This window comes from Nostoc sp., assembly GCF_036918245.1.
Classification (GTDB): Bacteria; Cyanobacteriota; Cyanobacteriia; order Cyanobacteriales; family Nostocaceae; genus Nostoc.
In genome coordinates, this window is sequence record NZ_JBALEF010000098.1 from 1 (window position 1) to 54,867 (window position 54,867).

The window sequence follows — 54,867 nt, forward strand, 5'->3', positions numbered from 1 at the left end:
GGTCTATATCTTGAGGCAGGTTTTGGTTCATATTTGTGATACTCCCCCTCAAGTGTCCCCCTTGTCAATACTCTGCCACCTGAATCCTTACAAAAAAACTTTAATGCTGAATTGGAATTGTAATTACAAACTCTGTTTCTGCTGCTGGTATTGAATGACATTCCAGTTTGCCACCATGTGTTTCTGTAATGATTTGATAACTGATAAACATTCCCATACCTGTTCCCTTACCCACAGGCTTGTTGGTAAAAAACGGGTTAAAAACTTGTTTTTAAATCTGTTCTGACATACCTATTCCATTATCAGCGATGCCTTCTCTACGAGAGGCTTGTCTGCGACAGGCTACGCGAACGCCAACGGCGGGCTTCGCCAACGCAATTTTTACCCAACCTGAATCTATCACTGAGGTACGAATGGCGATCGTAGGAGTTAACAAACCAGATGTTAAATTGTCTATTCTTAATTGCGCATTCTCAATTCTCCATTCTTCTAACCCACATTCCGCACTTTAATTTGAAGCACAAATAAATTACAATTAATGACAACGCAAAAAATTAGGATAAATAAGAAAAGAATACTCAATAAATCCGATTTTAAAGAGAAATAATCAAAAATATAACTATTCAACTGCATCTAGCTTAAAATCTAGTTCAGCTAACTCAAAAGCTCTTTAGATTTTCTTTACGAATCACCTCTAAACCCTTCTACTAAATTTTTATTTTACCCCTGACTGCACGTTCCATAAACCAGCATAAATCCCATTTTTCTCCAACAATTTTTCATGTGTTCCCGACTCAATAAATTCTCCATACTCCATTACATAAATACAATCAGCATTGCGGATAGTCGAAAGACGATGGGCTATGGCTATTGTCGTTCGATTAACAGTAATCCGTTCCAAAGAACGTTGAATAGCAGCTTCAGTTTCATTATCTACTGCTGAAGTGGCTTCATCTAAAATCAAAATTGGTGGATTCTTTAAAACAGCTCTAGCGATCGCGATTCTTTGGCGTTGTCCACCAGATAATTTTTGACCCCGTTCTCCGACTATTGTCTCATAACCTTGGGGTAGCCGCATAATAAAATCATCAGCTTCGGCAATTTTCGCAGCTGCAATTATTTGTTCATCGGTAGCATTAAAAGTACCATAGGAGATATTTTCAGCAACCGTACCATGAAATAAGAATACGTCTTGGCTGACCAAGCCGATACTGCGACGTAAATCACGTAAATTTAATTTTTGGATATTAATATCATCAATAGTAATTGTGCCAGAATAAATATCATACAATCGTAATAATAATTTAACTAAAGTACTTTTACCAGAACCTGTAGAACCAACAATAGCGATAGTTTTACCTGCTGGGATATGTAAGGACAGTTTTTTAATTACTAGTTCTCTATCGTGATAAGCAAAAGTAACTTGTTTGAAGTTAATTTCACCATGTACTTGATCAATCGGTAAAAATCTGTCTCCCGCAGTAATGTTGATGGGAGCATCTAATAAATTCATCACACGACTGGTAGAAGCCATTGACCTTTGATATTTGTCAAATATTTCTCCTAATGTTACTAAAGGCCACAATAATCTCTGTACTAAAACAAGTAAAACACTATAATTACCAATAGATATTTGACCAGCATATGCCGCCATACCTCCCCAAAATAATAAAGCTGTAAACCCTACTAAAACTAGTATTCTGATTAAGGGTATAAATGCAGCAGAAAGTTTAATTGCTCTGATGTTACTTTTTCTATATGCTTCGCTGTCTCCTGCCAATCTAGCGCTTTCATAATCTTCAGCAGTGAAACTTTTAATTGTGGTAATACCACTAATATTATTTGCTAGTCGTGAGTTCAGAAAGCTTACCCTTTCACGCACATCAGCGTAACGAGCTTCCAGGCGCTTTTGATAACTAAAGGAACCCCAAACAATAAAGGGCATTGGTAACATTGCTGCAAAGGTGATAAAGGGAGGTAAAATGAAGAATGTACCACTAGTTAATATGATCAGTGAGGTAATAATATTGATAATTTCATGGACTCCAAAATTTAAAAAATCTTCTAACTGGTTGATATCATCATTCAAAATTGACATCAAACCGCCAGTACTGCTTTCTTCAAAGTAAGCTGAATCTAATGCTTGTACATGATTGTAGGCATCCAAACGTAAATTATGCTGGATATTTTGGGCTAAATTACGCCAAATTCTATTATATGCATACTCAGAAGCAGATTCTAGTATCCAGACAATGATAGTGATTAATGAAAGAAGTAAAAATTGCCAAAATACATCTTTTACACCCAACTTAGCAAATACAGAATTTTGCCGTTCTACGAGAATATCTACGGCAGTACCAATTAACCACGGTGGTGCTAAGTCTAAAATTGTATTAATGATGGTAAATAATGCTGCCCACCACATTTGTTGGCGATATTGGCTGCCATAGTTGAGCAAGCGTTGTAAAGGATGGGCTGAATTATTACGATTTTTAGATACTCTAGAAGATTTTGATGTGATTGTCACGACTGTTTATTGTTTATAGTTAGATGATTGATGTTAGCGATATATCTCGTAGAAATAAAATTAAGGATTTAAGTAAATTTGTTTGTTATTTACTTTTCCTTTGCGTCCTATCGGTACACACATCGGCGTCTCTACCACTGGGTCAGGAATAATCCGACACTCCAACCCAAAAACCTCCTGAACCATTTCTTGCGCCACGGGGTTTAAGCAATCTTGCCAAACCTCGTAATAACATTGATTTACCACAACCATTAGCACCAACTAAACCACTAATTTGTCCGGCAGGGATTACCAAATTTAGGTCACGAATAATCAGCGCACCATCGTAAGCTAAAGACAGACTTTTGGTTGAGAGTCCTTTCATAGATTATATTTCCCAGCTTTATTTTTTGCGGTTACGAATTAATAAATAAAGAAAATAAGGAGCGCCAATAACAGCAGTTACGACTCCACAAGGAAGTTCGATAGGTGCAAACAGCGTTCTTCCTAGCAAATCTGCGATCACAACAATCACTCCCCCCAAGAGTGCAGAAGTAGGAATCAAACCTTCATGGGTTACACCTACCAACTGTCGTCCTAAATGGGGTGCGATTAACCCAATAAAACCAATATTTCCGGCGGTGGCGACTCCTGCACCTGCTAAGGCTACACCCACCAGCACGAGTAAACCACGTTGCCACTCCACTTGACTACCTAAACTTTTGGCGACATCATCTCCTAAATTTAAAGCGTTCAAATGTCTTGCTAGTGTTAAAGCCATTGGGACAAAAACAATTAACCAAGGTAACAAGGAAAAGACTTGCTTCCAAGTCCGACCGTAAACGCTCCCAGCCAACCAAACCAAAGCATTACTAACGTCAGAAATTTCGCCAAAGGTAATCATCAAGCTGGTTATGGCACTGGCGATCGCAGATAAACCAACACCCATTAAAATTAATAAAATCGGAGAACTACCGTTATTCCACGCCAGCGAGTAAATTAAAATCGCCATTAGTAAAGCACCAGCAAAAGCCGACAAAGGCAAGGTGTAAATTGGTGCTGATGGAAATAGCACAATTACTATAACTGCCGCCAGACTCGCCCCAGCATTGATGCCGATAATACCTGGGTCAGCCAATGGATTACGTGTCAATCCTTGGAAGATAGTGCCAGAAATTGCCAGCGCCACTCCCACCATAAAAGCTACAAGGGTGCGGGGTAAACGCAGATTTTGAATCACAAATTGATGGTCCGGGTTTCCTGTATCTAAACCCAATATAGTTTTTACGATATCTAAAGGCGAGATTGGATATTCCCCCCGCCCGACATTCATCACCATCGCCACTACAATCGCGACTGCCAAACATAGCAGTATGACTGGTACACGTCGGTCAATTCGGAAAGATATCGCCTGCGAACGAATGACTAGCCAATCAAAACTCATTTTTTCACCTTTGACTTAACCAGGTAGACAAAAAAAGGAGCGCCAACTATTGCTGTCATTACACCTACAGGTAACTCCTGTGGTTTGAGCAATACACGGGCGGCAATATCTGCAACCAAGAGTAAAATAGCACCCAAAACTGCACAATAAGGTAATATCCAACGATAATCGGTTTTAATATAAAATCTCACTATATGGGGAACGACTAAACCAATGAAGCCGATTGGCCCTGCAAGAGCTACAGAACTTCCTGCTAGTAAGACTACGCTGATAGCGGTAAATATTTTGATCCAAGCTGTCTGTTGACCCAAGCCTTTAGCGACATCTTCACCTAAACTCATAGTGGTAATTTGTCTGCCGAGGGCAAAAGCTACTACTAATCCGATGCCGACGAAAGGCAGTAGTTGTAAGAATAAATTAAAATCTCGACCAGATAATGAACCAGCTAACCAAAATCTCACTTCTCCAAGTGTTTGTTGACTGACAATGAGGATACCAGTAGTGATGGAAGAAATCAGAGCAGTTAACGCCGCTCCTGCGACTGTCAGATTCAGTGGGGTGGCTCCTCCCCGTCCCAGAGAACCAAGAGTGTAAACTAACACTGCTGTTACTGCCGCACCCAGAAATGCTACAAGAGCGTAAACACTTAGGGATGAGCTGCCAAAAACAAAAATTACAACAACGACAAAGAGGGCAGCTCCCGACTCAATACCCAAAATACCTGGATCTGCTAAGGGGTTTCGCGTCAAACCCTGCATCAATGCTCCCGAAACAGCCAGGGCTGAACCTACAAGGATAGCAATTAGCGATCGCGGTAATCTCACGGTCTGAATAACTAAGTGATCGTAGGAACCATCAAAGGCTATAAAAGATGTCAAAATCTTACCTAGAGGTATTTCTGCTGCACCTAGCGTCACACTGTACACCAAGCAAATTAGCAGCATACATAGTCCCAAAATCAGACCAAATAAGGCTGACATTTGTGGCTTTTTCAATGCTCTCAGTGACACTGTAGTCGCTTTTATCATGATCCTGCTGTCACTTGAAAATATTACGCTCTACTGGTTGGTTGTTTTTTCAATGGGCACTCTCAATACTTCACAGCTTTTTAATCATGAGAATTGATAATCTTTCTTGATAAATATATAGATTACACGATCGTGTTGCCTTTTCTCCATTTTTAAACGCAATAAAGGATACTGTTACAGTTTTGATATAATTTCTCAACAAAGTGGTATTGTTAGATCAACTTAAATCTGCTTTGTCAAAGTCACTTACGTGCATCTTTGTCTTGTTACCAAGAGGCTGCTCTTAGGGATTACCAAGAAATAATTTACTACTTCTTGTGGGCTGGACATCTTGTCCGCCTTTAATTACGGGCGGGCTTTTTGGCTTACCCCACAAAAAGAGTTGGATGTTTTTTAATTTGGAAGTTCCTTAGCAGATGTGCAGAAGGGCAAAGGGAAAACTCTTCTCCCCTGCTTGTTCTTTGAGCAATAGCAGTTTCAGTTACCAGGCGTTACATCTGTAAATGGTGGTGTTCATGAGGATTGATCATTTAATTAGGGTTTACAAAAGAAAATCAATACGCGTTTTACCCTTAATACTCAGCTTCATACTGGTTTTGTTTGTCGGAAGCCGCACTATAGCTGTACCAACAAAATCCACAGAGATATTATGGGATACCTATGGTGTGCCGCACATCTACGGAAAAGATGACCGGAGTGCATTTTATACCTTTGGTTGGGCACAAATGCAAAGTCATGGAGATTTACTTTTACGTCTCTATGGTCAAGCACGGGGACGCGCGGCCGAATATTGGGGAGAGAAATACCTGGAGTCAGATCGTTGGGTACAGACTGCGGGAGTACCAGAACGCGCTCGTTCTTGGTACAAAGCACAGAGTCCAACTTTTCGTAGTTATCTCGATGCTTTTGCTACTGGGATCAATGCTTATGCAAAACAAAATCCTAACTTGATTGACGATCAAGTTGAAGCGGTGCTACCAGTCAAGGCAGAAGATGTCATGGCTCACTTACATCGGGTACTCAATTTCACCTTTGTGGTCAATCCAGAGCAAGTATTAGGTCTGAGCAAAGAAAAGTTGCAAGCAGGATCTAATGGTTGGGCGATCGCACCAACTCATTCTGCTGATGGGAACGCCATGTTGTTAGCAAACCCACACCTACCTTGGTCAGATTTATTTTTGTGGTATGAAGCCCAAATCTCCGCACCAGGAATTGATGCTTATGGGGCAACACTTGTAGGTATTCCCGTATTAGCGATCGCATTTAACAACAACTTAGGTTGGACTCACACGGTTAACACCTATGATGGTTGGGATGTTTATGAACTCACACTGGCAGGTAATGGGTATCGCTTTGATGACAAAGTTCGTAACTTTCAGACAAAAACCCTCTCCTTGAAGGTGAAGCAGAAAGATGGCTCCTTGCAAGAGCAACCATTAGTAGTGAAAAGTTCTGTCCACGGGCCTGTGATAGTCGAGAAAAATGGTAAAGCCGTGGCGCTGAGAGTTGCAGGTCTTGACCGACCAAGTGTACTCCAAGAGTGGTGGGATATGGCACGAGCAAAAAACCTTGCCCAGTTTGAAAAGACACTCCAGCGCTTACAATTGCCAATGTTTACGGTGATGTATGCAGATAGAGAAGGGCATATTATGCACCTCTTCAACGGCCAAGTTCCGGTGCGCTCCTTTGGTGATTTTAAATACTGGGAAGGCTTAATTCCAGGGAATACATCTAAAACCTTGTGGACAAAAATTCATCCTTACAAAGATTTACCGCGCATAGTTGACCCGAAGAGTGGCTGGTTACAAAATACAAATGACCCACCTTGGACAACTACATTTCCAGCCGCCATTAAAGCAGATAATTACCCACCTTACATGGCTCCTCGTTTCATGGATTTCCGCTCTCAACGTTCTGTAAGGATGTTGGCTGAGGATGACAAAATCTCTTTTGATGAAATGGTTGCAGACAAGCACTCTACCCGTATGGAACTGGCCGATCGGATTTTGGATGATTTAATTACAGCTGCACGCAAATATGGTCAGGACTTAGGACAAAAAGCAGCTAATGTCCTAGAAGCGTGGGATCGGCAAGCCAATGCAGATAGTCGCGGGGCTGTATTATTTGCCTTTTGGGTAAAACAGATAGACTTAGATAAGACGTTTAATAAACCCTGGAATGAAAATTCTCCACGCACCACACCCAATGGTTTAGCTAATCCTGAAAGTGCAGTTGCAACTCTGCAAGCAGTAGCAGCACAGGTAGAAAAGACTTATGGGGCGCTTGATGTACCGTGGGGCAAGGTTTTTCGGCTAAGGTTGGGTGATGTGGATTTATCTGCCAATGGTGGGGATGTCAACCTGGGAATTTTTCGTGCACTCGATTTTGCTCCGGCAGAAAATGGGCAGTTCCAAGCTGTTGGAGGTGATTCTTATGTAGCTGCAATTGAATTTTCTAACCCTGTACGAGCAATGGCACTCACCAGCTACGGTAACGCAACTCAACCCGGATCGCCCCACATTAGCGATCAGTTACAGATGTTCGCTAACAAAAAGTTGCGGACTGTGTGGCGAGATCGCTCAGATATTCTTGCTCATCTAGAAGAACGTAAAATATTCTGAGGTCAATAGTTTACTTTTAGCGTTTGCGATGTCTGCGACGGGCTATTCGGCGTCGCCCACAAACTTCTCAGGGACAATAATTAGTCTACAAGCCTGATGCTGTCTAGACTTAAGCTTAATTTCTGGAAATGTCTGGAGCGATCGCATGAAGACATTTTGTTTTGAACAGCGATCGCAGTTTGCGGTGAGTAATCTATCTACAGTAAACCAAAAAGTTTTTAAGAGAAGAGCGATCGCTAGAAAGTTTGTAGCTTATGATACTTACAAATACAGGATATTCTAATCCCTCTTTTGTTACTTTAGGAAGAGAAAAATCAGAGGTGATTCGTAAAGAAAATCTAAAGAGCTTTTGAGTTAGCTAAACTAGATTTTAAGCTAGATGCAGTTGAATAGTTATATTAAAGATGAGTAGTCTTCCTGAGATTGCCAATCCCAAAAGGAAACCTTATGCTAGCGATCTTAGTGATGCTGAGTGGGAGGTATTGAAACCACTTGTGCCTGCGCCCAAAGGGTTTGGTCATCCTGTCGAAGTCGATTTTCGTGAGATTCTCAATGCCATATTTTATCTGCAACGTACAGGATGCCAATGGGAAATCCTACCTCATGACCTCCCACCCCATACCACTGTGTATGGCTATTTTCAGAAATGGCAACGCAAGAGTATTTTTACTTAGTTCTGTCAACACTCAATATGTAACATTTTATGCTTCATTTTGAAGTGCGGAAAGTGGGTTAGTACACATATTCACCTCCCATTTAGTTTACTTAGTGCTGTTAGCAGATAGCTAGGGTTGAACCAGTCCTAAGTCAGACAGGACTGACGCAAAAATTGCTAAAAAGCACTCTTTATTGCCGTACTGGAATTGTAATCACAAACTCTGTACCTTTTCCTGGGGAAGAGTTGCAGTGTATCGAACCCCCGTGTTTTTCCACAACAATTTGACGGGCGATCGCTAATCCTAAACCCGTTCCTTTTCCCACAGATTTCGTCGTAAACAAATGGTCAAATATCTTTCGCTTGACTGCTTCATTCATACCATTAGCATTATCAGCAATCGTTATTTTAACCTGATTATCTTTCAATGAGGTTTGAATTACGATCTTGTGAGGATTTTCTTGGATTTCTTCAAAATTCCGCCCAGTATTCGACTCATCCAAGGCATCAATGGCATTAGCTAGGATATTCATAAATACCTGGTTTAATTGTCCCGGAAAACATTCAACAGGAGGTAAACTGCCATAATCAGTTATTACTTCAATTACTGGACGTTGCTCATTAGCTTTGAGGCGATGTTTGAGAATTAAAATTGTACTTTCAATCCCTTCATGAATTTTAAATGGCACTTTGTAATCTTTATCAGCACGGGAGAAAGTTCTTAAACTAGTGCTGATATTTTTGAGGCGATCGCACGCCATTACCATTGAATCTATTGCTTTGGGTAAATCTTCTAAGCTATAATCTAAGTCAATTTCTTCTGCATGGTCAATAATTTCAGTACCCGGATTAGGTAAACTTTCTTGATAAAGTTTCAAGTGTTGCACAACATCAGCAATAGTGGGTTTAGCTTGTTTGAGACTTGCAGCAATAAAGCCCAAAGGATTATTCATTTCATGAGCTACCCCAGCAACTAAATTACCCAGTGCAGACATTTTCTCACTTTGAACAATTTGTAATTGGGCTTGTTGTAAATCTTCTAAGGCTGTTCCAAGTGCTTGAGATTTTTCTGTAACTGCTGATTCAGCATGTTTGCGATCGCTAATATTAATAGTTGTCCCAACTAGGCGATAAACTTTGCCCGTCTCATCTTTTAATGGACTGAGTGTGGTTAACCACCAAGTTTTCTGATCGTTAAATGTTAGACATTCTTCATAGGTGATGGGTATTCCGCTTTGGAAACAACGCAGATAATTTTGATATATTAATGCACCTTCATCACCATGTAATTCTTGCGGAGTTTTACCCAGCACTTGGGAAGCAGGTATACCAACCGCTAGTTCGCACGATTTACTCCATCCTGTATACTCAAACTTATCATTATCCCGGACATCAATCACAAAGATCAGACAGCCAACACCTTCGTAAATACTACTGAGGAACTTTTCTCGCTCCTGGAGATGATTATATAACTGGGCATTTTCCAAAGAAATTGCGGCTTGAGTGCAGAGGAAATTTACAACACAAAGGCGATCGCTAGTAAATACCCCTTGCGTCAGTTTATTTTCTAGGTAAAGAATCCCCACTAAATGCCCATGATTAATAATCGGGGTACATAATACACTCTGGGGTTGTGTTCGGTACATATATTCCCCAATCAACCCAATAATATCTGTTTTGCAATTGTCTATAACAACTGTTTGTTGAGTATTTTTAACGTAATTGATAATTTTTAGGGGAATATCTTGACAATTGTCGATTGATTGTGGTTTAAGAATAGTTTGGATATCAATCTGGGAATTTGCTCCATGATTGATAAAGGTAATTGCCCTAACTTGCCAAGTATCATTTTGGGGAAGAATTAGTACAGCTTTTTTCGCACCAGAGTTTTCTAGAATAATGTGGGTCAAGCTGACAATGAGTTGATCTAATTCTAGAGAACTGGAGATAGCTTGAGCGGCTTTGAGGACAGAGGTAAAATCTAGTGTATCGGAAATACTAGTGCTGCCAGTGGTAGAAGTGCAAGTAGATGAAGTGCTACGAAAGCTAATAGTTTCTAGGGGGTTAAAGTTGATTCGTTGCTGTTGCAGAATGGATTGGAGTAATTGGGGATAGAGTTTTTCTAGGTTTTCTATTTTGGCTTTTGCGCCCCAACGAGCGTAGCAGTAGTATGCTTCTTGCATATATGCTTGGGCAACTTTTTCTTTACCCCAATCGAGATAAAATTTGGCTACTAGTTCATTGCCAAGTGCTTCTTCTTGAATGTAGCCGTTGGCTTTGGCTAGAGTTATGGCGCGATCGTAATTTTCAAGCGCTTCTGCTTTATTGCCCAACACTCGTTGTTTTTCAGCCTCAACTAAATGCCATTTATGCAGATGATTTGTGGGAGCATTTTGCGCCCATTGGTGCAGAGTGGTTTGATAGTTTTCTACCTGGGCAAGAATTACGGAAAGTTCAATTTCTGACTGGGTGGAAAATACGGCCAGGTACGTCAAGGCTGCATAGAAATGGGAAATCGGAATAAAAATTAATCCTGATACCGCAAGTAAATACTTCTCCCCTTCGTCAATATAGGCGATCGCAGCTTTGTAATCACCAAAAGAATAGGCAAGCAACATTTTGTAGATATACAACTCGGCCATCACCGTGAGTTCATTAGCCTGACGATGTTTGGGAATCATCACCGTTTCATCGTAGATACTACTGCTCAAACAATCCGGCTGAATGCAGGTTTCCCTGAAGTTCTGTGCCGCCTGCCGCATAATACTCACATAAGTCTGGGCAGAATGTTGCTTCGCCTGAGTTAAAGCGGCGTTGTAACTTGCTATATCTAATTCCAAATTGCTGAGTTCAGAGCCACTCCAAAAGACTGCATAGCTGTAACAACATACGTTATAGCCAGCGTGTAAAAAATCGCCAGTTTCCATACCAGAGTTAAAACCAGCTTTCAGCAAGGGTATCGTTGCCAAGAGTGCTTCTCGGTGATGCTGAATAAAGCCACCAAACAACATGGAAATTGTGGATTTGAATTCCCGCGCATTAAACCGATCTAGCAAATTCAATGCCAATTGCCCAAAACCGTAGCCCCCTTCGACTTCTCCCAAAAATGCACACAGCACCATTCCGTGCAGCCCATATCCCACCGTGGAGGCAGGCGTATTCCCAAACTGAAGCGATAGGCTGACCATTGTGGAGCTAATTAGGGGCAATAAACCCGGCATTCCCTGAAAAACGGGTGCAAACAACATTCCTAACAGTTGCATGGCTGCCTGTGCTTGGGGATCGGTCATCACTGGTAAGTCAGCTAATTCCTCAATCCGCTTGCCTTCAAGTTGACTGGCAAGGACTTGTAAAGCTTTACCAATCTCAGCATTGTTTGGCTCGATCGGTAGCTCAACCCCCAATTGTTTTAAAGCATCTCTGCCGACTGCGATCGCTTCTAATAGTCTGCTCTGGGCTGTCTGGGCAGCAATTTTAATTTCGTAAATTTTAACTTTGTCTAAAATCGTCTGGGCTGATTGCAACACCTGTACCGCTATCTGTTCCATGCCATCAAAGTCAGCATTTAAGTAGGCGGCTTCGGTAGCGGCAACATAGAGACTTAGGGTCAATTCATATTGATCTTGCCAGCAATTCACTGTGAGTAGCTCAATCCCAGTCTGTAAATAGACTCTGGCCGCAGTGTATGCGGTAGAATTTTTGGCTTTACCTCCTGCTGCTAAGTTAAGTCGAGCCAAGGCTTCTCGCTCGTTTGATTGGACGATCAACTCTTGCCCTAAATTCAAATGCAGGGCAATATCAAACAGTTTTTCTTCTTGTTCTATTTGAGAGGAATTTTGTAGAAGTAATTGACCAATTTTGAGATGAGTAGCTTGTTTCTGGTTATCAGGAATTAGAGAATAGGCAGCTTGTTGTACTCTGTCATGTAAAAATCTATATTTAGCTAATTGTTTATTGGTATTCCCAGTTGACAGCGCCAATTGCTCGTGATTTTCTCCCTGATAAAATTTATAAACATCACTAATTGGTAAAATCAACCCTTCTTGTAAAGCTTTCCATAAACTAGCAGCTGTTTCAATTTCTGATGACTCCCAAACAATCGCCAAAGTTGCTAAATCAAATTGATTGCCAATGCAAGCGGCTAACTGCAATACATTTTGAGTTGATTCAGGTAGTCTTCGTAATTGAAATACCATGAATTTAACAACATCATCTGTAACCGCTCGCTGATTTATTTGGGTGATATCACATTGCCAATACCCTGATTTAAAGTTAAATTCAATTAATCCATCTTGGTGTAATGCCTTGAGAAACTGTATGGCAAAAAACGGATTACCTTGAGTTTTCTGAAATACCAATTTAGAAACAGGTAATGCTGAATCTTTTGTACATTTAAGTGTATCAGTAACTAATTGATTCACTTGCGATTGACTCAGAGGTGCTAAAGTAATCGTATTAATTGTGGCTGCTGTTTTTTGGATATCATTCAAAGTCAGCATTAATGGATGTGCTAAATTGACTTCGTTATCACGATAAGCACCAATTAAGAAAAGATGTTTTGTATCAGCCATTAATAACTGTATTAACATCAACGATGCTGAATCTGCCCATTGCAAATCATCTAAAAACATCACTAATGGATGTTTTTCACTGGTAAAGACTTGGGTAAATTTCTGAAATAATAAATTAAACCGATTTTGGGCGGCAGTTCCTGATAATTCTATAGCAGGTGGTTGTTGACCAATAATTCTTTCTAATTCGGGGATGACTTCAATAATTACCTGTCCATTATCACCTACAGCCGCTAAAATCTTGGTTTTAAATTGCTGGATTTGAGCATCGCTTTCTGTTAATAATTGCCCCATTAAATCGCGGAAGGCTTGCACAAAAGCACTCAAGGGAATATTTCGTTGAAATTGATCATATTTCCCTTTGATAAAATAACCGCGTTTTTTGACGATTGGTTTATGAACTTCGTTAATTACAACGGTTTTACCAATACCCGAAAAACCAGCTACCAACATCATTTCTGTCGCACCTGTACTAACGCGCTCAAATGCTTGCAGTAGAGTTTCTACTTCTGTTTCTCGTCCATAAAGTTTATCAGGAATAATAAAGCGATCGCACACATCCCGTTGAGCAATTGGGAAATGCTTAATTTCACCAGTTTCTTGGAGTTGAGATAAACAAGTTTCTAAATCAAATTTCAGTCCCAATGCACTCTGATAGCGGTCTTCAGCATTTTTTGCCATCAATTTCATTACGATATCACAGAGAACTTGGGGAATCTCTTCTCTATCACCTAACATTGGTGGAAGTTTTGCTAGATGACAATGTACCAATTCCATCGGATCGTTTGAATGGAACGGTAACTCACCCGTAAGTAGTTCATAAAAAGTGACACCTAAAGAATAGAAATCAGTACGGTAGTCAATCCCCCGATTCATTCTTCCTGTTTGTTCAGGAGAAATATAACCAAGTGTCCCTTCCAAGACATTGGGATTCATCAGTGTTTGAGTTTCCCGTGGTAGTAGGGATGCAATACTAAAGTCAATTAATTTAACTTGTTTGGTTTCTGGATTAATTAAAATATTGGCGGGTTTGATATCTTTATGAATAATCCGTAGGCGTAGCCCGCCGCAGGCATCGTGATACAATATATCTAAGGTGTTGCACAGTGCGATCGCTATTTCTAAAAACTCCATCAAAGATTCTAGGTTTCGCCCAACTTTCCACTGCCCACTCCTTAATCTCCAATCCTTGAGAGAAATCCCCCCAAAATCTTCCATTACCAACGCATAACCATTTTGATACGGTTCTAGGCTATAGGTTTGGATGATCAGAGGTGAGTTGAGATTTTTAGCGATGGTGTACTGATTACGAAACGACAAGAGTTCACTGAAACTCGGATAAGGATTTTTCAGCAACTTAATCACTACAGGTAATGAGTCAGTCTCTCGATACCCTCGATAAACGATGGTTCTAGAACCATTGTAGAGTTCTTCGCTAACCTTGTATCCGGGAATATTGACTCTCGTACTAACCATACTGCTAAATCTTTAAGACTTCCAGATATAGTGTTCCCAGATATAAAGCGAACCCGTCGCTCCACGACTTAAAATTTTGAAGATTTAGGTGAATTCTAGTAATAAATTTACCATAGCCGTTGGTTTCGACACTTCGATTACGCTCAGTGCATCGCTTCGCTTAACCAACTGAGTGGTCGAGAGTTGAGCGACTCGTGCCGAGCATCTCGACTTCGCTCGATGGAGCCGAGGTAAGTCGGGAATTCATCCCGGAATTTCAATCGTAAATTCTGTACCCTGACCCAGAACCGAGTTAAAACTCAATTTTCCACCGTGGGTTTCTTCAACGATTTGACGAGCGATCGCCAACCCTAAACCTGTGCCTTTACCAACAGCTTTTGTCGTAAATAAATGGTCAAATATTTTTGAATGGACTTGTTCGTTCATCCCTTTGCCATTATCAGCAATGGCAATTTTAACTAGATTATTTTCGACTGAGGTTGTAATTTTAATGCAGTTAAAATTGGCTTTAATTTCTTCAAAACTGCGTCCCTAATTAGATTCATCCAAGGCATCAATAGCATTCGCCAAAAAATTCATGAATACCTGATTTAATTGACCGGAAAAGCATTCAACTGGAGGGATATTGCTGTATTTGTGACAACTTCAATTAATGGACGTTGTTCATTTGCCTTGAGACGATGTTTCAAAATTTAAATCGTGCTATCGATCCCTTGGTGAATATTAAATGGTACTTTGTAATCTTGATCGGCACGAGAGAAAGTACGTAAACTGGTGCTGATATTTTTGAGGTGATCGCACGCCATAGACATAGAATCAATCATCTTGGGCAAGTCTTCTAATATCAAGTTCGGATAATTAGTTATGATTCCTACAGTCATTGCACCCCACCCCACCAAAGCTACGCTTTGTCTCCCCTCCCCTTAGCAAGGGGAGGGGATTAAGGGGTGGGGTTCTGCGGGTTTAATAAGTAATCAAGCGAACATGATATAACGCTGTTCCATCACTCTAAGCAGAGGAAAATAAGAAATCCTCAGAATATAAGGTGTCTGGAATAGGGCCTCGCATTCGATTTATCAATGCAATTAGTGTGAGAAACCCAATCGATAAATACAAAATTGGAAAGACCCTGAGCCAAGGTTTTAATAGATTAAAGAATATGAAAGGTTGAATGACTAAGCGTAAATTGTTGAGTAAATTCTTCCACCCCAAACCCTCCTCCCATCAATCATGTTCACTGAACTTTGCCACAACTGGATCTGTGGATTTATTTACTCCAAGTTGGGGTTTATTATTCAAAAGTTGAGAGTGAAGACTTACCAGAAGATAAGCACTCATGATTTTTTCCCATTGGTGATGTAGTCAATAGCTCCTAATTCAAAGCCTGTAACTTTATTCACCGCTTCAGACAGGGCAGTAATAAAGATAATCGGAATATTTTGGGTTTTCAGATTGGCTTTGATGTGCTGACAGGTTTCAAAGCCATTCATCCCCGGCATCATTACATCCAGTAAAATCAAAGACACTGGAGTATGTTCTAATTGTTGTAGCGCACTTTCACCACTCGTGGCGATCGCAACTTCAAAACCAGTATTGGCTAAGGTCTCTGAAAGCACCTTCAAGTTATTTGGCACATCATCGACAATGAGGATAATGCCATTGTCAAAGACGTTAGTAACGGGATTGTTAAATGTAATGGAATTACTAGAGAATGCTGTCATAGCAAAAATGGGGATTGGGATTACAAGAATTCTTTTCTAGCGTCTAGTCGCCAGTACCTTTGATTAGGGAAGATACTGTTCAATGAATGCTCGGATTTTTTCAGTCTGGAAATTATCTGCATACTCACGTATCGCTTTAACAAATGGTTGGTATCGCTCATCTGTTTTTTCCAAAGTTTTTAGCTGTTGCTCGATCGCCATCAAGCGTCCCTGCAACGTCAATGTGTGCAACTGCGACAAAACCTCCTCGGTTGGGGGAACAATCTCATCTGGGGTGGATGAAGATATTGCCTCTAAATTGGCTGTTATTGGCTCTACAGCAATAGAGTTTTGCTGATAAATCCATTTCAGATTCAGAAATTTTTCCAACAACTTCAGCAGCGCTGGGGCTTCTACAGGCTTGGGTAAAAACGCATCGGCTCCGGCTGTGATACTCTAATTTTGGTTACTTTCAAATACACTAGCTGAAGAGGCGATCGCTGGAACATTCTGCAACTCAGGAATCTGTCGCAACTGTCGCAGCATCTCGTAGCCATCCATCTCTGGCATCATCAGGTCTGTAATAATCAGGTCAGGATGAATCTCTTTCGCCTTGTCCAATCCTTCTTTAGCGTTGCTGACGGTAATCACTGCAAAACCCAAAGGTTCCAGTAAACTCACTAAAACTGACCGATTTTCCCAACGATCGTCGACTACCAGCACTTGGCGCTTACTACGTTCAAATCCGACAATCTTCCCTTGATTAGTTGTTCCCAGACTTGCTGCCCATTCTTGAGCTTCGGGAAGTTCAACCTCAAACCAGAAGGTGCTACCTTGTCCAAGTTGGCTGTCCACATTTAGGGTGCTACCCATCAGAGAAACGATTTGCAGACTGATTGCTAGTCCTACTCCAGTACCTTCTCCTTGTTTCTTTACATCACCCACTTATTCAAAGGGTTGGAAGATTTTTGTGAGTCAAATTGGCGATATCCCAACACCTGTATCTTGCACCTCAAAGCGAATTTGATAAGTTGCAGTTTCCAGTTTGTGAGTTTTAACGCGAAATGTAACTTCGCCTTCGTCAGTAAACTTATAGACTTTTTATAATTCCGCAAAATCTTAAGAATTTACAGATTTATTGTTCCCAAATATCTTAATTTTTTTATTACGCTTGGATTAAGCTTTTTTCTCTACCGTGCTTGTCTTAACAGATAAATTTCCACAAAATCAAGCGATTGCCTTATGGGGTTAGCCCAAGGCTGGCGCGGTAAGCAGCGCGTTGAGACTCACGGCTTACTTGGTTGGTAATTTGCTCCCATTTCTGTTCAATCTGTTGGATTGCTTGCTCTTTGGTAATTTTTATAACTCAAGCTTGATTAAAAACTGTGCCTAAAACTAGCTGACAGCAGTAACTTATTAATAGTTGCAGAGGTAGATACACTTAAGTTAATCTTTAAACTACCTATGGGCACTCTAATTAAAGGCATATTTAGAATCAATCGGCAACAATACAAAAAATGATTAACTATTAACTTAATGACTAACAGACGCCAATTTTTAAAAGGGGTGGCAGCACTTTCTAGCTTATCTTTAGGTGGTTGTGGCTGGAAGCTAGCTGAAGTACGTGCTAATTCTAATACCAATAGTCAGCGTGACCAACTTTATATCTTTACCTGGACGCAATATACTGACAACCAATTATTGAAAACTTTTAGCGGCCAAACTGGCATGAAAGTGCTGGCAGATGTGTATGATTCCAATGATGTCATGCTGGCTAAATTGCAAGCTGGAGGCGGTGGCACTTACAGCATCATCAACCCATCTGATTATATGGTGCACAAGATGGTAGACAAAGGCTTGTTAACAGAAATAAATCACGATCGCTTAATCGGTCTAGAGAATTTATTTCCCCGGTTTCAGAATCCTAGTTATGACCCCAATAACCGCTACAGTATCCCTTTTAACTGGGGGACAACAGGTTTACTTTACAATTCCGAAAAAATCAAAGATGTACCACAAGACTGGGATTATCTTTGGCAAAATCAAGAGCAACTTAATCAGCGGATGACCTTGCTCAATGATGTTCGAGAAGTTATGGGTGCAACCTTACGAATGCTCGGTTATTCTTACAACTCAAAAAATGAACCAGAAATCAAACAAGCTTATGAAAAATTAAAGGTGCTAAAACCTGCGATCGCCCGTTTTGACACTGACGCTTGGCAAAATCAAATTCTCGCAGGAGATTTACTACTGGCAATGTGTTATTCAGCAGATGCAGTAAAAATTTCTCAAGAAAACCCTAAACTCAAATATGTGATTCCTCGCAGTGGTTCTTCATTATGGACAGACACTATTGTAATTCCCAAAACAGCCCCCAACCAAGCTGGAGCCTATGCTTGGATTAACATGGTTTTGCAACCAGAAATCGCAGCCCAAATCACTCAACGCCTGAATATTTCTACGCCTAATAGCGCCGGATTTGAGCAATTGCCAAAAACAATCCAAAACAACGCTAATTTGTTTCCGCCAGAGTCCCTGTTACAAAATTGTGAACGTGTTACACCTGTAGGAGAATTTGAAGAGGTTTACGATCGTTATTGGACTCAATTAACTAGCAGCTAAATAAATTTTGGATTTGAGATTTTTAATTCAATCCAAAATCCAAAATTAAAAATCTAAAATTTGTAGAGTTATAAGTGATGAATTTTGAAAAAAATCAGATTTCCAAAATAGAACAATTGCAGCATCCCGTCAGAAATTGGCTCCAACCCTTGGTATTGCTTGCACCATCTGGGATTTGGTTATTACTTTTGTTGGTGCTGCCAACTTTGATAATTTTTGAGTTAAGTTTAGTTGCAGACATCCGACCAGGAGATTTGGTCAATCCCAACGGATTCAAAAACTACATCCGAATATTTGACTCCCTTTACGTGCAAGTAATTGGGCGATCGCTATTTTTTGCATTTGGCACAACGATAATTTGTTTAATTTTGGGCTTCCCCGTCGCCTATTGGATTGCTCAAATAGCGCCGCTGCGTTGGCGAAATTTGCTGTTATTAGGTTTTGTTCTACCTTTGTGGACTTCTTCGTTACTCCGTTCTTATGCTTGGATTACAATTCTTCGTCCTACTGGTTTATTGAACAGTTTATTCAGCAATTTAGGCTTGCCTACTTGGGAATTACTCAATAATAGTCAAGCTGTATTGATTGGCATGAGTTACAGCTTATTACCCTATATGGTTTTGATTTTATATGCTTCTCTCGAAAAGCTAGACAAGCGGTTGCTAGAAGCCGCGGCTGATTTAGGTGCAAATCCGGTGGAAACTTTTTTCCAAGTAACCGTACCGCAAATTTTTCCAGGAATTGCAGCTGCTTCCATGCTTGTATTCATCACAGGCTTAGGGGATTTTGTCGATCCAGAATTACTTGGTGGTGCCTCTAGTATGACGGCGGCGCGGTTAGTTTATAATCAGTTTCTTGGAGCAACGCAAAATTGGGGATTTGGTTCAGCCTTGAGTATGACGTTAATTTTGCTTGTTAGTATTGCGATCGCACTTTTAATTAAGTTTGGTGAAGCTACACCCAAACGTTAAACTTTTAGTCACTCATTTATAATAAAAGCATCAAACGCCAGCGAGACAACGGTTATGCTCTCACCCGATCTCAAAAATGCGTTACCAACTACCGATGAACTTCCCTGTTCAGACGATACGCCGGTGGATAACGAAGACCAAAACTTTTTGCCTAACATTTTACTTTTCTTACTCAACTCCATTTGGGCAAATCGTATGGATTGGTACTTTGGAGTAGATATGGGATTATATCATACCACAGGAGTAAATCCTAGAGTACCTGTAGTGCCAGATGCTTTTTTAAGTGTGGGAGTAGAACGGAAAAAGGGTGGCAAATCACGCAAAAGTTATGCGGTTTGGGAAGAAAATGGGATAGTTCCAATATTCACAATGGTATCCCACACCCCAGGAGGTGAATACGACGAGAAGCTAGATATATACAAAAAACTCGGTGTATTGTACTACGTAATTTATAACCCTGAGTTTTGGCGACGCGACCAACATCAACCCTTTGAAGTGTATAAGTTGATCGATGGAAACTACCAGCTACAAATAGGTGAACCCTATTTGATGCCAGAGGTGGGTTTAGGTATAGGGCGACACCAAGCTGTAATTGGCGGGATACAACAGGAGTTTTTATGTTGGTATGACGAGCAAGGAAAGCGCTATTTGACAGATGCAGAACAGGCACAACAAGAACGGCAAAGGGCTGAACAATTAGCCGAATATTTACGTTCTCTAGGTGTAGATCCAAATAATCTACCTGATAATTCATAATTACGAATTACGAATTGTTAATTATTCTTCACTATGAGTAAATGATCTAAATCATCTGCATTACTGTTCATTAACTCTTTAATTTTAGAGATAAACTCATGTTCTAAAAAAGGCTTAGTTAAGTAAGCTTTTGCACCCAATTCTTTAGCAAGCTGACGATGTTTTTCAGCGCTGCGAGAAGTAAGAATCACTACAGGTATTTTTGCTAAATTGGTGTATTGGCGGAAATTGCTCAACAACTCAAAACCATTCATTCGTGGCATCTCTAAATCGGATACAACAACTTTAATTTCAGGATGTAACTGCAATTTTTCTAGAGCTTCTACACCATTTTGAGCTTGTATTACTTGATAGCCAGATTTTTGTAAAGTCAGAGAGAGAGTTTGCCGGAGACTAATTGCATCATCTACTATTAAAACAACTTTTGGTGATTTATGATCTGGCTCTTGAGAATAACTGGGTTGGGTTTCTATAGTTGTTGTGGAAGTCGATGCCGCAAGTAATGGTGTAGATGAAAAAGTATGCCCTGATATCGGCAAGGCTTTTTTATTTGATGAAGAAGCTACTGGTAGCGCCCTGATATCAAGTGTTGTTTGTTGGATTTCGCTAGATTTTACTAGCAACAAAGCATCAATTACTAAGATGAGATTACCATTGGCTAAACTACTACAACCATAAATGTATTTTGGCGGTGCGATCGCATTTCCTAAAGGTCTGATTACCAGTTCTTGTTCACCAATTATTTGGTCAACTTCTAAAGCAACCTTTCCCTGATTTCGCTGTAGCAAAAGCACCGGATTTTTCGCTATGCTTTGGTCGTGAGTATTTGATATGTTGTATGGAGTAGCATTATTAAAGAATGAATCATTATAATTAATTAACTTTGAAAGTTGACGAAGATTGACTATAGTCTCATCATTGTCTATATTCCAATGTAAGACTTTTTTCCCTTCAATTTCTTTTATCTGTTGTTCAGAGGGAATCAATATTTTTTCGATACTGTCCAACATAAGACCATAAACAACACCTTTGGCTTGAACTAGCATTAACTTTTCTGTAGTCATAGAAAAAGGAATTTTAAGTATGAATATTGTTCCTTGGTTGGGTAAGGATTGAACTGAAATCGAGCCGTTGAGTGCGTGCATCTGAGTACGCACAATATCTAAACCCATACCGCGCCCAGAAATTTCGCTTACTTTATTCGCAGTAGAAAATCCAGGCGAAAATATCAAATCTAAAAGTTCAGGTTCAGCCAGATTGAAACCAGAGCTTCTAGTTAGTTCTTCAATTTGCATGGGATAAAGTTCAGCAGCTTTTGTGCGAATTCTATCTAAATTCAATCCCTGACCATCATCTCGAACTTCGATAACAGTTTGGCTACCCTGATGATAAGCGCAGATTTCGATTAAACCTTGTTCTGGTTTACCAAGCTCTCGGCGAACTTGCGGAGCTTCAATACCGTGGTCAAAAGCATTACGCACTAAGTGTAACAAGGGATCGTAGAGCTTTTCTGCGATCCCTTTATCTACCAGTACTTCACTACCAGTAAGTTTCAATTCTACAAGTTTGGCATGAACATTCCCCAACTTATTTACCATGTGGGGGAAACGATTTAGGATATTACCCAAAGGCGACATTCGTGCTTCGACTAAGCTATCTATAATATTAAGAGTTAAATTCTCTTGTTTATCACTAATTTGAGTAGCTTGTGTCAGAAGCAAATCAAGAGACTCTGTGGTTTCTTGTAGTTGCAGTGTCTCTTCTATTGCTTCATGCAATGTCATGTGAAATTCTGTATATACATCCATTTCTAGAGAGTCAAAATCCACTGCAAAACTTTGCGTTTGTTGTGAGGTAATATTTTGTATTTGTAAAGGTAGATCGCGTAACTCATTTAATGTTGTTTGGTGTCTAGTAATTTGCTGTACTAGTTGCTCAATTATTTCTTTGACTTGTTCATCTTGTAAACTACGCTGTTTTTGGTAAATCAGCAATTCTCCAGCTAGATAATTGAGGTGTTGCAGTCTCTCTGTATCTACCCGAATAAATGAAGGTTGGCGAAAGTTTTTAGTTTGAACATACTGTGATTTATCTTCTATTTCTTTATTGATTTGTGTAGCTATATCAGGCATGACTTCAATAGCTGTTTCTGGAACGTTTACAACTTCCTGCTCACTGACAGTTAATGAATCAAGATTTACTGAATAATCATCAGTCTGGGTTGTCACAACTTCAACAGCAAAGTTTTGCCTAGCTTCTTCTCCCCATATTGCTTCTAGCAAGTTATCAGTTGATTGAGAAGATACAATTTCTTTAATCACTAATAGTTTTTGTAACTTGGGACTATCAAGCCAATTTTTCTCTTCGCTAGTTACAGGAGGATAACTTTTATATTCTTTTGCTAATTTATAAATTTCGTTTTGTAATATTTTAATTCCTGAGAGGTAGCTATCAGATGCTTTCAAATAATATTGAAACTTTGCAACTGCAAATAGGATGATTAAAATGATGCCACGTCGATAAATACAAAGACTTTGACTATCTTCTTCATCTTGGACAAAATTAAGAAAGTCTTTCAGCCAGTTGTCGATATAATTAAGCAGACTTTTTCTTTCTAATCTGGGAACTAGTAAAGTCAAACTCAGTTCTGCCTCTGGTATTTGCATCTGGTGATTAAACCAGCCAAAAATGTAGCGAATTACTTTTAAATAAAACTTGGCAGTTGTTGGCTTTACTGATTCGTTTTTATTGTTGTCAGATGTAGTGAGGAACTGATAAAATTCTTCTTCATTGATAATAAATATACTAGCAGATGAATCATTTTTTAATTCTTCAGATAACTCATCATTTGCCACTACTGCAAGTTTTCGCAAACCTGAAGAAGGTTCTCCACCAGATGTGCGATCGCCTGCTAATACTAATTTTTGTGCTTGTTGTAAATCTGCAAGGGCAATTTCTGCAATTTGCTTCACCTGGCTGGGATTTACTTGCAGCGCTGAGAGAATCGTTTGGGAAATTTCTCCCAATCCAGGTAAATTTAGAGATTCTGCCAAACCAAGAAATACTTCAGCTTGAGAGTGTAAAAACTCGATAAATTCGTCACTATTTGGTGGATTGTTAACAATGCTAGCAATACTATTTAGACGTTGTTCTACTCCTACTTCAAAAACGGACTGTACAATATCAAATCCTAATTCTTCAGAAGTTGGAATATGAGATTCAGCACCAAATGCATCACCCAGTTTTTCTTGCAACTGTGCGAACACTGAAGTCGCTCGATGAAGCAGCTCTTCATCATTAACAGTACTGCCTATTAGCTCAGTATTTAATGCTATGTTCAGACATTCATAAGCTTGTAATAAAAGTGTTTGTAGCTCCGTATCAACTACTACTTTGGGATTATATAAAGCCTTAAATATATCTTCTAAAAAATGAGCTATCATCTTAATTAATTCTAGTCCAACGTTAGCAGCACCACCTTTAAGTGTATGGGTAGCCCGCATTAAGTTGTGAATTTTGGCAATGCTATTATTTTCTGATAAGCTAAATAATTCTTGTTCAATAATTTGCACTAATTCTGGGGCTTCAGCTAGAAAGTAGATGTATCCTTGTTCGCGAATTTCGTTATCTGTGATCATAATTGGGGAGTGGGGAGTGGGGAGTTAGGAGTTTATCAACCAATTGATTTTTCAGTTGTCTTGACTATTGAACTCAAAATGCGAATGATTTTGTCTGCATAGATTAGTTCATTAGTTAAATCAATATTTACTAGTTTTGACTGTTGTAGTAGACGTAGCCAGTATTTGGTTTCACTAGCTTCTTTGTATGCAATATAAATTTTTGCCAAGAAATCCTTTCTACTCTGATCACCGCTAGCCTCTTCAACATTCGCGTCAATACTTGTCCCACTTCGTAGTAATTGCTTAGAAAGCGCATATTCGCGTTGTTCTTGCAGTTTAATATATAGGTGAATAATTTCTAGAGCAAATTTAAAACTCTTCTGTTGAATAATACTGTCTGCCAATTACTCTTCTCCTATCTTTAACTTAAAAATTATAAGTAATTAAGGTCAAAGCATTTTTATATTTTTGAATAAGATGGTGATTTATATAATTAATGCTTTGACAAAATAACTCCTAACTCCTAACTCCTAACTATTTTTCATTTGACTTTAAACTTACTAGCAGTTATTAATAGCTCTTGCGCCATTCCTGATAAATCTTGGAACACAGTCGCAATTTCTTGAGATTCAGCAAAAGTTTTATCAGCAATTTCTGCGACATCTTGCATTGATTTAGTTACTGTTACAGATTGCGCCATTTGTTTTTGAGTTGCTGCGGTAATTCGCTCGATTAACTGACTAATTTCGGCAGTTGCAGAAACGATCGCATTTAAGTTTTGGCGAGTGTCGCTAACAAGATTTGTACCTTCTACTACCTGCTGAATACCAGTTTCCATTGCTACTGCAACTTCTCCAGTTTCTGCTTGAATTTCCTGAACTAATTTTTCAATTTCGATGGTTGCTGCTGCTGACTGGCGAGATAAAGAACGGACTTCATCAGCTACAACTGCAAAGCCTTTGCCATATTCACCGGCACGAGTAGCTTCAATGGCTGCATTTAGAGCGAGTACGTTTGTCTGTGTGGCAAAATTACCAATCAAATTCACCACTTTGGAGATCTTTTGCGAGGATTCGCTGAGGCGTTTAATCTTTTTGCTGGTTTGAGCGACGGTTTCACGAATTCCTTGGATTGCTTTTACAGTCAGGTTCATGGCAGTATCGCCAGACTCTACAGTTTGATTGGCTTTTTGCACTGCTAGTTGTACTAACTCAGCATTGGCTACTACAGCTTGAGTAGAGTCCACCATCTGTTGAATGTCATCTAAAGCTGCGGTAATGTCCTCAGACTGTTGTTGTGCCAGATTAGTCAGTCCCGCTAGGGAAGCCTCACTATTGCTAGAAGTTTGGGCAACTTGTTGAGCAGCCCCTTGTACCTGAACAACAATTTGCCGTAATGCTTGCAGGGTATTATTGTAGGCATCTGCGATCGTGCCTAGCTCGTCTTCTGTAATCGGTGCGCGTACTGTTAAGTCGCCGTTAAGAGCCGGTCTAAGAGCTTTTAAGAGTTGAATGGATCGTTGTTGCAGTAACTCCTTAGCTGCCTTTTCCCGTGTTGCTGCTTCTGCTAACTTTGCTGACTGCGCTTGTACTTGTTGCAAATATTCGGTGTGTTGTAATGCCAGTCCTAACTGGCTGCCAATGCGTGCTAACAAAGTTACTTCCGATTCTTCCCAATCACGAGTTCCCGAATTTTGATAAGCTGCCAGCAATCCCCACAATTGTTCCCCAGCAAATACAGGAACAATTACATAAGCTTTGGCTTCAAATTGCTCTAAAACTTCAATGTGACAAGGAGAATGACCTACCTGATAGATATCATTTACAACAAAATTTTCACCCTGGGCATATCGACCTCCTTGAGTTTCTTGTAAGTGGGTATCTTCCCAGACAGTTTTGATATCGGGGCCTACCAGTTTTACCCAAAGATGACCTGCTGACTCTGCGATAAATTCCCCACTCCAGTTAGGATTGAAACGATACACAGCGACGCGATCGCATCGCAGTAATTGTCTTACTTCTTGAGTAGTTGTTTTGAAGATTTCTTCTACATCTAAAGATTGCCGGATGCGGTTACTGATCTTGGTGACAGCTTTCTCTTGTTCTGCTATTTGAGCTAGTTTCTCAGATTTTACCCGCACTAATTCCAAATAGTCTATCTGTGATTTAGCTAGGCTAAATTGCAAGCTAGTCTGAACTAAAAAGTTCACTTCCCAGCTTTGCCATTCACGAGAGCTAGAATTTTGATAAGCTGCCAGCAATCCCCACAATTTATCCCCGAAAAATATCGGCACAATTATGTAAGCTTTGGCTTCAAACTGCTCTAAAATCTCAATATGACAGGGAGCTAACCCTATTTCATAGATGTCATTTACAACAAAGTTTTCACCTTTGACATATCTACCTCCCTTAGTTTCTTGCAAGTAGGTATCGTCCAAAACGGTTTTAATATCAGGGCCTACGAGTTTTGTCCAACCAGTACCTACAGACTCAGCTACAAATTCGCCACCCCAGTCAGGGTTAAAGCGATAGACAGCGACGCGATCGCATTGTAGTGATTGACGCACTTCTTGAGTGGTTGTTTTGAAGACACTTTCTACATCTGAAGATTGTCGGATGCGGTTGACTATTTTAGTGAAAACTTTCTCTTGTTCTACTATTTGAGCTAGTTGGTCAGATTTCGTCTGCACTTGTTCGAGATATTCTCCTTGTGAGATAGCCACACCAAATTGCAATCCAATTTGAGTTACAAAGGTTTCTTCCCAAGGTTGCCAATCACGAGGCCCAGAATTTTGATAAGCTGCCAGCAAACCCCATAATTTTTCTCCAGAAAAGATGGGTGCAATGATGTAAGCCTTCATTTCATACTGCTCTAAAATGTCAATGTGACATTGAGCATGGCCCATTTGATAAATGTCATTGACTATAAAGCTTTCACCCTTGGCATAACGTCCTCCTTGAGTGTCTTGTAAGTGACTATCTTCCCAGACCATGTAAAAATCAGGGCCGACCATTTTTATCCAGCCATTACCCACTGACTCAGCGACAAACTCGCCACTCCAGTCAGGTTTGAAGCGATAGACACCGACGCGATCGCATTTTAGTAATTGACGTACTTCTTGAGTGGTTGTTTGAAAAAGTTTATCGACATTTGATACTCGCAGAATTTTGTCGATGACTTTAGCTACCGATTTTTTTGCTAGTATCCGCTGTTGCTGTTCTTTTTGGAATTCAAAGCTCTGTAACTTGTAAATCAGTTCTGTTGTAATTTGAGATAGTAAGCTAATTTCTCCTTCTTGCCACTGCCGCGTTGAGTAGCAATTATTGACTGCTAGTAAGCCCCACACTTTACCTTCTACTACAATCGGTAAACTCAAACTAGCTTTAATTTGAAATTTATCTAGCAGTTGCTTTTGATAAGGGGTAAGTTGAATCTGATTGATATCGTCAATAACTACAGCTTCTACATAGTCTTGATTGGTATATAAACCAAAAATAATTCCGGGAATATTTTCGCCTAAAGTTGGAGTCCAACCTAATGTTCTCGACTCTGCTAAAACATTACCTGATTCTCGCGAACTAAACTTATAAATTAAGGCGCGCTCGCAGCCAATCTTTTCTCTAATTTGTGCTACAGTAATTTTGAGTAATGTATCAAGGTCTGGGGCTTGGCGCATGTGAGTTGCGATGTCTTTCAACTGTCGCCGCCAAGTTTTAAATTCTAGAGCGATCGCACTTAATAAAGAAATTTCACTACTAGCAATATTTGCTATATGAGCGTTACCATTCTGATTTTCTAATTCAGAGATTAGATGCTCGTTATCATGGCTATTGTTATACAAAAATGTCATTTAATTAACCTCAAAAACTGTGATGGGTAATAACTTGATATGTGGCAAGCAAAAGTTATCTGGTATTTACTCATTAAGGATTAGGAATTTTCAAAACAATAACCTAATCACACTTTACTAAATATTCAATTATGAATTCCCCATGTCGGAGCTTGAATAATAGTTGTGGCATCCAAATTAAAAATTATTTCCTCCGAATCATTAATAAAATATCCTTGTAAAAAAGGTGATAATTTCGGATAAAATAATTCAGCAGTTGCGGGTTTCATTTCTTTAGTATCTAGCCATTCAATATCTATAAGTTGTCGCACCAATAGTCCCAAATACTTACCTTTATTTTCCAGAACAATTGCCATCATTCTTGAAAGTAAATTTGGCCCTTGCGAAATAGGAGGATAACCTAACATTGCCTCTAAATCAACTAACCAAAGCATCTCACCGCGCCAATTATAAATACCCAAGACGCTACTTGGCATCTGAGGAACGCCACATATTTCTGGTAATGATACTTGCAAAACTTCTGTGATGTGTTGTAAAGAAATGACGGCTGTATCACTTACTCCCAAATTAAAACTTAAAAACTTTTCCTGGGTTTCCAAAGCTATTGATCCTTTGTCCTTGATTATTTATCTTTAGCCACTATTTGCAGTTATTGTTTATTCTTGGAGAGATTATATCTAAAAAATAGTGATTTCTAGGTTTTATTGATTTATGACATTTTTACTAATTAAGTAATCGCTTTAAAATTACCACTAGTTCGTCTCGAATGATCGGTTTTGATAGATAACCATCAGCGCCTAACATATTACCCCAAATTTTATCTACATCACTATTTTTTGTAGAGCAAAAAACCACAGGTATATTGCTAGTGTCAGGATTATTTTTCAGTTCTCGGCAAATTTCAAAGCCACTTTTACCCGGTAAAATTACGTCGAGAAATATTAAGTCGGGCTTATTTTTATCTATTTTGTCTTGGGCTTCTTCACTACTAGTGGCGCTAATCACAGAATAACCTGCCTGTTGCAAGTAACGGCTGATTATTTCCATATCTGTTAAGCCATCTTCAACAACTAAAACAGTATTCATGGCAATTACTCGTTAACTTTTTATCAAAATGTAAACAAAATATACAAATCCTAAATGATTCCTCAAAAAGACATGGAAGGGACTAGAGACTAGCCCTAACCCTCTTTGCCCTAACCAATATTTCACAAATCAAATAGGACTGCTATAAATACAAAAATTTGTATTTGTCTAATTTTGATTCAATCTTTATTTATCAACCTCAGAAAAAGTACGTAATAAATATAACTTAATATAAGATGTTTTAATAAAAAATAGTTTGATAATCGAATTTTAGATTTTAATTTTCGGATTGAAGATTCAAAATTTTAAAATTACTGATAGCAAAATAATTTAAAGGTGAGAATATATCTAAAATTCCAAATCAATTGACAAATCACTGATTTGAGGAATAGAGTTAATTTAAAATTGTTTAACCTCAATAATTTACTTTTTACTGAGGTAGAAAAGTCTATTAGTTTTGAGGAATAATTCATAACCAAAAATTGCCTCTAATTCTCCCTAATTACAAACCTCTAAATTAGATTTACTTTTATCGTTGGATACGCTCTGTGTAGGTAAATATTTACGTATTATACTCATTACCTTATCAGGCACTACAGGTTTAGTGAGAAAATCTGTAGAACCAACTATTTTGGCACGAACTCTATCTAAAAGACCATCACTGCCTGTTAATATAATTATTGGTGTGTTGGAAAAGGTAGATATTCGTCGTAACTGAGTACAAATTTCGTAACCACTAGCAACTGGCATAATCAAATCCAAGAAAATTAAGTCTGGTTTATCCTGAATGAGGGTTGGTAGAGCTTGTACAGCATCTTGAATTTTGACAAACCTAAAGCCATTGGAAGTGACAATATCCTCTACCATTTTACATACTTGAGGGCTATCATCGACGCAAGCCACTAGTGGAGCAATCCGCTTTTTTGCTTGTGTGGTGGTAGAGTTATTGTTGACTTCAGTAATTCCTAAAGGCAAGTCAGGTACTTCTACCAATTCAATGATTCCTTTAAGGATATAGGGAAGCAACGAACGGGTGAGTGGTAGTACACTCTGCTTCATTTTCATAGCTAAATCTCGCAGAGTGAATTTGCCATTGATTAAATTTACAAAGTTTTTGTAGACAGATGGACTTACCATCTGCTCAAGTTGTTCTGGTCGCCGTAGAATTGGTGCCAAGTCAGGAGAAAAATTTGCTAAACCAGCTTCTGACCAAATTTTCCATGAGTCTTGCATGTGCTTTACAGACATTTCTGCACTCGTGAAGTTCATTGGGGCTTCTAAGATAACTTCTTGACTGCGATTGCAACTTAGAGAAGTAAAGTTTCCTTCCAAAGCTAGATCAAACAATAGTTCTGCTATCGTATTTTCCGCAATAAATTGAATCTGTTCTCTCTGAATTTTCTGTTTTTTATAAAATACTTCTATCAGTTGATAGTCCCAGTAATCAATTGATAGGTCTTGCCTACGTAACTGCAACTTATCAACATCAATCTGGGGACAATTTTGAGCTATATGTCTACGCCAACGCCGGAAGGGATGAGTTCCTCCTGTTGCCCAAACTATCCGTCCTAGCCGATAGTAAAAAGTCCATTGGCTGCCTTTTGAACTCTTAATATTTAATTTGCCATTGTATTGCAACTGAGTACAAGTTTTAAATTCCTTTACTAAATTATTTGAAATAAGTTCTTGAGGGGGCATAGTTTATTCCTTTTATTAAAAAGTTAGCCATTAAAAACCGATACTAGCAGAGCACGGCGTAAATTCAGCTACCATCTCAATTAACTAGACAAATTTCTTAAGTCACTTGTTAAAGGTAGGCAACACTTCCGTTACAGTGTTCTAGCTATATAGCGATCGGTAGATATGTGAATAAGTGCAAATACATTTGGTATATAGCAGTCTAAATCAAGATTATTAAAAGCAAGGCAGATGTTAAGATGGCAAAACTATTGCTAGGAAATAATTTATCTAGCATAGAGTCTTTATTAACAGACTTTACTTTTCTGTTAATATTTTTGACTAAAGTAGGTTGCCATAGTCGACATCATGATGTACTAAGATATCATTTTAGGAATTTTCATACTGAATCATATCCGTATAAGTTCTGAATTTTTGTTTAAAAAACATTAGCTGTCTTTAGAGAATCCTGTTTTAGTTATTCACATTGACAATATATATTATTAAAAATATTTATTTAAGTTTACTATTCTTAATTATGTTAATTAATGTCAGCTTTTCTAGGGAATATTATTCTTAAAAAAAGGCGTGCTACTAAAATAAGTAGCAGCCATATTATAAAGTATTTATTTAGAAAATTTCTTCAAGATTGCTTGGGGTTTTGATAGCTGACAACAGCTGCCCTGAGATTACTTTGATGTTCTGAAAGCAGCCGATCGCCTTCGTCTTTTTCCAAACCAGTCCAGTGCATCAATAGCGCCAGCTTAACCCATTTACCACTACGTTCTAGTAAAAAACCAGCAGTTTCTCGACTTAAACCTGTGAGGTCTTGCAAAATTCGCAAAGCGCGATCGCGTAATTTTTGATTTGTTACTGCTACATCCACCATGCGATTGCCATAAACTTTGCCTAGCTTAACCATCACGCCGCTAGAAAGGATATTTAAAGCTAATTTAGTGGCTGTAGCAGCTTTCAGGCGAGTTGAACCGGCGATTATTTCTGGCCCTGTCAATAGACGAATGTCAATATCGGCATCAAAGCTAACTTGTTCAGCAGGAACACAGGCGATAAAAATAGTTGTGGCTCCTCGCTGACGAGCAGCATGAAGCGCACCGTGGACATAAGGCGTTGTCCCACCAGCGGTAATTCCAACTACTATATCTAATTGGGTAATCTGTCGTTGAGCGATCGCAGCCTCACCATCTTCAACGCTGTCTTCTAAATCCTCAGAACTGCGTACTAATGCGCCAGCACCACCAGCAATAATCCCCTGTACCAACTCTGGGGGTGTACAAAAAGTAGGTGGACACTCAGCAGCATCTAACACCCCTAACCTGCCACTTGTACCCGCACCGATATAAAATAGGCGTCCTCCGTGGCGCAAACGCTCTGCGGTGCGCTCAATTGCCTCTGCTAACTGAATTTTTGCCGCTGCAACTGCTGCGACGGCCTTTTGGTCTTCGTCATTAAACAATTCCACCAATTCCAGAGAACTGAGCTGGTCTAAGTTCAGACTGTTAGGATTTACCAGCTCAGTTAAAAGATGCCCGCGTTCCTGCAAATTTGTCATTTGTCATTTGTCCTTTGTTCATTTGTCTGTTGTCATTTGTCCGTTGTCCGTTGTCATTTGTCAGTTAGGGACCAGTGACTAATGACCAATGACTAATGACCAATGACTAATGACTAATGACTACTTACAACAATCCTTCCAATTTGCGACGAATTTTCTCTAGTTCAGAATCAGACAATTCTGGTTCTTCTAGTGGCTGTTCATTGAGAGGGAAGGTGTCTTCAACAGTATCCTCCTTCTGGGCATCTTCTTGCCAGTCAGTTTTTTCGACGTTAAGTTCTGGGGGAGTGACAACTAAATTGCTGTTTTCTGGGATGATTTCCCATTCATACCCAGCACTTTCGCAAAATTCCTTGATTTCTTCAGCATCGATTGGCTCCGGTGTGGGTGCGGGGAAATCCTGAGCTTCTAACATCAGGGCAAAGCGCGTGGCATCGTCTTCTGACTCGAACATCAGAATTTTATTGCGATCGCCTTCCCGAATCGTGTGAATCCCCTCATTTTCCGTTCGAGCATTAAAAATTAACACAAAGACACGCATTGGTGTAATCATCTGTCCTTTTTAAGGTTTATTCATATTAAAGTTCGAGATTGTGTCTCAAGGAAAGTCACAGGAATAATTTTCACTCTATTCAGATTTTCCTGAAAACGCCAATATTATTAAGCATAAGTATTGGATCGAGTAAATACCGTAACTCAATCAATGGGGTCTTGGGTTTAGTTGGCGTATCCTGGAAGTGGCATACTGAATCAATGTGCCAGTTAATGCTTGTGTGTGCCAGCGATATCCGGCAATTAATACAGTGAAAGCAAATGACAAAATATCCCGATCGAGATCCTTACTACCTTTCCCCTAATCGCAAGCGTATGTGGTTGCTGGTGTTGAGTCGGGGTAGCATTGCTTTGAGCGGACTTTTACTGTTAGGAGTTATTGTCGGGATTTGGCGGTTGTGGACTTTTGTTCAAACAGAATTAACACCCTTAGCACAACAAAGTCTCACAACTACACTCAACCGTCCGGTAAACCTGGGAAGAGTTACACAATTTTCGTTGACGGGAGTGCAATTTGGGGCTTCAGCTATCCCAGCCACATCCACAGATCCAGACCGGGCCACAGTCGAATCTGTAGAGGTGGGTTTTGATCTGTTGCAACTAATCTTTAACCACCATTTAAAGCTAGATGTTACCTTAGTCAACCCAGATATTTACATTGAACAAGATGACCAAGGACGCTGGGTTTCCACTACTATAGCGTCGTCAGGTGAAGGGGCCGCCATTAAAACCGATTTGGAAAATCTGCGGTTTCGCAATGCCAAGCTGGCATTGATGCCGCGGGAGAGAGTAGGGGTAAATGAGGGGGCAGAGGGGCAGGCGGGCAAAGGAGAATACCCAATTTCTAACTCAGCACTGCCTAAACGCCCCGTTACCACTAACAACACTCAGCACTTGCCCGTGCTATTTTCTCAACTCAACGGCTCTGCTCAACTTTTAGCAAATAATCAGTTGATACGGTTTGAAGTCGGGGGTCAAGCAGACAGTGGTGGCAATATTTCCATTCAGGGAGAGACACGTTCCAAGGTGCTAGCAGGGAACTTCCAGGTGCAAGCACAAGATTTGCTGGCTGAGAATATTACTCGGTTGATTAAGTTACCAGTGAATTTACAGGCGGGTCGAGCCAATGGCGACTTGTTAATTCGATTGACACCAGGACAGCAGACTTTATTGTTTGGCAACGCTACTGTGCAAGGGGTAACGCTTCAAATACCCAAAGTCCCACAACTATTGAACAATAGCCAAGGAAACCTCCACTTCCAAGGAACGGAGTTGCAGTTAAATAATGTTACTAGCAACTACGGCAAAATTCCTTTAGTGGCTACGGGAATCATCGACTCTAAAGCAGGCTTTAAGTTGGCAGCGCGTGTAAATGCAGTGAGTTTGGCGAATGCCCAGGAAACTCTCAAGGTAAAACTACCTGTGCCGATCGCTGGACAAGTACAAGCTTCTTTGCAGATTACTGGATCGACAAAAGAGCCAATTCTCTCCGGTTCAGTTGCCACGATTCAAACTGCTCGGATTGATAAAGTTGATTTTAATAGCATCAGTAGTAAATTTGAGCTTGTTACTAATTCTTCTTTAATTACCCTAAAAGATATTCAAGGTAAAGCCAAAATTGGTGGTGAGATTACGGGCGCTGGCACAATTAAACTCGGTAAAAACCCGCGACTGGATTTAAATTTCGCTGCCAAGAATGTTCCAGGAGATGCGATCGCAAAAGTTTATAAAACAACACCTACCTTTCAAATCGGCAATGTCTCAGGTACAGCCGAACTAACTGGCGCTCCTACCAATGTCCAAACTGTGGTACAGTTCCAAGCTCCTAATGGAACTTATCCTGGAACAGGCGAAGTTGCAATCGCTCCAAATCGCACCGTCTCTTTCCGTAATGTGGCTCTGAATGTAAGTGGTGGTACAGTTCGGGCGACTGGTAGTTATGCTAATGAGCGTTGGCAAGCTGTGGCTGTTGCCTCTGGGGTAAAGTTGGAACCCTTTGTAGACAAGAGTCAACTGCCAAATGTCTCTTTGGCTGGGGCACAATTCAATGGTCGTCTCCTGCTCTCAGGAAGCACAGCACCATTTAAAATTGCCACAATTCGCAGTGATGGTGCAGGAGTTCAAATTGGTGGCGGTACAGTTGCAGTTTCTAATATCCAACTGCAAGACCAAAGTTTCTCGGCTCAACTTGTAGCTGATGGTGTGCGGTTGGGACAAATATTGAAACAGTCTCCTCCAGCTTTAGATAATCCTTTAGCAGGAACATTCCAAATTGCAGGTAGCAGAGATGATTTCAGCCTGAAAACCATGCGTGGGAGTGGTGAGGGTCGCCTTACTATTGGTGATGGTACGGTTACAGCCTCTAATATCGAAGTGGCTGATGGTGTGTATCAGGCGCAAGTTCAGGCAACTAATGTACCTGTGCGGCAGTTGGCAGCAGTACCAAAGCAGTTTGGAGGGAAGTTAACTGGTCAAGTAAATTTGGCAGGTTCTGTTGAATCCTTCCAACCGCAAACTATTCAAGCTAGCGGTCAGGGACGACTGGATGTTGCGGGTGGAACTATTACAGCCTCTAATATCCAAGTGGGTAATGGTGTATATCAGGCGCAAGTTCAAGCAAATAATCTACCGTTGCAGCAGTTAGTAGCAGTACCACCGCAGTTACGAGGGACGTTAACTGGTCAAGCAAACGTGGCAGGTTCTGTAGAGTCCTTCCAACCACAAACTATCCAAGCCACTGGTCAGGGACGGCTGGATGTTGCAGGTGGAAATATTACAGCTTCTAATATCCAAGTAGCTAATGGTCGCTATCAAGCTGTAGTTGATGCTGGCGGTGTGGAATTAAATCGGTTAAATCAGCAATTGCGGGGTCAGTTTGGCGGTCAGTTGCAATTAGCCGGTACGCTTGGATCGTCCAAATTAGCTGATGTGCGTGCTGCTGGACAGGTGCAATTGTCCCAAGGTATTCCTGGTCTTGAGCAACCTTTGAGTGCTGCGATCGCTTGGAGTGGTGAAAGGCTGACCATTGAGCGAGCAACTGCTCCCGGTTTAAGTGTTACTGGTAACATATTAGCCAATGCGAAAAAGACAGGTATACCGGAAATTACTGCCCTAAATCTCAACGTCCAGGCGCAGAATTACAACTTAAAACAGTTACCGATTAATCTTCCTAATCAGGTTGCTGTAGCGGGAAGAGTAGATTTTAATGGACAAATCACTGGTAAACTGCCCTTGCTAAATGTAGTAGGACAAATCAACTTACGAGACTTGGTTGTTCAAGATATTGCTTTTGAGCCGTTGTTAACTGGAAACATCGATTCAGTACAGGGACGCGGTTTGAGTTTGAACTTGGCGGGTAATAGCGTAGACCCGAAGGGGCTTCTCGGCAGAGATCGCCTATCTTTCAATTTAGATGCTAATAATCGCCCGAAATCTTTCTTAGTCAAATGGCAGCAAGCATCAGCCACAGGTAATGTTCAAGGGAATGATTGGGCACTGAAACTTGCAAATTTCCCCTTACAAATATTGAATTTGACTCCGCCACCAATTACTCGATTGGGTGCTGGTAAGATAGCTGGGTTGTTAACTGGGGATTTGCTGTTTAATCAGCAGACATTGGCAACAACGGGGAATTTAGCGATCGCAAATCCGCAAATTGGCCGGGTTAAAGGCGATCGTTTAGCCGCTCAATTCCGCTACGGTGACGGTAAAGCGACACTCGCAAGTAGCGAATTTGTCAAGGGGAAAAGTCGCTACGCCCTTGTTGGTACTTTTGCTCAAAGCGTTAAAGGCCCTCAACTACAAGGTAAACTGAACGTCAACCAGGGTGAGATCCAAGATCTTCTAGCTGTAGCACAGGTATTTGATTTACAAAATTTGCCAGGTGGTTCAGCAGAAATCTACGGCACAGCAGCGGATCTGACTACCAACCCCCAAGGAACGCCAAACGAACCCTTATTCACCCAAATCCAACGGTTTTCTGAAATTGAAGCTTTGGTGGCAGAACAGGAAGAACAGCGACTTAATTCCACTCCCATACCAGATTTGGCAGACTTAAAGGGGACTTTCAATGGGGAAGTGGCTGTAAATACAGCTACAGCCGGATTATCAGTGGATTTTAATTTGAATGGACAAAACTTTGCCTGGGGTAAAAAGGAAGAACGAAATCGTTTTTATACTGCCGAAAAAGTGATTGCCGAAGGCAACTTTGAAAACGGTGTTTTGAGTTTGCGACCATTACGAATCCAGTCTCAAAACAGACTGATTGCGTTCACAGGTAACGTTGGCGGTGATGAACAATCTGGTCAGCTGCGGGTGAATAATTTTCCAGTACAACTATTGAATAATGTTGTCAAACTACCAGTTGGAATTACGGGTAATCTTAACGCTACAGCAGCTTTAGCAGGTAGTATTACTAATCCCCAAGCTAGAGGGGAATTGCAAATCACAGAAGGAATACTAAATCAGAACAAAATAGAGTCAGCAATAGCAAGTTTCAGCTATGCCAACGGACGCTTAAACTTTGGTAGTACTGTAGCAGTTGCTGGGCCAAAACCTGTTGATATTACTGGCAGTATCCCTTATAAATTGCCTTTTGCCTCCGTCGCACCAGACAGCGATCAAATCAGTTTAGATATGAAGTTGGAAAACGAGGGATTAGCACTGTTAAACGCATTGACTAATCAAGTGGTATTTGAGAAAGGTGAAGGAGAAGTAGACCTGAAAGTGCGGGGAACATTACAAAAACCCGAAGTAAATGGAATTGCTATTGTCAATGATGCTACTTTTTCAGCCCAGGCTTTGCCACGTAAGCTGAGAGGTGTCACAGGTAGAGTACTGTTTAATTTTGACAGTATCTTAGTAGAAAATCTTCAAGGTAGATTTAGCCGTGGGACGGTAGAAGCTGCTGGTGAAATTCCCATTTTCAACAATGAGAACGTAACTATCAAAAATCCTCTAACTGTTAATCTCGATCAGCTAGCATTGAATCTCAAGGGACTTTATCAGGGAGGCGCTAGTGGCAATTTGCAGATTACTGGTTCTGCCCTTAATCCGATAATTGGCGGTAGAGTAAATTTATTTGATGGTAAAGTATTGCTAGCAGAATCTACCAATGCCACGACATCTGAAAATGGTAGTATTGGCATATCACCTATAAAAGCCAATAAGCAGAGCAAATCTAAAATTGGAAATGGCACGGGAAATACTAACGCCAGATTTAATAATTTAGATTTGGAACTAGGTAAAAACGTCCAAATTACCCGTGACCCTATTCTCAACTTCCGCGCCACTGGTAATCTCATAGTTAACGGCTTAATCAATCAGCCTATACCCGATGGCACCATCCAGTTAGAAAAAGGAGGGGTAAATTTATTTACTACCCAATTTAACCTTGCTCGTGGCTATAAACACACCGCAACTTTTAGTCCTTCTCAACCCCGCGACCCCAACTTAGATATTCGGCTATTTGCCAAAGTACTGGATGTAACTCAAAGTAATGACTTTGGGCGGGTAAATTCCACAGGTTTATCAGCGTTAGAGAGTGTTCGAGTCGAAGCCACTATCAACGGTTTAGCTAGCAAACTAAATGAAAATCTAGAATTAACAAGTAGTCCGTCACGTAGTCAAACTGAAATTGTTGCTCTTTTAGGAGGTGGATTTGTAGACACCCAAGGACGTGCAGACAGTACTTTAGGTCTGATTAACATCGCAGGTTCGGCTGTGTTTAACAATTTTCAGTCAGCTTTTAACCAGATTGGAAGTACTTTTGGCTTAAGTGAACTGCGGATATTTCCTACCGTTATTTCTGAGAATCCTGAAGCAGGAAAAAGCAATTCAACTTTGGAATTAGCAGCAGAAGCTGGGGTTGATATTTCTTCCAAAATATCCGTTTCCAGCATCAAAATTTTGACAACAAACGATCCCTTCCAATGGGGTATTAATTATCGGATAAACAATGAATTTCGTGTGCGTGCTTCCACTAATTTAACTGATGATAGTCGTGCAGTAGTAGAATATCAAACACGGTTTTAAAGAAATCTCTTCAATTACGAATTACTTCCTCTTCCCTCTTCTCCTTGCTTCTCAATAGCTTGTCGTACCTGTTTAACATCCAATTCTAATGCTTCAGCAATTTGCTCTATACTTAAACCAAACTTAAGTAAACGTGGTATCGTATCCAGCTTTGTTTCTTCCTTTACTTCCTGGTAAAATTTAGTTTGTCTCCAATCGGTTAATCCAAACATCGCTTCTAACTCCTGCTGACTTTTGTTTACAAATTTGTAGATAAGCATTCTCTCTACTAATTCTAAAAGATTGCTACGGTTAGCTTCATCCGTTTTTTGTACTTGTTTTATCAAGTTTTTCGCTTGCTGTACGGCTTGATCTTCTGCTGCAACTACTAACTTAATTACGCCTAGCCCAATCGAAGGTGATGGTACATTATCTAACTCGTCTAAATAAATTATACGAATTTGCTGTGGAGCTAATGATGTTTGATAAATCAATGGTATACCTGGGTCGAGACTACGTTGAGCAAAAAGTAATACTGCTTGCCAGCGACGTTGAGGTTTATATTGATTGATATAGAGGAAAACTTCTGTGATTATTCGCCAGTAAATATCATCATTGCGCTGAAACTGTACCTCAACAAAATAGATTGTGTCTTCTGGGTAGTCAGGTTTGGGTAAGAATAAGCCATCGATGCGACGTGCTAATTCTTTGATTTCTACTGAGGTAAATTGGTAGTGTAACGCTAAAGTTTGGGATTGTTCCAAAAGTTCAAATAACACACCTGGAAGAGTTTGGAATAAGGTGTAAAAAATCGTGTCTGTTTTCATGCACTCTCGATATTTGAATATTTTCAGATTATCGGGGCTGAGAGAAGATAATTTTTCTAAATTTAATATATTTAAATTAAGGCAATATTAAATTGTGATATTATCATCACCTTGCTGATTAATAGTTAATCGCAAAATTGACAATCCTAAAATTATCAAAAACAGCACTAGTCCAATCGTGCAAGCATAGCTAATTTCCAAGTTGTTGAAGGCTTGCTCATATAAATAATAAACAATCGTTTTCGAGCTACTGAGTGGGCCTCCTTGAGTCATAATGTAGACTTCTTCAAACACTTTGGTCGCAGAAATAGCCGAAATTACCGCCACTAGTGCTAGATATGGCTTCATTAAAGGTATGGTAATATCCCAATGTTTGCTGATACCATCAGAGCCATCGATGGCTGCGGCTTCGTACACATCAGCGGGAATTGATTGCAACCCTGCTAAATAAATCACCATGTAGTAGCCTAATCCTTTCCACACGGTGACAGCCATGACACTGGCAAGAGAAATTGGTACAATGCCAAAAATTTTTGCTGGGCTAGTTAGCCAAGGAATACCTTCTGGAAAAAGACCTAAAGCTTTAAATAACTGATTCAGTAATCCGTTTTCTGCATAGAGCCATTTCCAAGCTATTCCCGCAACTACCATTGAAATTACCACTGGAGTGTAGTACGCTGCTCTAAACCAATTCATCCCCCGCAGTTTCTGATTTACCAAAATTGCCAGTACTAAGGGAGCGATTACTAAAATTGGTACTACACCCACAAGATACAAAAAAGTGTTTTCCAAGGTTTTCCAAAAAACTGCATCCTTCCAAAGCTTGAGAAAGTTGGCGAAACCTATCCATTGTGGCGGCTGGGCAATGTCTTCATAGCTGGTAAAGCTGAGGTAAAAGGCTTGCAGTGCAGGCCAAAAGACAGTTAAGCCTAAAAGAACTAAGGCGGGTAGTAAAAATAAATAAGGGGTAAGCCGCTGTTTGATGAACATCCAATTTTTAGGTATCAATTGATTCATAAGAAGTTTAATAGTTGTTTTTGCTTTGTCAGAACAAGGATTTGGAGATGTGAGTAGATTTAAGCTTCAATATTTTAAGGGCATATATTTGCTTGTGTAAGTATTGGCGTAGCCTCTCGTAGAGAAGCTCGTCGTAAACATCATTAATTAATAACTTGGAGAGCAACTGCAATGGAAACTCAGCACAATCCGCCAATTGAACATCAAAATGTCCCCATAAACCACCGTGGACTGCATGATTTTTTGTATAGTTCTGACAACGAACACACCGCCATTGAGGTGAGTATAACTCCTGAACTGGCAAACAATGGTACTGAAATCATTGACTTTGAGGCTTGGAGTGTAGCTGCTCAGAACGCTAAAATTGCAGGAGTTTACGCAGTATTAGATGCAGAACGTTACACGCAGTACATTGGCTATTCTCGGAATGTGTTGCTTTCCTTAAACAGCCATCTTCGCCAAAATGGTGAGCAAAAGTGTGCTTTTGTACGTGTGCAAGCATTCAAGTTCCCCAAACGTCAAGAAATGGAAGATTTGCGAGATGCGTGGATAGCAGAACTCGAAAGTACGCCACCTGGTAATGCAACTGATTGCGAAATGTGGGCTAGTACGGTAGGTGAAGCGACTAAGGCGGTAATGTCAGAAGCTCAACTTCAAGCCTACGAGGAGAAAAAGCTAAAACTACGGAAAGCAATGGCTGATACAACCCTTTCTAAAGAGTTAGAAACAATAGATGCGAGTGAAGCCGAACGTCAGCGTCAACTTGAAGCTGCTGTGAAAAACGATGACTGGAGTGTAATTATTGACGCACAGACACAGGAAACTAAGTATTGATTTTTGTCTGCTTGAGTGCGCTATCTGACTTTTTGAGTAAGTGGCATGAAAGTTCTGTGAAACATGAGAGTTAAGATTTTAAAACGCAGAGGGGCGCTGAGGGAAGCGCAAAGGTTCGCAGAGGAGTTAATTCTCTGCGTTCCTTTGCGTAAACCTTTGCGTTTCTCTGCGTTAAAAAAAAGGATATAAGCTATGACGACAAAATTAGATGCTCTGATTAATTCTCTAGAAGGCATAGAAACTATTACCGACTCTACCCAAGTCGCAAAATTATCCCAGGATTATCACACTTTTAGCCCCGTGTTAGTGTCGAAACTAGAGGGAAAAGTTGGGGATATCGTAGTGCGTCCCGTTAATGAAGCAGAGGTTTTAAAAGTTGCAGCCGCCTGTGCAAAATATCGTATACCTGTAACTATGCGAGGTGCAGGAACTGGGAATTATGGGCAATGTGTACCGTTGCACGGTGGCGTAATTTTAGACATGACGCGGCTGCAAGAGATTCTTTGGGTAAAACCGGGAGTGGCGCGGGTGGAAGCTGGGGTGAAGTTGGCAGCTTTGGATACAAAAACACGAGAAATCGGCTGGGAAATCCGTATGACACCCTCTACGTACCGTACAGCCACAATTGGCGGATTTATTGCTGGGGGAAGTGGGGGCATTGGCTCGATCCAATATGGGTTATTAGCCGATCGCGGTAATATCTTAGCACTGCGAGTGGTAACTGTAGAAGATGAACCCCGTGCGATCGCATTACGCGGCGATGATGTCCAAAAGGTAAATCATGCTTGGGGAATTAATGGCATCATCACTGAAGTCGAAATTCCTTTAGGCCCAGCTTATCCTTGGGCAAAAGTCATTGTCACCTTTGACGACTTTATCACAGCAGCAAAGTTTGGTCAGGCAATTGGCAATGCTGATGGCATGATTAAGAAGTTGATTTCTGTCTTTGCATCCCCAATTTCGCAATACTTTCATGCAGTACAAGAGTATATTCCTAAAGGAACTCACTCAGTATTTTTGATAATTTCTGAACCGAGTTTGGAATTCTTACCGGCTTTGGTGCAGCAATACGGCGGTCAGATTACATATAAAAAATCAGCTGAGGAAGCAGGCAAAGGTACACATTTAGCAGAATTTAGCTGGAACCACACTACCTTACTTGCCCGGAGTGTAGATACTGGTATTACATACTTACAAAGTCTCTTTCCTAGCGATTGCAGTTTGCAACTAGTAGAGAAGATGTATAATTACTTTGGCGATGAGGTAATGATGCATTTAGAATTTTTTCGGGTGAATGGTGTCGTAGTTCCTGGCGCTTTGCAACTTGTGCGCTACACCACAGAAGAACGCCTCAATGAAATTATCCGCTATCATGAAGAACAGGGTGTGAGTATTGCCAATCCTCATACGTATATTATTGAAGACGGCGGCAGAAAAGTTATTGATCCTGAGCAGTTGAAATTTAAAGAAATAGTCGATCCTTATGGGTTGATGAATCCCGGTAAAAGCAAGGTTATTCAATTCCAAATTCAAAATTAGCAAACTACAGAAACACATATCAGAAATTTTTCTGTATATTTGTGTAACCTACCTCCAAAAAGCTAGTTGCTGGGCGTTTATAATTTGTGGTTTGATTTTAACAACCGTGGGGATAACCCAAAATCCAACATTCCAATAATCGCCCATGATTGAAATTGACGGTTCCTACGGAGAGGGAGGCGGACAAGTTCTTCGTACTTCCTTAAGTCTAGCCGCCATCACCGGTGAACCCATACGAATTACAGGCATTCGCGCTGGACGCAAAAAGCCAGGATTAGCAGCACAACACTTAACAGCAGTTCGGGCTGCGGCGAGAATTTGTAATGCCCAACTACGGGGTGATGCTTTGGGTTCAATGCTGCTGGAATTCATCCCAGGTAGTGCTGTGCAAGCTGGAATTTATACCTTTGATGTTAGTAAAGCACAACAAGGTGGTTCTGCGGGTGCGATCGCTCTGGTTTTACAGACAATTCTCTTACCTTTGGCACTAGCATCTGGCAATTCTCAAGTAACACTAAAGGGTGGAACTCATGTGAACTTTAGCCCGACAGCGACGTACATTGAGCAAGTTTATCTGCCGATACTGCAACGCATGGGTGTAGAGGCCCAAGTCAAGTTAGGCGCTTGGGGGTGGTATCCCCAAGGTGGGGGAGAGGTAGAGTTACAGGTAGATGGCGGTGGTAAACTCGGTGGGATCAACTTGTTGGAACGGGGCGATTTACAACAGGTGCGTGGACTAGCAGTGGTGACGGAATTGCCTTCCCATATTCCGCAACGGATGGCGAATCGTGCCGAGAATTTGTTACGGTCAGCCCATTTAAAAGTTACTGTACAGACCTTGCGAGAAAAAGGTGTGGCACCTGGGGCGGGTATTTTCCTAACTGCTGAGTATCAGAATAGTTTAACTGGATTTGGTGGATTTGGGCGTTTGCGGTTGTCGGCGGAAACAGTTGCAGAGATTGCTTGTCAGCAACTGCTTGAGTTTCATTACACCGGCGCACCAGTAGATGAACATTTAGCAGATCAGTTATTATTGCCAGCTGCTTTAGCTTCACAAGAAAGTCAGTATCGAGTAGCTGAAGTGAGTAGGCATTTGACGACAAATGCAGCAGTTATTGAACAGTTTGGGCTGGCGCAAATAACAGTAGATGAAGCTGATAAAATAGTGTCGGTAAAGAGTTTGAATAGATGAACAAGTGCTATTACTTTAGTAGTGCTATATGGTAGAGTCTTATAAAGAACTATTCTGTAAATTCAAATCAATCTTGTGATCCCTTCTACCTTCAAATAAAAGCTGCAAGTTTTAGCAGACAACTTTGATAAAGATTTAAACCTACTTTCAGAGATTCGAGTCATAAAGCAACTTATGTCATTGCAACCTGATCAAGCTATTGAAGTGTTTTATTCTTATGCTCATGAAGATGAAAAACTTCGCGACAAACTAGAAAAGCACCTCACTCTTTTAAGGCGGGAAGGAGTGATTACAGAATGGCACGATCGCAAAATTGGAGCAGGAAAAGAATGGCACAATGAGATAGACACTCACTTAGATTCATCTCAAATAATTTTGCTGCTTGTAAGTGCAAATTTTATCGCTTCAGATTATTGCTGGGATGTTGAAGTCAAACGGGCAATGGAAAGGCATGAAACCAAAGAATCCAGAGTTATCCCTATAATTCTCGACTCTGTTGATTGGAAGAGCGCACCGTTTGGAAAGCTTCAAGCCCTGCCCAAAGACGCTAAACCTATTAAGAAGTGGGGAAATCGTAGTGATGCATTTTTAAGTGTTGCTGAAGGTATCCGGTTAGTAGCAAAAGAATTGGCAGTAAGTTCATAGAAATTCACTGTTGAAAATTCATAATTAAGACTGAGTAAATTATCAAAAATTTAAATAAAAAATGCTATGAAAAGAAAGTAATAATTTTTTCAGATTAATAGGTGCTAAGGTCAATGCCTGCTACTAAGATTGTCAAAGTTTTTTATTGCTGCTCTGACTCTGCTCAAGATGAAGAAATGCGGCAAAAACTAGAGAATCACCTCAGCATTTTGAAGCGGCAAGGTGCGATCACCAATTGGCACAAAGGCATGATCAGCCCAGGTAAGGAATGGGAAAGTGAGATTGATATAAATTTAAAGACAGCCGAGATAATTTTAGTGCTAATTAGTTCAGAATTTACTGCTTCAGATTACCACTGGAATGTTTTGGCGAAACAAGCTATGAAACAGCATAAAGCTAAAACATCTCGTGTTATTACTATTCTGCTTCGTCCAGTCGATAATTATTGGAAGGTCGCATTCCCCAATGTCAAAGTTTTACCCAAGGATGGAAGACCTGTCACTAAATGGAGACCCTATGATAATGCTTTTGAAAATATTGCTATAGGTATTCGAGAAGTAGCCGAGGAACTTACCGATTCTACCTTCCTTATTAAAAAAATTCTGCGTTGGATTAGGGGAATTGTGATACTTATTACAAAAGCTGCTGGAAACACTTTTATGTATGTGGCAAGAGCAACCTTTTCATATTTGTTTAGACCATCAAGGTCTCGTCGCCGGAATAGAGTCAGCAACATCGCTGTGAAACTAGTTATTTTCCTTGTATTAGGTAACATACTTCTACGCTTCATTTCTCAACCACCTGATATATTAGAGATCCCTTCATCAGCACCTAAACCAACTTTAAATTCAACAAAAATAGTAAATCCTACTGGCTGGATATGGATAGGTATGGTTAATAAAACCTCAGGTAGTTTATCTGTTGGACAAAAACTAGTTCTTCAACCATCAAATCCTAAACAATTTCCTCGTATTGAGCCTCCTGTCATTCCATCACCAGGAACAATCGTAACTGTTAAATATGAAGTCAATTTAATAAAGGAAAAATCTTTATCTGGAAAAACAATCGTTAAACTTAAAAAAGGAGAAAAGCTAGTTATCTTGAAAGTAGAGCCTTTCTCAAAGGTTGCAAAAAATTCGCCTTACATTAAATTGAAAGCGCAAGTTCGCAAATGTAACTCAATTTGTAATAAATAGTACTAAGATAGGCTAAATATATTTCAGCACTAACACTTTGCCTCTATTCCCGATGACAAATTATGCGTGGGTGTATGGCAACATAGAAAATTGCCTCATTTCTAAGAGTTGAAATGAGGCAAAGGCAAAGGAGCTTTTATAAGCGGAGACAGAAAACTTTTGATACTTTCTCTAGGGGCATTTGCAATCAATCCCCTAAAACCAGATTTGTTGTAAGAATAAGCAAATGACAAATTTACAAGGCGATCGCAAATAGGGTTACAACTGAGTTCCGTTGTTCCTGATACTTACTATTTACTTAAATATCGAACATAGCCTTTGAATTTACCTCTGCTAAAGGCATATATTTAGGTTAAGTTAGTTTGCGATCGCAAATACAAGGGATTGGGAATTGGGCATGGGGCATCGGGCATTAGACACAGAGATATTTGTTGTTGGCTGTGGTTATGCCCAATCGGGTATAGGACTCTTGCATCTAGTAAATTATGCTCTTGGATGAACGTTTGAGCTTTGTGGATGAACCTTTGAACTTTGTGGATGAACGTTTAAGCTTCGTCAACGATATGTGGCATCATCTTCACGACTAACATCTGCCAAGCGCTGAACACCCACGTATCGTTTGAAGAAAGCGCCTAGATAGTTTTCGAGCACGCTTATATTTCATCGCCCGATGACATTTACAGTAGGTAGATATTTTAAGATACTACAAAATATTTTTTGCAAAAGACCTAATTTTTGCAATATCGTGCATGGAGTGTTCAGCAAAATAGAAATTTACCCTATTCCCAACACTAGAAATAAGGCAAAGGCGTTTTTATAAGGGAAGATAGAAAATTTTTGAGTATAGCAGCGTAAATAATTAAAGGTTTGTAGTGATGATTTTAGTCCTCTCTGCGAGAGGCTACGCGAACAAATCAGGGCTGAAACACTTACCATAAAATAATCTTCAGATTTTTGATATTACTTAATATAGTTTGATTTATTCTCGCTGACTTAGTTAGTTTATCTAGGAGCATTTGCAATTAAACTCGTAAAACTGCATTTATTGCAACAATAAGCAACTGAAAAATTTACTAAGCGACTGCAAGTAAGGTTGAGACTAAGTTCAGTCGTTCCTAATACTTGGTATTTACCTAACATAACTAGACAGCATTGAAGTAGCTGTTAGAAAACATGGTAATAAATTTATTAGTGACAAATATAGAATTGGAACAAAACCATGATTGATGAACAAGAAATAGAAAAATTGTGGCAAGCTTTCAAAGTATTAGACGTAGACGGCAACGGAGCGATCTCAACCGAGGAACTAGGGGAGGTAATGCGATCGCTAGGGCAAAATCCCACGGAAGCGGGGCTGCGTGACTTGATTAAGGAGATTGACGTTGACTTGTCAGGCACTATCGATTTTGAAGAATTTAAAACGCTGATGATCGCGAAGGTAGGCGATCGCCAAAGCCGCCTGAAGTTAGCCTTCAGCGCCTTTGATGAAGACGGTAGCGGTGAAATTACTGCCGTTGAACTGCGGACAGTTATGACTCAGTTTGGGCTGACAGACGCTGAGTTGAAAGAGATGTTGCAGGAAGTAGATCATGATGGCGATGGCTCAATTGACTTTGAGGAATTCTGTCAGCTAGTACCGGAGGAGTCAGAGAGCAAAACTGGTTATCAAGACTCACCGATTTCTCTTAACAGTTCGCTCAAGACAGTTGCTACTTCCAATGAGGCCGCAGCAGCCAGCACCCAGCCGACGCCAGAAGCAACGGCTCCAGAGTTGGCACAGCTAAGAGAACAGTTAGTACAACACCCAAACTCACCGAATCAGAAAAAAAGCGGTACGTCTCCCTTACAAATGCAGATTGGTCTGTTTCGTTTGATTCAAGGAGCAGCCTACCGCAGTTTTCGTGAGAGTTTCTCCGCAAATCACGAAACTCACTTGCGGGTGAAAAACTTGCCATACAAAATTACTGATTTTGTGGAGTTTGTCAAACAAGCGATCGCACTATACAAAGCATTAGGTATAGTATCCGAAGATTGCTACCCCGTCTTAGATGCAGTGGTTGAATCAATTGCCGATGAATATGCCCGATTGCAGGAGCGGATCAAAAACTGGCAAACAGTGGCAAAGACACCAGAAATGTTGGCAGAACAGCAAGCGATTTTAGAAGCACGGAGTAAATTTGCCAATGTCAAAGAAAAGTTTGCAGCTGGAGTCGAGTTTGCAATTACGATCAAAAAGAAAAGTCTCAGCTTGGGTGACATCGTAGAAGGTGTGCTGGCCATTAACGAACTTAATCGTCTCAGGGGAATAGAACTGAACGAAGAAATGGCTCCACCACCAACTAAATCTGCGGGAAATCCAAAAGACTACTTGAACAAGTGGAACCGCGTCATTCTCGGACAGGCAACTGAGGAAATAGATGGTGCAATCATGCCAGTAGTATACTGGTATGAAGACTTTATGCCAAAATTGTTGGCAGCGTTTAGTGTTTATACCACAGCAGATATCCAAAGTAACACCGTACCCGACGAGGCGGCTTTGGATGAGTGGTATCAGTGTACAAAAAACTCAGGAGAATTTAACCGCTACGGGGCGGATGTTGCCGAAAATTTTCCCCATTGCACTCCCAAACAGAAATTGATACTCAAACAAGCATGGCGGTTAACGCATCACTACCTGAATGGAGTGCAGAAACGCCGCGAACGCCTAGAGTTTGGGCGAGAATCAGGTGCGCTATCACAGTATGTAGCATTCATTGATGTTTATCTAGATCGGACTGAGGTGAAGGATTCCCAAATGCGAGTCAGCTTCCCCTACTACATTGGCCCGGCAGTCTGGCGCTTCTTCCATACCACAGCTGAGATTGTGTGTACCAAGACACCAGAACAGCAAAAAGCCGCAGTAGCAATCTTCAAAGATTTCTTCCAACTGTTTGCCACAATGTACCCCTGTCCTTACTGCCGCCACCACCTGAATATGTACGTTGTCCAAAATAAAGAAGTGGATATGTATCCTGTAGAGTACCTGGTGCTTGGGCGTGATCCCAACCTGACTGACTTTGAGGTATCATTGCAGGCGAAATTATCCACCGTGGTAGATGGTTCCTCCCTGCGGTTATTCTTCTGGAAACTGCATAACACCGTTTCTTCTTCCATTGCGCGATCGGAAGAATGGTATCACAAGGATGAGAAAGCGTTCTACACCACCCGTTTTTGGCCCAGCCTTGACTCGGAGTTAGCAAGAGCCAATGCACTCAAATACACCAGCATAGAAACTGCTCGCATCTACAACATCTATGGAACTCTTAAGCCATTGGCACGGCTGACAGGGGTAAAAACAGAATTGCCAAAGCTGCTAGAGAAGGGCGATGCGAATAATCTCAAGGAAGCGTGTATAGTTGCACAGAATCACATCAAGGATTTAGAAGAAGCTGTCTTTAGCGGAAAGTTTCTCCAAGAAACATACTACTTTGAACCTAGCCTTGTGGATAAACCTCCACTCTTCACCCCTGAAGAAGAAGAGTTTGCCCGAACCGGTATGTTTACAGAAACGATTTAAATACTTATAGGACTTAGGCACTGTACAAATTAATCATGGTATGTATTCACGAAAATAGGTCGTTTCAGGTCTTTATTAATTGTTCTTTGACGATCGGTAAACCCGCGCTGTAGGGGCACAGCATTGCTCATTGGTGTCAACTTAAGCTGAAACTCCTTTAAAACCTCGTTTCCAGCTTCTGGCTGGAAATGCTGCTCCTGGTGGCTCTGCCGCCAGCAAGGGAGGCAGGCAGAGCCTCTAGGACAGCATTCCCAGTCTCTGACTGGGAACGAGACAATATCTAAAAGCTGGTTCTAGGCTGGCTTTCACGTTAAGTTGACACCAATGAAAACCTCTCAACCCAAAGCCAGTACGTCAGATTTCTTGTTTTCTTTTAGGTTTTATCGCCCTCATTGCTGATTTGCTCCACGGTTTCTCGATTCATCTTCATCGCAGGAGTTCCTTCCCTCAAACCCCTGTTAATGGCTTTTACTATTCCAACTCTTTCTAGTTGTAAAATACCTACACCTGTCAGCCCCCTCGCTCTGACTTGAAAGTGCTGAGTGCTGTTAGCGGATAGCTAAGGTTGAGCCAGTGCTGAGTCAAAATACCAGTCCCCAGTCATTCTTTCATCCAAGGCTTTTGAAACTTGTTTTATAGGCACTGCCTCCTGCCTTTCTTCGGAGATGTCTAATGAGAATCACCCTTGGTAGCTTGAAATATCGATGATATAAAGGAGACAATAAAAATAGAAACTTGCCCCGAAAAGGCAATTTCAATGCTTTGAAAAGTCACAGCAGAGTTGGCATCTCACGCTGTATATGCCTTTGAATATCCTCTAAAATAACTGTTTAGAAACGTAAAAGTCTAATTTATAGAGGATTTTTCCTAACAGACAACCACTGATGTAGCCTGTAACCAACACATGACCAATCGAGAGGAATTAATGAAAAACAAGTCAACGTTAGCAAGCAACGCCGACGTAAATTTCCTTATCGGTGGGGGTGAAATGGGTGCTAGGATGCGAGAACAGGATTGGTCAAAAACTTCCCTTGGTCCAACACAGCACTGGCCACAGAGTTTGAAGACTGCCGTGCGAATTATGCTAACTTCCCGTCAACCCATGTTTGTTTGGTGGGGTGAGGAACTGATTAACCTTTACAATGACGCTTACAAGGCGATTATTGGCGGCAAACATCCAGAAGCACTTGGCCAGCCAGCTTCATACGTGTGGCGGGAAATATGGGATCAGGTTGCGCCTCGAGCCGAATCAGCGATGCTGAAGAATGAGGGTACTTACGACGAAGCGCTGCTGCTAATTATGGAGCGCAATGGCTACCCAGAAGAAACCTATTATACTTTTTCATATAGCCCGGTTCCTAATGACCAGGGCGACACAGGCGGGATCATCTGCGCTAACACAGACGACACGCAGCGGATTATCAGTGAGCGTCAGTTGGCACTTTTGCGCGAACTAGCGGCGAGGACGGCAGACGCGCGGACATTCGATGAAGCCTGTACGCTAAGTGCGAGTTGTCTGGAGAGCAACCCTTACGATCTCCCTTTCGCAATGATTTATCTGGTCGATCCCGATAAGCAGGAAGTTTTTCTGGCTGGAACGTGTCGCATTGGGCAAAACCACATAGTAGTTCCAGAAACAGTGGCTCTCAATGCTGATGGGGTTTGGCCCTTTGCGGAAGTGATCGGAACGCATCAAGCCAAACTGATTTCCGATTTGGAAGTGTCTTTTAGTAGTCTACCCTATGGTGTTTGGCAGCGATCGCCCCATCAAGCGATCGCAGTGCCCATTGCCGCATCCGGTCAAACCGGAAAAGCTGGTATATTAATCGCTGGTTTGAACCCCTTCAGGCTATTCGACGACAATTATCAAGGATTCATTGATTTAGTTGCGGCTCAAATTGCAGCCAGCATCGCTAACGCCCAAGCTTACGAGGAAGAACGCAAACGCGCTGAAGTCTTGGCAGAAATTGATCGCGCGAAAACCGTCTTCTTCAGCAACGTCAGCCACGAGTTCCGTACCCCACTTACTCTGATGTTGGGGCCATTAGAGGACACCTTAACCACTTGTGCTACTCTGCTTCCAGCCAAAGAACGAGAGCAGCTAGAAATGGTGCAACGCAACGGACTTCGGCTGCTGAAACTGGTCAACAGCTTGCTAGATTTTTCACGCATTGAAGCCGGAAGGGTTCAAGCATCTTATGAACCCACCAACCTTGCCACCTTCACCGCAGAACTAGCTAGTGTATTTCGTTCAGCGATAGAACGGGCAGAGATGCAGTTATCAGTTAATTGTCCTTCCCTGCCAGAACCAGTATATGTAGATCGAGAGATGTGGGAAAAGATTGTTCTTAATCTGCTCTCGAATGCCTTCAAGTTCACGATGGCTGGAGAAATTGCAGTCAGTTTACAGTGGTCAAATGACCATATTGAGTTTGCAGTCAAAGACACAGGAATCGGTATTTCAGCCGCAGAAATCCCCCACCTTTTTAAACGATTTCACCGCGTCAAAGGGGCGCAAGGACGAACTTTTGAAGGGTCAGGAATTGGATTGTCACTGGTGCAAGAATTGGTGCAAATGCATGGTGGAACAGTTGATGTTACCAGTCTTCTCGGAGCAGGCAGTTGCTTTACTGTGTCAATTCCAACAGGATATGCTCATTTGCCTCCAGACCGGATTAGTGCCCCGCGAACTTTAGCTTCAACTGCATTAGGAGCGACACCCTATCTAGAAGAAGCCCTGCGGTGGCTACCGGAAGATGCAGGGGAGCAGGGGAGCATACTTCGACTGCGCTCAGTAACCGGGGGAGCAGGGGAGAAGGAAGTATTTTCCCCTCTGCCTCTGTGCCCCTCTGCACCCTCTGCTAGAATTCTCCTGGCTGACGACAATTCAGATATGCGCGATTATGTTAAGCGGCTATTAAGTCAGCAGTATGAGGTGGAATCAGTGCCGGACGGTTTAGCTGCTTTGGATTCTGCTCGTGGGCATGTTCCAGACTTGGTAATCACAGATGTCATGATGCCTGGATTAGATGGCTTTGGGCTACTGCAAGCATTACGAGCCGATCCGCAGACGCAAAAAGTTCCAATCATTCTGTTGTCGGCACGGGCGGGAGAAGAGGCGCGGGTGGAAGGGTTAGAAGCGGGAGCCGATGATTATCTGATTAAACCTTTCTCTGCCCGTGAATTGTTGGCGCGAGTAGAGGCAGCCCTAAAAATGGCTCGTCTCCGCCAAGAGGCAATGGAACGCGAACAAGGGTTGCGAATTGAAGCTGAGGTAGCCAAAGCACACCTAGAGACTGTCATCGCTGGCATCCAAGACCAGTTCTTCGTATTGGATCGAGAGTGGCGTTATACCTTTGTCAATCAACGGGTAGTAGAAATTGTTGGCATCCCAAAGGAAGAGTTGCTAGGTAAGATCGTTTGGGAAGTGTTTCCCGATGTGGTTAAAAGCGAGTTTGATACCCAGGTTCATCGAGCGATTGCACAACACACCGTTGTTCAGTTTGAATACTTTTATCCAGCTTGGCAGCGCTGGTTTGAAAATCGCATCTACCCCTTTGCAGAAGGAGTCAGCATTTTTGTTACAGACATTAGCGATCGCAAACAGGCAGAAAAAGCACTTCGTGAAAGCGAAGAAAAGTTCCGCAACATGGCTGATAATGCCCCCTTCATGGTTTGGGTAACAGACACCAATAGCTACTGTACCTACCTCAGTCAAAGCTGGTACGATTTTACAGGTCAAAGCGAGGAAATGGGTTTGGGATTTGGGCGGTTAAATGCTGTGCATCCAGAGGACTACAATGACGCCAGGAATGTTTTTCTGGAAGCTAATAGGAGTTACTCGGCTTTCCGTTTGGAGTACCGCTTGCGGCGCAAAGACGGCAAATATCGCTCTTGCATGGATGCGGCTAATCCGTGGTTTGGAGTGGACGGTCAGTTTAAAGGTTACATCGGCTCAGTGATTGACATTACCGAACGCAAAGTTGCAGAAGCCGAACGCGATCGCCTCTTGGAACTTGAGCAAGCTGCCAGAACTGAAGCTGAAAGAGCCAACCGGATTAAAGATGAGTTTCTGGCGGTGCTTTCCCATGAATTGCGATCGCCTCTCAATCCGATTCTTGGTTGGGCGAGACTCTTGCAGACTCGTGAGTTTGACGCAGCAGGATTGAAGAAAGCGATCGCAACTATCGAGCGGAATGCTCAATTACAAGCTCAACTAATTGAAGATTTGCTCGATGTCTCTCGGATTTTACAAGGCAAGCTCAACCTGAAGATGTTGCCTGTCAACCTAGTATTTGTGATTGAGGGGGGATTGGAAACAGTGCGTTTGGCAGCAGAAGCTAAAAATATTCAAATTCAAACGATGCTGGATACTTCTTTTGGGGAAGTTTTGGGTGATTCCGGTCGTTTACAACAAGTTATCTGGAATCTCTTATCGAATGCCGTTAAATTCACTCCTGAAGGAGGAAAGATTGATATTCAACTGGAGCGCGTTGACACTCAAGCTCAAATTACCGTTAGTGACACAGGTAAGGGAATCAGCCCTGACTTTCTGCCTTATGTGTTTGAATATTTTCGTCAGGCTGATAGTACAATAACCCGAAAATTTGGTGGCTTGGGGTTAGGGTTAGCAATTGTTCATCATTTGGTAGAATTACATGGCGGCACGATTTGGGCAGAAAGTTTAGGTGAAGGGCAAGGAGCTACTTTTAGAGTCATGATACCACTAATTAAAAAAGATTTAACTCCAAAACAACACATAGATATTGCGGCATTAAATCCTTCTTCTTTGACTGAAATCCTTGCAGGTACCCAAATCTTAGTTGTAGATGATGACGATGATACCCGTGACTTCCACACATTTGTGCTAGAACAGGCTGGAGCAATGGTGACAGCAGTGACATCAGCAAAAGAAGCATTGCAAATTTTGGCAGAGTCAGAACCAGATATGCTGCTCAGTGATATTGGGATGCCAGAGATGGATGGCTATATGTTGATGCGCCAAGTTAAAGCATTGCAGGCAAACCAAGCCAAACAAATTCCGGCGATCGCTTTAACTGCTTATGCCGGAGAAATCAATCAGCAACAAGCGCTTGAATCAGGGTTTCAAAAGCATCTGTCCAAACCTGTCGAACCAGATGAGTTAGTCAAGGCAATTGCAACTCTGATTGGTCGAAGTGGGAATGTCTAAGTATTCAGTTGCGGTGCATAGACCGCGTAAATGTCTGCACACGAGAAATTGATAAATTTGGCGTTGCTGAGTGCGGTATGAATCAATTGAACACCAGGATAAAACGATACTTCAAGTAGTGAAGTAATAATCGAATAGAGTATTTCAGTATTT

The 54,867-nt window shown here is 41.0% G+C and carries 31 protein-coding genes and 4 pseudogenes; 14 read left to right on the top strand and 21 right to left on the bottom strand.

All coding sequences use genetic code 11. The features are described 5' to 3' along the window. Positions 1-100: 100 nt before the first annotated feature. The 6 genes and pseudogenes from V7L12_RS28440 to V7L12_RS28465 form a co-directional block, all read right to left on the bottom strand. A pseudogene (locus V7L12_RS28440) lies at positions 101-256 on the bottom strand (ATP-binding protein); the annotation flags it as partial. Between the two features lie 15 nt (positions 257-271). Continuing rightward, complete coding sequence (locus V7L12_RS28445; protein WP_335089480.1) at positions 272-436, bottom strand: hypothetical protein; 165 nt, start codon at positions 434-436, stop codon at positions 272-274. Positions 437-715: 279 nt separating this feature from the next. Beyond that, positions 716-2,527, bottom strand: coding sequence for an ABC transporter ATP-binding protein (locus tag V7L12_RS28450; protein ID WP_335089482.1), 1,812 nt, complete (start codon positions 2,525-2,527; stop codon positions 716-718). Between the two features lie 193 nt (positions 2,528-2,720). Continuing rightward, positions 2,721-2,891: pseudogene (locus V7L12_RS28455) on the bottom strand (ATP-binding cassette domain-containing protein); the annotation flags it as partial. 18 nt (positions 2,892-2,909) lie between these two features. Further along, on the bottom strand, positions 2,910-3,950 hold the full coding sequence (locus V7L12_RS28460; RefSeq protein ID WP_335089484.1) for a FecCD family ABC transporter permease: 1,041 nt from the start codon (positions 3,948-3,950) through the stop codon (positions 2,910-2,912). Then, positions 3,947-4,978, bottom strand: a complete 1,032-nt coding sequence (locus V7L12_RS28465) for a FecCD family ABC transporter permease (RefSeq protein ID WP_335089485.1) — start codon at positions 4,976-4,978, stop codon at positions 3,947-3,949. The genes V7L12_RS28460 and V7L12_RS28465 overlap by 4 nt, the downstream gene beginning before the upstream one ends. A 515-nt stretch (positions 4,979-5,493) precedes the next feature. Between V7L12_RS28465 and V7L12_RS28470 the strand changes: the two genes are divergently transcribed. From V7L12_RS28470 to V7L12_RS28480, 3 genes and pseudogenes are all read left to right on the top strand, one after another. Beyond that, positions 5,494-7,599 carry an acylase gene (locus V7L12_RS28470; protein WP_335089486.1) on the top strand — a complete coding sequence of 702 codons (2,106 nt, stop codon included), beginning with the start codon at positions 5,494-5,496 and terminating at the stop codon, positions 7,597-7,599. 145 nt (positions 7,600-7,744) lie between these two features. Beyond that, positions 7,745-7,882, top strand: coding sequence for a hypothetical protein (locus V7L12_RS28475; protein WP_335089488.1), 138 nt, complete (start codon positions 7,745-7,747; stop codon positions 7,880-7,882). A gap of 121 nt (positions 7,883-8,003) precedes the next feature. After that, positions 8,004-8,267, top strand: a pseudogene (locus tag V7L12_RS28480) (transposase); the annotation flags it as partial. Positions 8,268-8,445: 178 nt separating this feature from the next. On the opposite strand, the gene V7L12_RS28485 reads toward V7L12_RS28480, so the two are convergent. From V7L12_RS28485 to V7L12_RS28505, 5 genes and pseudogenes are all read right to left on the bottom strand, one after another. Then, positions 8,446-14,301, bottom strand: a complete 5,856-nt coding sequence (locus V7L12_RS28485; protein ID WP_335089490.1) for an AAA family ATPase — start codon at positions 14,299-14,301, stop codon at positions 8,446-8,448. A 243-nt stretch (positions 14,302-14,544) separates the two neighbouring features. Then, positions 14,545-15,143: pseudogene (locus V7L12_RS28490) on the bottom strand (sensor histidine kinase); the annotation flags it as partial. 492 nt (positions 15,144-15,635) lie between these two features. Then, positions 15,636-16,022, bottom strand: a complete 387-nt coding sequence (locus V7L12_RS28495) for a response regulator (protein ID WP_335089492.1) — start codon at positions 16,020-16,022, stop codon at positions 15,636-15,638. Positions 16,023-16,085: 63 nt separating this feature from the next. Then, positions 16,086-16,394 carry a hypothetical protein gene (locus V7L12_RS28500; RefSeq protein ID WP_335089493.1) on the bottom strand — a complete coding sequence of 103 codons (309 nt, stop codon included), beginning with the start codon at positions 16,392-16,394 and terminating at the stop codon, positions 16,086-16,088. A gap of 63 nt (positions 16,395-16,457) precedes the next feature. After that, positions 16,458-16,946 (bottom strand): ATP-binding response regulator, encoded by a 489-nt coding sequence (locus V7L12_RS28505; protein WP_335089498.1) that lies wholly within the window; start codon positions 16,944-16,946, stop codon positions 16,458-16,460. A 591-nt stretch (positions 16,947-17,537) separates the two neighbouring features. On the opposite strand from V7L12_RS28505, the gene V7L12_RS28510 reads away from it, so the two are divergent. The 3 genes from V7L12_RS28510 (at position 17,538) to V7L12_RS28520 (ending at position 20,350) form a co-directional block, all read left to right on the top strand. Then, a complete protein-coding gene (locus tag V7L12_RS28510) occupies positions 17,538-18,623 on the top strand; it encodes an ABC transporter substrate-binding protein (protein ID WP_335089500.1) in 1,086 nt (361 codons plus the stop codon). Between the two features lie 77 nt (positions 18,624-18,700). After that, a complete protein-coding gene (locus V7L12_RS28515) occupies positions 18,701-19,594 on the top strand; it encodes an ABC transporter permease (protein ID WP_335089502.1) in 894 nt (297 codons plus the stop codon). 54 nt (positions 19,595-19,648) lie between these two features. Further along, the gene (locus V7L12_RS28520; protein WP_335089503.1) at positions 19,649-20,350 is read left to right on the top strand and encodes a Uma2 family endonuclease; all 702 of its coding nucleotides are present in this window, start codon (positions 19,649-19,651) and stop codon (positions 20,348-20,350) included. A gap of 17 nt (positions 20,351-20,367) precedes the next feature. On the opposite strand, the gene V7L12_RS28525 is transcribed toward V7L12_RS28520, so the two are convergent. The 8 genes from V7L12_RS28525 to V7L12_RS28560 form a co-directional block, all read right to left on the bottom strand. Further along, entirely contained in the window at positions 20,368-23,988 is a 3,621-nt protein-coding gene (locus V7L12_RS28525) for a hybrid sensor histidine kinase/response regulator (protein WP_335089505.1), read from the bottom strand. A 35-nt stretch (positions 23,989-24,023) separates the two neighbouring features. Further along, on the bottom strand, positions 24,024-24,374 hold the full coding sequence (locus V7L12_RS28530; protein ID WP_335089507.1) for a four helix bundle protein: 351 nt from the start codon (positions 24,372-24,374) through the stop codon (positions 24,024-24,026). Positions 24,375-24,511: 137 nt separating this feature from the next. Continuing rightward, positions 24,512-27,820 (bottom strand): GAF domain-containing protein, encoded by a 3,309-nt coding sequence (locus V7L12_RS28535; RefSeq protein WP_335089509.1) that lies wholly within the window; start codon positions 27,818-27,820, stop codon positions 24,512-24,514. Positions 27,821-27,945: 125 nt separating this feature from the next. Next, positions 27,946-28,419: a chemotaxis protein CheW gene (locus tag V7L12_RS28540; RefSeq protein WP_335089511.1), complete on the bottom strand. Its 474-nt coding sequence runs from the start codon at positions 28,417-28,419 to the stop codon at positions 27,946-27,948. Positions 28,420-28,543: 124 nt separating this feature from the next. After that, positions 28,544-28,906 (bottom strand): response regulator transcription factor, encoded by a 363-nt coding sequence (locus tag V7L12_RS28545; protein ID WP_335089512.1) that lies wholly within the window; start codon positions 28,904-28,906, stop codon positions 28,544-28,546. Between the two features lie 498 nt (positions 28,907-29,404). Beyond that, complete coding sequence (locus V7L12_RS28550; RefSeq protein ID WP_335089514.1) at positions 29,405-30,604, bottom strand: response regulator; 1,200 nt, start codon at positions 30,602-30,604, stop codon at positions 29,405-29,407. 622 nt (positions 30,605-31,226) lie between these two features. Then, positions 31,227-32,153 (bottom strand): N-acetylmuramic acid 6-phosphate etherase, encoded by a 927-nt coding sequence (gene murQ, locus V7L12_RS28555; RefSeq protein ID WP_335089516.1) that lies wholly within the window; start codon positions 32,151-32,153, stop codon positions 31,227-31,229. A 124-nt stretch (positions 32,154-32,277) separates the two neighbouring features. Further along, positions 32,278-32,706, bottom strand: coding sequence for a DUF3110 domain-containing protein (locus tag V7L12_RS28560; protein WP_335089519.1), 429 nt, complete (start codon positions 32,704-32,706; stop codon positions 32,278-32,280). A 260-nt stretch (positions 32,707-32,966) separates the two neighbouring features. Between V7L12_RS28560 and V7L12_RS28565 the strand changes: the two genes are divergently transcribed. Continuing rightward, a complete protein-coding gene (locus V7L12_RS28565) occupies positions 32,967-38,738 on the top strand; it encodes a translocation/assembly module TamB domain-containing protein (RefSeq protein WP_335089521.1) in 5,772 nt (1,923 codons plus the stop codon). 14 nt (positions 38,739-38,752) lie between these two features. Here V7L12_RS28565 and V7L12_RS28570 read toward each other — a convergent pair whose 3' ends face one another. Then, on the bottom strand, positions 38,753-39,544 hold the full coding sequence (locus V7L12_RS28570) for an Rpn family recombination-promoting nuclease/putative transposase (RefSeq protein WP_335089522.1): 792 nt from the start codon (positions 39,542-39,544) through the stop codon (positions 38,753-38,755). Positions 39,545-39,631: 87 nt separating this feature from the next. Further along, entirely contained in the window at positions 39,632-40,561 is a 930-nt protein-coding gene (locus tag V7L12_RS28575) for a carbohydrate ABC transporter permease (RefSeq protein ID WP_322729120.1), read from the bottom strand. 171 nt (positions 40,562-40,732) lie between these two features. Here V7L12_RS28575 and V7L12_RS28580 point away from each other — a divergent pair, with 171 nt between their 5' ends. The 7 genes from V7L12_RS28580 to V7L12_RS28610 all read left to right on the top strand — a co-directional run bounded on the left by V7L12_RS28580 (position 40,733) and on the right by V7L12_RS28610 (position 54,714). Beyond that, positions 40,733-41,395 carry a GIY-YIG nuclease family protein gene (locus V7L12_RS28580; RefSeq protein ID WP_335089525.1) on the top strand — a complete coding sequence of 221 codons (663 nt, stop codon included), beginning with the start codon at positions 40,733-40,735 and terminating at the stop codon, positions 41,393-41,395. Between the two features lie 192 nt (positions 41,396-41,587). Beyond that, positions 41,588-42,934: an FAD-binding oxidoreductase gene (locus V7L12_RS28585; RefSeq protein WP_335089527.1), complete on the top strand. Its 1,347-nt coding sequence runs from the start codon at positions 41,588-41,590 to the stop codon at positions 42,932-42,934. 145 nt (positions 42,935-43,079) lie between these two features. Beyond that, positions 43,080-44,126, top strand: a complete 1,047-nt coding sequence (rtcA, locus tag V7L12_RS28590) for an RNA 3'-terminal phosphate cyclase (protein ID WP_335089529.1) — start codon at positions 43,080-43,082, stop codon at positions 44,124-44,126. 174 nt (positions 44,127-44,300) lie between these two features. Next, positions 44,301-44,771, top strand: a complete 471-nt coding sequence (locus V7L12_RS28595) for a toll/interleukin-1 receptor domain-containing protein (protein ID WP_335089531.1) — start codon at positions 44,301-44,303, stop codon at positions 44,769-44,771. A 113-nt stretch (positions 44,772-44,884) separates the two neighbouring features. Continuing rightward, complete coding sequence (locus tag V7L12_RS28600; RefSeq protein ID WP_335089533.1) at positions 44,885-45,967, top strand: toll/interleukin-1 receptor domain-containing protein; 1,083 nt, start codon at positions 44,885-44,887, stop codon at positions 45,965-45,967. Positions 45,968-47,186: 1,219 nt separating this feature from the next. Further along, positions 47,187-49,523 (top strand): EF-hand domain-containing protein, encoded by a 2,337-nt coding sequence (locus V7L12_RS28605; RefSeq protein WP_335089535.1) that lies wholly within the window; start codon positions 47,187-47,189, stop codon positions 49,521-49,523. A gap of 925 nt (positions 49,524-50,448) precedes the next feature. Continuing rightward, a complete protein-coding gene (locus V7L12_RS28610) occupies positions 50,449-54,714 on the top strand; it encodes an ATP-binding protein (RefSeq protein WP_335089537.1) in 4,266 nt (1,421 codons plus the stop codon). The last annotated feature ends 153 nt before the right edge of the window (positions 54,715-54,867 follow it).

What these genes read in the sequence shown, in the direction of transcription:
- V7L12_RS28460 (WP_335089484.1), bottom strand. Translation starts at nt 3,950, where the DNA reads ATGAGTTTTGATTGGCTAGTCATTCGTTCGCAGGCGATATCTTTCCGA.
- V7L12_RS28465 (WP_335089485.1), bottom strand. Translation starts at nt 4,978, where the DNA reads ATGATAAAAGCGACTACAGTGTCACTGAGAGCATTGAAAAAGCCACAA.
- V7L12_RS28470 (WP_335089486.1), top strand. Translation starts at nt 5,494, where the DNA reads ATGAGGATTGATCATTTAATTAGGGTTTACAAAAGAAAATCAATACGC.
- V7L12_RS28475 (WP_335089488.1), top strand. Translation starts at nt 7,745, where the DNA reads ATGAAGACATTTTGTTTTGAACAGCGATCGCAGTTTGCGGTGAGTAAT.
- V7L12_RS28485 (WP_335089490.1), bottom strand. Translation starts at nt 14,301, where the DNA reads ATGGTTAGTACGAGAGTCAATATTCCCGGATACAAGGTTAGCGAAGAA.
- V7L12_RS28495 (WP_335089492.1), bottom strand. Translation starts at nt 16,022, where the DNA reads ATGACAGCATTCTCTAGTAATTCCATTACATTTAACAATCCCGTTACT.
- V7L12_RS28510 (WP_335089500.1), top strand. Translation starts at nt 17,538, where the DNA reads ATGACTAACAGACGCCAATTTTTAAAAGGGGTGGCAGCACTTTCTAGC.
- V7L12_RS28515 (WP_335089502.1), top strand. Translation starts at nt 18,701, where the DNA reads ATGAATTTTGAAAAAAATCAGATTTCCAAAATAGAACAATTGCAGCAT.
- V7L12_RS28520 (WP_335089503.1), top strand. Translation starts at nt 19,649, where the DNA reads ATGCTCTCACCCGATCTCAAAAATGCGTTACCAACTACCGATGAACTT.
- V7L12_RS28525 (WP_335089505.1), bottom strand. Translation starts at nt 23,988, where the DNA reads ATGATCACAGATAACGAAATTCGCGAACAAGGATACATCTACTTTCTA.
- V7L12_RS28535 (WP_335089509.1), bottom strand. Translation starts at nt 27,820, where the DNA reads ATGACATTTTTGTATAACAATAGCCATGATAACGAGCATCTAATCTCT.
- V7L12_RS28545 (WP_335089512.1), bottom strand. Translation starts at nt 28,906, where the DNA reads ATGAATACTGTTTTAGTTGTTGAAGATGGCTTAACAGATATGGAAATA.
- V7L12_RS28550 (WP_335089514.1), bottom strand. Translation starts at nt 30,604, where the DNA reads ATGCCCCCTCAAGAACTTATTTCAAATAATTTAGTAAAGGAATTTAAA.
- murQ (WP_335089516.1), bottom strand. Translation starts at nt 32,153, where the DNA reads ATGACAAATTTGCAGGAACGCGGGCATCTTTTAACTGAGCTGGTAAAT.
- V7L12_RS28560 (WP_335089519.1), bottom strand. Translation starts at nt 32,706, where the DNA reads ATGATTACACCAATGCGTGTCTTTGTGTTAATTTTTAATGCTCGAACG.
- V7L12_RS28565 (WP_335089521.1), top strand. Translation starts at nt 32,967, where the DNA reads ATGACAAAATATCCCGATCGAGATCCTTACTACCTTTCCCCTAATCGC.
- V7L12_RS28570 (WP_335089522.1), bottom strand. Translation starts at nt 39,544, where the DNA reads ATGAAAACAGACACGATTTTTTACACCTTATTCCAAACTCTTCCAGGT.
- V7L12_RS28575 (WP_322729120.1), bottom strand. Translation starts at nt 40,561, where the DNA reads ATGAATCAATTGATACCTAAAAATTGGATGTTCATCAAACAGCGGCTT.
- V7L12_RS28580 (WP_335089525.1), top strand. Translation starts at nt 40,733, where the DNA reads ATGGAAACTCAGCACAATCCGCCAATTGAACATCAAAATGTCCCCATA.
- V7L12_RS28585 (WP_335089527.1), top strand. Translation starts at nt 41,588, where the DNA reads ATGACGACAAAATTAGATGCTCTGATTAATTCTCTAGAAGGCATAGAA.
- rtcA (WP_335089529.1), top strand. Translation starts at nt 43,080, where the DNA reads ATGATTGAAATTGACGGTTCCTACGGAGAGGGAGGCGGACAAGTTCTT.
- V7L12_RS28595 (WP_335089531.1), top strand. Translation starts at nt 44,301, where the DNA reads ATGTCATTGCAACCTGATCAAGCTATTGAAGTGTTTTATTCTTATGCT.
- V7L12_RS28600 (WP_335089533.1), top strand. Translation starts at nt 44,885, where the DNA reads ATGCCTGCTACTAAGATTGTCAAAGTTTTTTATTGCTGCTCTGACTCT.
- V7L12_RS28605 (WP_335089535.1), top strand. Translation starts at nt 47,187, where the DNA reads ATGATTGATGAACAAGAAATAGAAAAATTGTGGCAAGCTTTCAAAGTA.
- V7L12_RS28610 (WP_335089537.1), top strand. Translation starts at nt 50,449, where the DNA reads ATGAAAAACAAGTCAACGTTAGCAAGCAACGCCGACGTAAATTTCCTT.